The organism is Leucobacter sp. MMO-125, assembly GCF_037148395.1.
Classification (GTDB): Bacteria; Actinomycetota; Actinomycetes; order Actinomycetales; family Microbacteriaceae; genus Leucobacter.
Window position 1 is genome coordinate 401,635 of record NZ_JBBCTL010000002.1, and the last position, 56,937, is coordinate 458,571.

The window sequence follows — 56,937 nt, forward strand, 5'->3', positions numbered from 1 at the left end:
GTCTATGGTTGCGGTGCCCGTGTAGGCGTCGTCTTGGGCTTGCTCAGCGCGGTACTCCTCAGAACCGAGTCCGATCGCGGCGGCCTTGAGACGCATCGGCAGGTCCTTCGAGACGACGGTGACGTCAAGGCCTTCGTTCGCGAGGTTCTGTGCGACGGCGAGGATCCGCGTGTCGTTGTCGCCGAGCCGCATGCCGCTCGGCAGCGTGTCGATGCTGGAGTGGTTGAGTTCTACTCGCAGGGTGCCGCCGGCGTCGCCGACGGGCACTGGGAAATCGAGGCGCAGGTGCTTTTCGCGCAGTTCGTCGAGGATGCGCAGTGCACGGCGGGCGAAGTAGCCGAGTTCGGGATCGTGGCGTTTCCTCTCGAGCTCGATGACCACCACGACGGGCAGCACGACCGAGTGCTCGGCGAAGCGGAACAACGCCGAGGGATCGCTCAGCAGCACCGAGGTGTCGAGGACGTAGCTGCGCTGCGCTTGCCGCACGGCGTCGAGCTCGTCGTGGGCGCCGGGCGCCCGCGTCTGGGCGGGAGTTGCGGGGTGCTTGATTTCAGCCACGATGGCTCCTCTGCTCCGGGGCTGCTGCCCCGTTTCAGCGAGGTTGGCACTCCGAGCGGTGCCGGCGGGCCTCCCTCGGTCGGGCACCCTGCCCGACAGTTCACACGCTACGCCTCTGCGCCGGGTCGCGGTGAAATGACACGCGATCGCAGCGGTGAACGTGTCGTAACCGACTCGTGAACCCGGAAGTCGACGGGGAACGGTATCCTGGTCTGCAGTCATTCGCGATTTCCATAGGGGGCACCGCTTGCGCACGATCGACTGGGTCGACGGAGCCATTGAACTGATCGACCAGACCCTGCTGCCGCACCGCATCGAGGTGCTGCGGGTCACCGAGCTTCCTGAGCTCATCGACGATATCCAGCGCCTCGCGGTGCGCGGCGCTCCGGCGCTCGGCGTCGCCGGCGCGATGGGCACGGCGCTGATCGCGGCGAGCGTGGCAGCGTCCGGGGGCGATACCGAGCTCGACCGAGACGAGGTGCGCCGGCAGGCGAAGCTGCTGCGAGAGGCACGGCCCACGGCGGTGAATCTCTCTTGGGGTGTGGATCGGGCGCTCACTCGTCTTGAAGACGGTGCAGAGGCAATCCTCGAGGAGGCTCTCGCGATCCGCGACGAGGACATCGCCGCGTGCGTGTCGATGGGTCTCCGCGGAGCGGATCTGACGCGTGAACTCACGGGCAAGGACCGTGTGCGGGTCATAACCATCTGCAACACGGGCAGCCTCGCCACTGTTGAGCGCGGCACGGCGCTCGGCGTGATCCAGACCCTGCTTGAGCAGGGTTCACTGGAGGAGGCCTTCCCGCTGGAGACCCGCCCGCTGTTGCAGGGGGCACGCCTGACCGCGTGGGAGCTGCAGCGCATGGCGGCCCCGTTCCGACTCATCATCGATTCAGCCGGCCCGTTCCTGCTGTCGCGTGGCATCGCCGACGCGGTGTTCATCGGTGCCGACCGCATTGCGGCGAACGGCGACACCGCTAACAAGATCGGGTCGTTCTCGCTCGCGCTTGCGGCTCAGCACGCGGGGGTTCCGTTCATCGTTGTCGCACCGGAGTCGACCGTCGACATGTCGACTGCCAGCGGGGCCGATATCGAGATCGAGGATCGCGGCGCGGCTGAGGTCACCGGCTTCGGCGGCACCCGCACCGCTCCCGAGGGCATCGGTGCCGTCAACCCGGCCTTCGATGTCACACCGCACGAGCTCATCACCGCGATCGTCACCGAGCGCCGCGTGATTCTGCCTGGCCGCGGCGAAACCCTCGCCAGCGTTCCGCTCGACGATCTGCGCGCCTAAGCTTCTCTCGCTGTTCCCGTTCCACTCGAAAGGATCATCAATGTTCTTCACCAAGCGTCGCGCCCGCGCGGCACTGATCGCAGGCGCTGCTTCGGCAGCGCTCCTGCTCACCTCCTGCTCCTCCGGCGGTGCTGACACCAACGGCGGCGACGCCAGCGCCGAGGGCCCCTCGTTCATCTACATCACGAGCGACCCCATCGGTCAGAACGAGTTCCTCAAGTCGGGCAAGGTCGGCATCGACAACGTGGCCGACACTTTCGAGGGCAGCGCCAAGACCTTCGAGTCGAAGGACGACGCGCAGCGCCGCTCGAACCTCGAGGCCGCAATCGCGGAGGCCCCCGAGGTCATCGTGATGCTCGGCTTCCAGTTCGGCGACGTCGCTCTGGAGCTCGCAGAGCAGAACCCGCAGCAGAAGTTCGTGCTCATCGACACCTTCGTCGAGGGCGCGCCTGAGAATCTTTACCAGGCAACCTTCCGCGAGCAGGAGCCCTCCTACCTGCTCGGCGTTGAGGCCGGCCTGCTGACCGAAGCCAACAAGGTCGGTTCGGTCATCTCGCTCGATATCCCGCTCCTCGCCAAGTACTCGGGCGGCTTTGCCGAGGGCGCGAAGAGCGTCAACCCTGCGGTCGAGACCGTCGCACCGCAGGTCATCGGCGGCGACAACCCCTTCGCTGACACTGCCCGCGCCAAGGAGCAGGCCATCGCCTTCGCCGCCACCGGCGTCGATCAGGTCTTCGCCGTGGGTGCTGCCGCGAACGGCGGCATCATGGAGGCCGCCGCTGAGAAGGGCTTCTCGGCGTACGGCGTCGATGCCAACCAGTGCCCGATGGCTCCCGGCTTCGTGGTCGACGGCACCATCAAGGCCGTCGACAAGGTCGTCGAGACCGTGGTCGGCGAGATCATGGACGGCAAGAGCTCGACCGAGGCGACCACCTCGTTCGGTCTCAAGGAAGAGGGCATGACGATCGTCAGCCTCACCGAGGGTGCTGCCGACTCGCAGTGCACCGTCATGGAGAAGCCCGAGGTCCTCGATCAGGTCAAGAAGGTTCGCGATGACATCGTGAGCGGCAAGATCGAGGTCAAGGACCCCACCGCCTGATAACCGCGTCGACAACGCCGCCCGGCTCCGTAGACCCGGGCGGCGTTGTCGGTGGTGTCGCATACACTCAGAACACCCGCAGGGCACACGAATGAAGGAGCGATGATGGTCGCCGAGGTCTCGATGCGCGGCATCACCAAGCGCTTTCCCGGCGTGCTCGCCGATGACAATGTCGACTTCGAAGTCGAAGCCGGCGAGATCCATGCGCTTATGGGCGAGAACGGCGCGGGCAAGTCGATCCTGATGTCGATGCTCGCTGGCGTGTATCAGCCCGATGAGGGCGAGATCTTCATCCGCGGCGAACGCCGCACGCTCTCTTCCCCCCTCGACGCGATCGATGCCGGCATCGGCATGGTCTTCCAGTCGTTCAAGCTTTTCCCCTCGCTCACGATCGCCGAGAATGTCGTGTTCCGTGCCGAACCCACGAAGCGCGGCCTCATCGACCGCAAGGCGGCCAGCCGCAAGGTTGCAGAGATCGCCGAACGCTACGGCCTTTCGATCGATCCCGATGCCCGGGTCGACTCCGTGCCCGTCGGCGTGCTGCAGCGCGTCGAGATCGTGAAGGCCCTGTACCGCGAGGCGCGCGTGCTCATCCTCGACGAGCCCACTGCTGTGCTCACCCCGCAAGAGACCGAGCGCCTGTTCGACGTGCTGCGGGCACTCAGAGCCGATGGCCGCACCATCATCATCATCACCCACAAGCTGGGCGAGGTCATGGCGATCTCCGACAGGGTCACGGTGCTGCGCGATGGGCGCAATGTGGCCCAGCTCGTCACCGCAGACAGCTCTCCTGCCGAAATCACCAGGCATATGACCGGCCGCGATGTCGATCTCACTACCCCGCCCCCAGCGCTGGAGCCGGGCGAGGTGGTGCTTGGCGCGCGAGGTGTCACGGTTCCAGGTGCCGGTGAGCGCGACGCCGTTTCGAACGCCGACCTCTTCGTGCGCTCGGGTGAGATCGTGGGCATCGCCGGTGTCGCCGGCAACGGTCAGGTGGAGCTTGCCGAGGCGATCATCGGCATGCGCCAGGTCAGCTCAGGCACCGTGTCGGTGTCCGGCACCGACCTCTCCCGCGCCACCATCGCGGAGCGCCGCGACGGCGGTATCGCCTACATCCCGGAAGACCGCCACGCTGTCGGCAGTGCCGGTACCGCTGACGCCATCGACAACCTTGCGCTCGGCCACCACCGACGTGCACCGATCCTGCAGCGAGGGCTGCTTTCGCGTTCGGGGATGCTGGAGCACGCCCAGCGGCTGATCAAGCGCTTCGGGGTCAAGATCGCAAGCCCCGCCACCCCCGTCGGCACGCTTTCGGGCGGTAATCTGCAAAAGGTTGTCGTCGCACGCGAGCTCGACTACTGTTCGCCATTGCTCATTGCCGAGCAGCCCACGCGCGGGGTCGATATCGGTGCCATCGAGGCCATCCACCGCGAGCTCTGCGAGTACCGCGATAACGGCGGCGCGCTGCTGCTCATCTCGGCAGAGCTGAGCGAGATCATGTCGCTCTCGTCACGCATCCTCGTCATGTTCGAGGGGCGGATCGTGGCCGAGGTGCCCAAGCACGAGGCGAACGACGCCCTGTTGGGCCTGTACATGGCAGGCCACGAACCCGAGGAACGGCATCGTCCAGGTGCGTTCGCCGATGCGCTCGCAGCGTCGACGGCTTCGACGAACCATGAGAAGGGAGCCGCCCTGTGAGCGCTCTGCAGAGAGTCGGCCGCTGGCTCGCGGGGCCGATCCCGGTCTCGATCGTGCTGGCCTTCCTGATCGGCGCATGCTTCATGCTGATCGCGGGAGTCGATCCGCTGAACGGGTATGCCGCGATGCTGCAGGGGTCGTTCGGCACCGGTGCCGGCCTTGCGAACACGCTGCAGCGGGCCGTTCCGATCATCGGTATCGGCATCGCCATCGCCATCGCTTTCCGCGCCGGCGTGCTGAATCTCGGCACCGAGGGGCAGGCCGGGCTCGGGGCCCTCGCAGGCGGCATCGTTGCGATCTACGTGCCGGGCCCCGGCCTGCTGGTGCTGCTGCTCGCGCTCGTCACCGCCGTTGTCGTGGGCGCGGCCTGGGGGCTTATCGCCGCCGTGCTGCAGAACCTGCTCGGCGTGCCGATCCTGCTCTCGACGCTGCTATTGAACTACCCGGCCCGCTACTTCTCGTCGTGGCTCATCAGGTTCCGGCTCGACGAGTCGAGTTCGGATCTCGTGGCCAGTGATCAGGTGCGACCCGAGGTGCAGCTCTCCATGATCGTGCCTCGCGACTCGGGCTTCGCCGAGACGCTGCGCAGCAGCCTCGGCGCCACGAATCCGCTCACAATGGTGCTCACCGGTGTCAACTGGTCGCTGATCGTGCTGATCCTCGTGGTCATCGCGACGATCTTCATGAACCGGCGCACGCGCTACGGCTTCGAGTCCGGGCTCAGCGGGCAAAACGCCGAGTTCGTGCGCTACGGGGGCGTGAAGCCAGGCCCGCTCGTGCTGCGCACAATGGCGCTCTCCGGCGGCCTCGCGGGCGCTTTCGGCCTCATGCTGGTGATCGGAGCACCCAACACGCGCCTGATCGAGGGATACTTCGTGCAGACCAACTACGCCTGGACTGCGCTGCTCGTCACCCTGCTCGCGCTCTACCGCCCTGTCGGCATCGTGATCGCAGGCACCTTCTTCGCCGCGATCATGGTGGGCAGCGACGCGATGGGTCGTGAGCTCGGGCTGTCGCCCCAGATCGCCGCTGTGATCCAGGCGCTCGTCATCATCCTGCTCGCGTTCCGCGTGGCATTGCCGCGCTTCCGTCGCACGAGGGCTGCCGCAGACGGTGCCACCGCTCCCCCGCCGGCCAACCCGCAACCGGCGCTCTCCGGGGCCGGCGTCACCGACACGGCCGCTTCCGCTTCCGAGAAGGAGTCCGAGCGATGAACTTCCTCGACCTGTTCGACCAGGATCTCGTCTCCTCAGTGCTGCGCTCCCTGATCCCGATTCTGCTGGCCGCCCTGGGCGGCATGCTCGCCGAGCGTGTCGGCATCTTCAATATCGGCCTTGAGGGCATGATCCTCGTCGGCGCTTTCAGCGGCGTCGCCGCATCGTTCTTCGCGCATAACTGGATCGTCGGCGTGATCGTCGCGATGCTCGCCGGTGCCCTGTTCTCGCTGATCCTGGGCTACGGTGCGGTCTACCGCAAGGGCGACCCCATCGTGCTCGCGATTGCGATGAACATCCTCGCAGTTGGCATGACGAGCTTCCTGCTCGTCGCCATCTTCGATGTGCAGGGTGTGTTCCAGGATCCGGGAATCGACGGCATTCCGGTGTGGCGCATCCCCGTGCTCGCAGACATTCCCGTGCTCGGTGCCCTGTTCTCGCTCACCCCGCTCGGCTATATTGCGCTGCTGCTGGTGCCGGCACTCTGGATCGTGCTCTTCCGCACGCCCCTCGGCCTGCGGCTGCGCGGCGTCGGCGAGCGGCCCCTCGCCGCGGCCACGATGGGTGTCAACCCGCAGCGCTACCAGCTGGGCGCCGTGATTGCCTCGGGCGCGCTCGCCGGCCTCGGCGGGGCGCAACTCGCACTCGGCAATGTGGTGCAGTTCACCGAGAACATGTCGGCGGGTCGCGGATGGATCGCCGTGGTCGCCGTCATGCTCGCTCGCGCCCACCCGGTGGGCGTGCTCGGTGCGGCGCTGCTGTTCGGCTTCGCCGATGCGATCGGGTTCCGCCTGCAGTCCTTCGGCCTGCCGCAGCAGCTCACCGATGCCGGCCCCTACGTGGTGACCCTGATCGTGCTCATCCTCATGAGCAAGCGCTTCCGTAAGACCCGCGAAGCTGCGCTCGCGTGAGCCCGGAGATGGCTGACGAATCAGTTCCCGCTGCACTGCCTCCCGAGGCGGCGCAATGGGTGCAGCACCTCGGGCTCGAACCGCTCGAACACGAGGGCGGCCTGTTCAAACGCATGCACCTCGACGAGCACTCAAGCGCCATCTACTATCTGCTCGCCGACCCCGATTTCTCGGCGCTGCACTCCCTCGACGCCGTCGAGGTCTACCACTGGTACGCGGGTGCACCGCTCAATCTGCTCCTGCTGCACCCCGATGGCAGGGTCGAGCACCGACTCCTCGGGCCTGACCCGGAAGCAGGTCAGCTGCCGCAGCTCGTGGTGCCCCCGGGGGTGATGCAAGGCTCGTCTTCGCTCGGTTCCTGGTCGCTCGTCGGCACGACGATGTCCCCGCCGTTCACCTGGGAAGGCTTCGAACTCGGTGAGCGCGACACCCTCCAGCGGCGCTACCCCGAAGCTGCCGATCGCATCGCCGAACTCACGCGTCCGGTTCCCGGTGCTTCCTCGGATCCGCGCACTAAGGTAGTCCTATGACCGACGCGAGAATCGTGCGAACCCGTGCCGCGCTGAATCGCGCGATCATCAATCTCGCCTCCGAGAAGGCCGTTCCCAGTATCACCGTCTCCGAGCTTGCCGCCGAGGCCGGCATCAACAGGGTCACCTTCTACAAGCATTTCACCACGCCTGCCGAGGCCCTGGGCGCGGCGCTCAACCTCGATCTCGATCAGGCGCGCACCCACTTCATTGAGAGCTACGCTGCAACGGAAACCGATCCCGTCGATCTGTTCCGCACGAGCGTCAGCAAGGTGCTCGATCACATCGACCGGAACCGCACCCTCTACGAGCTATCGATCGACTCGCAGCAGGATGGCACCATTCCCAACATCCTGGCCGACCACTTCACCGCGACTCTTGAGCAGTATCTCGAGAGTCGCGCTCAGTTCGAGCCACCGCTGCCCGATGTCGACCGCAGCATCGTTGCCCGCTTCTTCGCGCACGGCCTCGTCGGTGCCATCAAGGCCTGGCTGCTGAGCGGCTCTTCCGAGCACGACGAGGTGCTGAGCGCGATTGTGGCTCTCGCACCCTCCTGGTGGTTCCCCGAGCCGCGCTAAGCCTGCTCGGGCTCTGCCGCCCGCTGCGCAGCGGCGGCGAGCACCGACGCCGCGGTCTCGGAGTCGTCGAGCGTAATGGCGAAGATCCGCCCATCGGCGCGCGTCGCAATCAGCGCCTCGCCCGCACGCATCACGATGCCGAATCGGCCGGGCATCCAGCGCAGCCCCCAGCCACCGAACTCGCCGAGTGGGTTGACCTCGGCGGCTTCGACGCTGCGCACATCGCTTGCCGGGAGGCGGATCACGGGCCAGCCGAGCACTGATCGGGCCTCGAGCCCGCGATCATCGATCCGCACCCGGAACCAGAGCGTCGTTGCGAACAGCACAACAATGAGCAGCAGGATGAGCAGCATCATGACTCGCGTGGCGATCACCGCACCGCGCTCGTCGGGTTCGAAGGGGGTGAGAAACACGAGCACGGTCACGGCGGCGAGCAGCAGCACCGTCGAGCCGACCAACCACAGCAGGCCTTTCGCGGGCCGCACCTCCCCCAACCACACCGCACGCTCACGCTCGGCGAGCGGCAGCGGGGCGCTCTCGAGCACAACATCCCGAGGGATGCTGACGCGCGGTTGCACGAACCATCCCACCGCCGTTACGAGCACCCACACCCCGAAGGCGAGCAGCATGGCCCCACCGATGCCGGAGGCATCCTGGGCGTCGTCGAGATCGAGCTGCACCACGACCGACGCGACGATTGTGATGGTGAAGAACACGGCATAGCCGAAGGAGAATGCCGCGAGAAAGCGCTGCACCCCAGACCATACGGGCAGCACCCGCTTGGGTGAGGCGGCCGGGATTCGGGCGCTGTAGGCGACAAACACCCACATCAGCGCCACGATGCCGTAGCCGACGAGCACCGGCAGCCAGACATAGGTCCAGGGTGAGCCGAAGCCATTCGGGCCGCTGCCGCTCCAGTGCGTCGCAGCGGGGTTCGGGATGCGAGGCATCCACACAAGCACGGTGATGATTGCCCCGGTGAGCACGGCGAGCGGCAGCAGCAGACCCACCACACAAGCCGCTCGCTTGGCGCGCCGCAGGTCTACCTGCTGCTGCGCTGAGAGTGCGCCGTTGAGATCTGAGCCGTCGGCGCTTACGGCGCGGAGGTGTCGTCGCCCGCTCATGCGGCCACCTCGTTCGTCGCGAGGCCGAGGGGCGGCTGCGGCTCGGGAGATGTCTCGGCAACGAGCGCCGCAAGCAGCGTGGGGCCCACGCCGAGCCGAGCGGCGTGATCGACGAGCGCGCGCACCTCACCGCGCAGTTCGACGAGCCCCGCGGCCGCGGAGGTGACCACGGCCCCGCGTCGCCGTTTCAGGTCGATCAACCCCTCATCGCGCAGCTGCTGGTAGGCGCGCAACACGGTATGCACATTGATGCCGAGACCAGTGGCCACCTCGCGTGCGGGCGGAAGCCCCCCGCCTGGGGCGATGCGGCCGCTCACCACATCGGCGCGCACGGAGTCGGCGATCTGCGTGTAGATGGGGCGATCGCTCGCCTCGTTGATCCGAATCAGCACAGCAATAACTCTACATCAAATAGAATTATTGCGTGATGCTGGACCCGCATCGTTCCTTCTGGCCACCGTCTGAAAATATGGGATCTGCCGTACATATGCCAGGTCCACCCTGAACCCACATATATACGGCAGATCCCATACCGTCGCAGCCTGTCTGACCCCTAGAACGCGGCGATACCCGTCAGCTCGCGGCCGATCACCAGCTGGTGCACCTCATCCGTGCCCTCGTAGGTGCGCACCGACTCGAGGTTCGCCATGTGGCGCATCACCGGGAAATCGCTCGTGATGCCGTCACCGCCGAGGATCGCACGCGCGGTGCCTGCGATCTTGATCGCCTCACGCACATTGTTGAGCTTGCCAACCGAGATCTGGCCGTACGTCAGATTGCCGGCATCCTTCAAACGTCCGAGGTGCAGCGCGAGCAGCAGGCCCTTCTCGTACTCCACGAACATGTCGGCGAGCTTCGCCTGGATGATCTGCTTGCCACCGATCGGGGTACCGAACACCTCACGCTCCTGCGAGCGGGTCACAGCAGCCTCGAGGCACGAGCGGGCAGCACCCATCACACCCCAGGCGATGCCGTAACGCGCCTCGTTGAGGCACTTAAACGGTGAGGAAAGCCCCTTCGAACCCGGCAGAATCGCGTCGGCGGGCAGGCGCACATCGTTCAGCTCGATCTCGGTCTGCAGCGAAGCCCGCATGGAGAGCTTGTTCTCGATCGCGGTGGCTTTGAAACCGGGGGTGTCGGTCGGCACCACGAAGCCGCGCACGATGCCCTCCTCATCCTTCGCCCAGATCACGCCGACCTGAGCAATGGTGGCAAGACCGATCCACCGCTTCTTGCCGTTGAGCACCCACTCATCACCATCACGGCGGGCAGTGGTGAGCATGGTGTTGGGGTCGGATCCACCCTGGGGTTCGGTGAGCCCGAAGAAGCCCACGGCCTCGCCGCGCCCCATCGCCGGGAGCCACTGCTGCTTCTGCTCTTCCGAACCGAACTTGTAGATCGCGCCCATCGCGAGCGAACCCTGCACCGAGAGCGCCGTGCGGAACCCGGAATCAACAGCCTCGAACTCCATCGCCACGAGACCGTAGGCCACCGACGACGCACCCTTCAGCCCGTAGCCGTGCATGTACATGCCGAAGGCACCGAACTCGCCCACCTCGGGCAGCAGCTCGACGGGCAGACGGCGATCTTCGAACGCCTGATCGATGATCGGGCGGATCCGCGTCTGTGCGAACTCTCGCGCGCGCAGCTGCCACTCCCGCTCCTCCTCGGTAACAAAATCGGAGACGTTGAACAGCGTGTCGATGGTGGTGGTCATGGGGTGTCCTTTGCTCGGCGGGAAGGTATGGGGTTCGTGACTAGCGCGACAGCCAGACGGCACTCTGGTGCTCGCCCACGGCTGGTGGTGGTGTCTCGTAGCGGGCGGGAGTATCGGAGAGGTGGATCGGCGTGGCGACCGAGCGCAGCACGTGCTGGTGCCCATCGGGGCCTGTTGCGACGGTCTCTGCGACCGGGTCAAGACCGAGCGAGTCGGCGAGCTCGATCGCCTGGGCGATGGTGTTCACGCGGCCTGCGGGAATGTTCGCGGCGGTGAAGGCCTCGATCCACTCGGCTGCGGGCCGTGTGCGCAGCGGCGCTTCGAGGGCGGCGCGCAGCTCGGCGCGGTGCGCCACACGCTCGGGGTTGCTCGCGTAGCGGGGGTCGGCGGCGAGCTCGGGCACCCCGAGCACCTCGCAGAGCCTGCCGAACTGACCGTCGGTGCCCACGGCGAGGGCGATCGCCTGGTCGGCGGCTTCGAGCGTCTCGTAGGGCGAGATCGAGGGGTGCGCGTTGCCCATGCGCCCCGGCGAGTCGCCGGTTTCCAGCGTCGACGAGGCCTGGTTCGCGAGGGCGGAGAGCAGCGAACCGAGCAGGGTGACCTTGACGTGCTGGCCACGGCCGGTGCCCGGCTGATCCGCGCCACCGTCGCGGGCGCGCAGCGCAGCCTGAATGCCGATCACCGAGTTGAGACCCGTGAGAATATCGACCAGTGCAACACCCACCTTGGTGGGTTCGCCGCCGGCCTCATCGGCCTGACCGGTGATGCTCATGAGCCCGCCGACGGCCTGCACCAGGAGGTCGTAGCCGGGCAGCTCGCGCCCGGCGGCGTCGCCGAAGCCGGAGATGGAGCAGTAGACCACGCCTGGGTTCTCGGCGGCAACGGCGTCGTAGCCAAGCCCGAACTTCTCCATGGTGCCCGGCTTGAAGTTCTCGATGACCACGTCGGCCGTGCGGGCCAGCTCGGCGGCACGCGCAATGCCCTCGGGGTCGCGCAGGTCGCACACAACCGAGCGCTTGCCGCGGTTGACGCCGGCGAAGTAGGTGCTCTGGCCGACGGCGTTCACGGGGGGTCGCCACTGCCGGGTGCCGTCGCCCTCCGGGCTTTCGATCTTGATGACATCGGCACCGAGGTCGGCGAGAATCATTGTGGCGTGCGGGCCCGCGAGCACGCGGGAGAAATCGGCGACGCGGATCCCCGAGAGCGCGCCTCGGGGTTCGCCTGCGGGGGCGGACTCGGCTGAGGCACCCGCGCGGGATGAACTCGGGTTCGGATCGGTGCGCGTTTCGTCGTTCACACCGTCAGTCTATGGATCACGGGCGCGCAGACTTGCAGCATCCTTGCATAGCCTCCGGTCTCACACTTGTGCAAGAATCACCCTATGGCCACGCTCTCCGACTTGCTCTCCCTGCCCGATCTCGGGCTGCGACTCATCCAGGCAGGTTCCGGTGATCCCGAGATCAGTTGGAGCTCAGTCACCGAGTTGCTCGACCTCAGCGGCTACCTCGACGGCGGCGAGATCATCATGACCACAGGGCTCGCCCTCGCCCCAGACGACGCCCGCTGGCGCGACTTCGTCGCCAGCCTCAGCCGCGCGCGAGTCGCAGCAATCGGCTTCGGCATCGGCGTCAACCACGACCGTGTGCCCCAACCGCTCATCGCCGCAGCGAGCATGTATCGGGTGGCACTCTTCGAAATCCCCCTCCCCGTGCCCTTCATCGCGGTGAGCAAAGCCATCGCCGCCCTCATCAGAGCCGACGAACTGCGCGCAGCCCGCGGCGCGCTGCAAGCGCAGCAGCGGCTCCTTGACGGGGCCAGAGGCGGCCAGCGCCCGGCCGAGGTCCTCGCCAGCGTCGCACAGGCAACGGGCAGGCAGCTCGCGCTCGTCGCCTCCGACGGTGCCGTGCTTGCCTGCACCGCAGGCTTCGCCGCCGCGAACGAGACCGGCGGCGCCGAGCACATCGCACTCGACCGAGAATCCTCGCTGCGGCTCGCGGTCGCAGGCAACACCCCCCTGACCCCAGAGGGGCACGCCGTCATCGCCGCCGGGTCGATGGTGCTCAGCCTCAGCCTGCGGGGCGACAGCGCGGAAGAGACCCGCGAGCGAGAACGCTGGGAACGACTCGCCGCAACACTGCTCGCAGGCGGCGGATCGCCAGCCTCTGTCGCAATCTTGGCCCCCTCGCTCGAACTCCCTGAGCGGCTGCGGGCAATCGCGGTGCAGGGCCGAGCAGAAGACGTGGCCGCCTGGCGCCGACGCCCGCGCAGCGGCCTCGACAGGCTCATCGCACCGGCAAGCGAGCACCCCGCAGCGCCCGGCCTCGCCCTCGCCTGGCAGCTGTGCGCCGATACCGAAACCGCCATCGAGCAGTGCCTCTCGGCCGCGAAACGTCACGATCTCGATGTTGTGGTGGGCCGCCCCGGCCGCCTGAGCGAGATTCCCGTGAGCCGACGCTCGGCCGCAGCCCGCCTGCGCGCACTCTCGGCCACGGCGCCGCTGTACACAGCCCCCCGAGTGCCGCAAACCGTGTGGGCCGATCGCGACACCCCGCTGCTCGAGGCCCTGCTGGCGCTCGGAGGCGCGGATCCCGCAACTGGCGGATCCGCCACCGCGAACACCCCCGCTGGATCCGCGCCCGCACCCAGCCACGCCACCGTCACCCCCGCGCTCCGCGACGCCCTCAGCGAGCGCGTGCTCGGGCCGCTCTCACTGCGCGATCCCGGGCTCGGCGAGAGCGAACGCGACATGCTGCGCGACACCCTGCGCGCTGTCTTCGACGCCGATGGTCAGCGCGGCCCCGCAGCCGCAGGGCTCGGCATCCATCGGAACACGCTGCGCGACAGACTCACGCGCATCGAACGAATCACCTCGCGGTCACTCTCCGACCCCGATGACAGGGCAGAGCTGTGGCTCGCACTGCGCCTCGAAGACCTCTCGATGCGGTGATCGCGTCAGGAGCCCGCTACGGGTTCAGGCCCACCAGCAGCCTCAGACGGCTCGTGGAGCGCGTGCAACGCACCGCGGATGTCTCCGTGCAGGAAATCATCGATGAGTTCGTCGACGGCGACGGCTTCATCGGTGCCCTGGGGAATCTCAACCCGGATGCCAGTCTCTGAAACCTTTTTCTTGTCCATGCCTCACCATAACCCCAATGGGGCCTCTTGCGCAGCACCACTCGCCGAATCGTCAGCCTGGGTCGCTCAGTACAGCAGGAACTGCGCCGTGCCCGTTCCCTGCGCTCCGGCAGCTGCGACGCGCAAATGATATGAGGCGCCACCCGCGGCGACAGGGTCACGGGTGATCTCGCAGGTCTCCGGGCTCGAACGAGTGCGATCCCACGCCACAGGCTCCGTCTCAAGCGACTCACCCGGCGCGATGATCACAGCGAGGTGTTCGGGATTCTGCTGACAATCGACCGAGCGCCAGACTTCATCGTCGCCGCTCGTCACGGCGAACTCCATCCCAGCGGTGCCGAGATCGGCCGAGCAGGCCTCCTCGCCCGTGTTCTGCACCGTCAGCGAGAAATGCGGCAGCTCGCCCCCGGCATAGTCTGTCTTGTCGGTCACCGGCGTAACCTGCAGCTGCCCCTCATTGCACACCGGCGTCTCACCGTCAGCCGCAGCCTTCTTCGCGTCAGCGGCCGCAAGATCGCTGGGCACCTCGACTTCGCGCGCGCTCTGCGCACTGCCGCTGGCGCCCGGCTTCACAAACACGAGCACCACTACGGCGATCACGGCGAGCAACCCGGCAAGCACCAGGATCCGCCGCCTCACGTAGACCTTCCGGTCCTTCGGCCCGACAGGATTGCGCAGCGTCGACATAGCGTCAGCGTATCCCCGAACGCTCCCTAGAGACGCTTCAACATGCGCGTGTTGCCGAGCGTGTTGGGCTTCACACGGGCGAGATCAAGGAACTCAGCCACGCCCTCATCGCTTGAACGCAGCAGCTCGGCGTAGACATCGGCGGCCACGAGCGCAGTGTTCTCACTCACCTCCGCGAAACCATGCCTGCTGAAGAACTCGGTTTCGAAGGTGAGGCAGAACAGCTGGGCCAGGCCGAGCTCGCGGGCACGCACCTCAAGCGCCTCAAGGAGGCGGTGCCCGATGCCGCGGCCGAGCCAGTCTTCAGACACCCCGAGAGTGCGCACCTCGCCGAGACGCTCCCACATCACATGCACCGCACCGTAACCGATGACTCGGTCGGAGGCATCAGTTGCGACCAGGAACTCGGGCACGGCAGCGTAGAGATCGACGAGGTCTTTCCCCAGCAGAATGCGTCGCGCTACGAGCGGCTCCATGAGCGCGACGATGTGCGGCACGTCGTCCGTGCGCGCGCTGCGGATGCTGATCTCCATCCCTCCAGCCTACTGCGCTTCCACACTTGCCCTTTTCCGCGGCAGTCGAAGGGCTGAATCGCAAGCACCCCCAGACACGCCGAAGGGCCCGCCTTCTGGCGGGCCCTTCGTGGTGCGCGTACTACTCGGTGGTGCCGGGGGTGGCGGCCGTCGACGCCACGGCAGCGGCCGCAGCGGCCGAGGAGTCGCCGTGCGCCTTCTCGGAGTTGCGATCGGTCTCGAAGGTGAACTCACCATTTTCGAAGCCGATCTTCACGAGGTCGCCTGCCAGCAGCTCGGCGCCGAGGATGCGCTCGGAGAGGCGATCCTCGATCTCGCGCTGCATGGCGCGACGCAGCGGACGTGCACCGAGCGAAGGGTCGTAGCCCAATTCGGCGAGGCGCTCGCGAGCCGGCTGCGACATTTCGAGATGCATATCGCGGTCGAGCAGGCGGTCCTTCAGCTGCTTCACGAAGAGGTCGACGATCTGCAGCAGTTCGGGCTTGGTGAGCTGCGGGAACACGATGGTGTCGTCGACGCGGTTCAGGAACTCGGGCTTGAAGTGCTTCTTCAGCTCCTCGTTGACCTTGCCCTTCATCGACTCGTAGCCGACCGAGGAGTCACCCTCGAGCTGGAAACCGACGGGGCCGCCGGCGATCGCGCTCGAACCGAGGTTGGTCGTCATGATGATGACCGTGTTCTTGAAGTCGATCACACGACCCTGGCCGTCGGTGAGGCGACCCTCTTCGAGGATCTGCAGCAGCGAGTTGAAGATGTCCGGGTGGGCCTTCTCGATCTCGTCGAAGAGCACGACCGAGAACGGCCGGCGACGCACCTTCTCAGTGAGCTGGCCACCCTCTTCGAAGCCCACGAATCCTGGGGGTGCACCGAAGAGACGCGACACGGTGTGCTTCTCTCCGTACTCGGACATGTCGAGCGAGATCAGCGCATCCTCGTCGTCGAATAGGAACTCGGCGAGCGCCTTCGCGAGCTCGGTCTTGCCGACACCGGTGGGGCCGGCGAAGATGAAGGAGCCCGAGGGGCGCTTCGGATCTTTGAGGCCGGCGCGCTGACGGCGGATCGTCTTGGCGAGCGCGGCGATGGCTTCGTTCTGACCGATAACGCGCTGGTGCAGGGCCTCCTCCATGAAGCGCAGCCGAGAGGTCTCCTCCTCGGTGAGCTTGAAGACGGGGATGCCGGTGGCCTGCGCGAGCACCTCGGCGATCAGCCCCTCGTCGACCTCGGCCTTAGTGGCGACGTCGCCTGAGCGCCACTGCTTCTCGAGCCGCAGTCGCTCGGCGATGAGCTTCTTCTCTTCGTCGCGCTTGTTCGCCGCGGCTTCGAAGTCTTGCCCCTCGATCGCCTTTTCCTTGTCGGCGCGCACCACAGCGATCTTCTCATCGAATTCGCGCAGCTCGGGCGGGCTCGACAGGATCGACAGGCGCAGGCGGGCACCGGCCTCGTCGATCAGGTCGATGGCCTTGTCGGGGAGGTAGCGATCCTGCACGTAGCGGTCGGCGAGGTTCACGGCGGCGACGATCGCACCGTCGGTGATCGACACCTTGTGGTGAGCTTCGTAGCGATCGCGCAGGCCCTTGAGAATGTTGATCGAGTGCGGCAGCGACGGCTCGTTCACCATGATCGACTGGAAGCGGCGCTCGAGCGCGGCATCCTTCTCGAAGTGCTTGCGGAACTCGTCGAGCGTGGTAGCACCGATGGTCTGCAGTTCGCCGCGTGCGAGCATCGGCTTCAGGATGTTCGCCGCGTCGATGGCCCCCTCGGCGGCACCCGCACCCACGAGAGTGTGGATCTCGTCGATGAAGATGATGATGTCGCCACGGTTGCGAATCTCCTTGGTGACCTTCTTCAGGCGCTCCTCGAAGTCGCCGCGGTAGCGGCTGCCGGCGATCATGGAGCCGAGGTCGAGCACGTAGACCTGCTTGTCCTTGAGCGTCTCGGGCACTTCGCCCTTGACGATGGCCTGGGCGAGGCCTTCGACGACGGCGGTCTTGCCGACGCCGGGCTCGCCGATCAGCACGGGGTTGTTCTTGGAGCGGCGCGAGAGGATCTGCATGACCCGCTCGACCTCTTTCTCGCGCCCGATCACGGGGTCGAGCTTGCCTTCGCGGGCAGCCTGGGTGAGGTTGCGGCCGAAGTTGTCGAGCACCTGCGAGCCCTTGGGATCGCTCTGCTGCTCGGGGGCACCCACTGTGGCGCTCTCTTTGCCGGCCTGGTAGCCGGAGAGCAGCTGGATCACGGTCTGGCGCACACGGTTGAGGTCAGCGCCCAGCTTCACAAGCACCTGGGCTGCGACACCCTCACCCTCGCGGATCAGGCCGAGCAGGATGTGCTCGGTACCGATGTAGTTGTGCCCCAACTGCAGCGCTTCGCGCAGGCTCAGCTCGAGCACCTTCTTTGCGCGCGGCGTGAAGGGAATGTGCCCCTGCGGCGGCTGCTGGCCGGTGCCGATGATGTCGGTCACCTGCGCGCGCACAGCGTCGAGCGAGATATCGAGCTGCTCCAGCGCCTTGGCTGCGACGCCTTCTCCCTCGTGGATCAGGCCGAGCAGGATGTGCTCGGTGCCGATGTAGTTGTGATTGAGCATCTTCGCCTCTTCTTGGGCGAGCACAACCACTCGTCGGGCGCGATCGGTGAATCTCTCGAACATCAATAACCTCCTGGGCTCGGGGTCGCGTCGTCGGTGCGGTCCCGGCCGATGCATCCAGGCTACGGGGTGATTGCGGATCGCGGGGGCCTGTTCGATCTGGGCGTAATGGGGCGGCTGGCACCCGGCTTCGACTTGACGGATCCGTCACACTCCCGGTAACTTATCGAAAAGCGATAATAACGAATATCGATAAAGGAGTGATCGTGACCCTTTCCACAGACCTGCACCGCCCCTCCACCGGAGATCGCGCTGGCCTCTGGGTCTTCGTCGGCGCAGGCGCCATCATCACCGTGGTCACCGCCGTGCTGGCGATCCAACGCATCATCGAGCTGCTCAGCCCGGGCCCCACCCCCGTCGAGGTGCGGTTCGCGGGATTGCCCATCGAACTCCCGGCTGGCACCGGCCAACTGCCCGCGCAACTCCAGACCGCAACGATCAGCGTTGACGAGATGCCCCTCGCATCTCTCATCGCCGGCGTCACCGAGCCCGTACTCACCACGCTCGTCACCGCAACGGTCGCCGCCTGCCTGATCGCGCTCGCCATCTCGGTACTGCGGGGCCGCATCTTCAGCCGACGCAACACCCGCCTGGTCAGCGTCGCGGGGATCGTCGGCCTGGTCGGCTCCGCGGCCGCGGCACTCTGCCGCACCATGCTCGCGAACGGCGCACTCGCGTGGGCATCCGATCGGCAGCTCGACAACACCGTATTCAGCTTCGCCCCGGGCCCCTACCTGCTCGCGACCTTCGTAATCGCACTGGTGAGCACGGTCTTCGTGGTGGGCGAACGCCTGCAGCGCGACGCCGAGGGGCTGGTGTGAGCCCCGCCGAGCCCGAAGAGGGCCACACGATCCACTGCCGCCTCGACGAACTGCTCGCCGCACGCAACCTGACCCTCACCGAACTCAGCGAGCGAGTGGGGGTCAGCCTCGTCAATCTGTCGGTGCTCAAGAACGATCGGGCTCGCGCGATCCGCTTCTCGACACTCACCGCAATCTGCCGGGCACTCGACTGCGAGGTGGGCGAGCTGCTCGTGATCGACCGGCAGCCGCAGGCCTGATCGAGCGGCTGCGCGATCCAGCGCAGCATGCGCGGACCTCGGGGTCGCCAAGCGCATCGTCACCTCACCGACACCCGCGTACACTACCCTGTCCGCATGTCCACGCACCTCGGAGCACTGGCCGCTGAGGCCGCAAGCTCAACCCTCGCGCGCATCCGCGCGTACGCCCCCGCGCTCGGCCCGAGCGAGGGGGCGGTCGCGCGTGCAGTGCTCGAACACTCGGCCGAGGTGCCACAGTGGTCGACGCAGCAGCTCGCCGCGGCCGCAGGCACCTCAGCAGCCACCGTAGTCCGGGCCTGCCAGCGACTGGGCTTCACGGGTTTCCAGCACCTGCGCCTCGAACTCGCACGTGACGAAGCGCCCTCGGAGGCCATGCCCGGCGACAGTGTCGACCGGGTGTTCGAGCGCGCCAGAGAGGCCCTGCTGCTCGGGAGGGACACGATCGACCGCCTCGCGCTCGCCGAAGCGGCCGCGGCCGTCGCCGCCGCCGGGCGCGTGTGCTTCACCGCCAACGGCTTCTCGGCACCGCCACTGCAGGACGCGGCCATGCGCTTTGCCACGATCGGGCGGCCGGTGGAGGCCCCGCTCGATATTCTCGCCCAGCAGTTCGCGGCGCACACCCTGGGGCCCGGCGACGTCTGCCTGGCACTCAGCCACTCCGGGGCAAACGCCCACACGCTCGCCGCCTGCCGGGCCGCGAAGCAGCGGGGTGCGACCGTCATCGCACTGTGCAGCTACCCGCGTGCGCCGATTCCAGAACTCGCCGACGTGGTCGTCTCCACGGGTGCCGCAGGATCGCAGCACACTATCGACCCCTTCTTCGTGCGCCTCACCCACGCCGTGCTGCTGCACGCACTGGTGACCGCAGTCTCAGGCTGCCTCGGAGCTACCGAGGCCTTCGACGCCCTCGACATGCGCTCGGTCGTCGCGCACGCCCTCACCGACTCTGAGGCCTAGCGCGGCACCGGCCGGCGCGTTCCCGACTCTTCGCGCGCGGTTCCCTCCCCGTTCATCCTCCGGTCACTCGGCCCCTCGATAGTGGTGATGTAACACGTTCCAGAAATTCTGGAACGAAGCGGAATCACCGCCGCATCATCCGAGGAGTCCCGTGTTCGAATTCCCGCTCGACGGCAGCTACAACGCCCGCGCCATCGGAGCCAAGCATGCACCGTGGCTCGTACGGGCGGCCGCGCTCGACGAGCTCACCGCCGACGGCGAGCGCGCCCTGCGCGACCGGGGCGTCGACCTCGTAATCGACCTGCGCGAACCCTCCGAGCGCAGCAAGCGCCGCCACTCCCTCACTGTGCAATCACTCCCCCTCTACGGCAAGCGCCCGCCGACGAGTGGCACGATCGAGTCGGTCTACACCGGCCTCGTGCGGGATCGCGGCCCGCAGCTCGCCGCGGCCGTGATCGCGATCGCCGAGCACCCCGGCACCGCCGTCGTGCACTGCACCGCTGGCAAGGACCGCACCGGCCTCGTCGTCGCACTCGCCAGGCTGGCCGCGGGCGAGCCGCGCTGCGACGTGCTCGACGACTACGCACGCTCGGGGTCGACGGTGCGCCCGGCCCGACGCGAACTCGTTGCCCAGCAGCTCGACGCGCTCGACCTCGCCGCGACCGCGCGGGCTGATGCCGAACGTCTGCACCTCGACAGCCCCGCGGAAGCCCTGCTCGTCGCCCTCGACCTCGTCGATCAGCTGGGCGGCGCGCACTCGTATCTGCTGCGGCACGGTGCCCGAACCGAACACTTCTCCGCACTCGCCCGCCGGGTGCCCACGGCCGAACCGACTTCGCCCGTCGCTGCACCCGCTTCGCCCGCCGCCGATCCCGAGCCGGTCCGATGAGCTCGGCGACCGGGCGCTTCACCGTGCTGCACATCAGCGACGTGCACGCCACCGAGGAGGGGCTGCTCTACGGCACTGTCGACGGCGTCGGCCGTCTCGAACGCGTGGGCGAGTACGCGCGCTCGGTCGGCATGACGCCTGAGGCCATCATCATCACGGGCGACCTCGCGCAGCGAGGCCACCCGGGAGCGTATCCCGCCGTCGCGCGTGCCTGCGACCGACTGGCCAAGATCGTGGGCGCCCCCGTCTTCACCGTGCTCGGTAACCACGACGATCCGACCGCCGCCACCGTGCTGCCCCGCCACCGCCACGGCCACGTCGGCGTCGAGCACGTCGAGGGATACCGCATCGTGCGCCTCGACTCGAGCACCGGCTCGCTCGGTGCCGAACAGCTGGCCTGGCTCGCCGAGACCCTCCGCGAGCCGTCCGAATCCGGCAGCATCGTCGCGCTGCACCACGCACCCGTCGAGTCGCCGCTCCCGTCGCTCAGCACGCAGGGCCTCGCAGACGCACACGAACTGCTGAGCGTGCTCGAAGGCTCCGACACCCGCGCAATCCTCGCCGGCCACTTCCATCACTCGCTCACGGCCTCGCTCGGCGGTATCCCCGTGTTTGTCGGCCCCTCGCTCGCCTACCACCAGGTGATGGACGCGGGCCCCGACACCGTCGCCGGGCACGACGCCCCCATGTTCTCGCTCGTGCAGTTCACCGCCCTCGGCGTAAGCGCCGCCGCAATCGGCCTGCACTCGCCGCCACCCATCTTCTCCCGACCCCTCACGCACCGCGCAGTACCCCTAGAGAAACTAGAGAAAGCAGATCATGTCCCGTAACCGTTCGCTCGGCGCCGTCGCGGCGCTCTCCCTCTCGGCGTTCGCACTCACCGCATGCGCGGCACCCTCCGCCGACGCGTCAAATGCCCCTCAGGCCGAGCCCGCGAGCCTTACCCTCTACACCTCGGAGCCGCAGGAGAAGATCGACGCGCTCATCGCTGCCTTCACCGAGCAACACCCCGAGATCGACGTCGAGGTGTTCCGCGCCGGCACCGGCGACCTCACCGCCCGAATCGCCGCCGAGGAGAAGGCCGGCGACATCGGCGCCGACCTGCTGCTCGCCGCCGATGCCCCCACCTTCGAGGACTACGCCGAGCGCGATCTGCTGCTCGAGTACGAGTCGCCCGAGGCCGCAAGCATCAAGCAGGATCTCATCGACCCCGAGCACTTCTACGTGGGCACGCGCCTGCTGCCGACGGTGATCGCGATCAACACGAACACGATCACCGACGCGCCGAGCTCGTGGCACGATCTCACCGACCCCGCCTACGCAGGCAAGATCGCCATGCCCAACCCCGATGTGTCCGGCGCAGCGGCCTACAACGCCGCCGTCTGGCTCGACGAGCCGAAGCTCGGGCTGAGCTGGCTCGAGGGTCTCGCCGCGAACCAGCCGCTGATTGCCGAGAGCAACGGCCCGGTGTCGCAGGCGGTCGCCGAGGGCAGCAGCCCCGTCGGCATCGTCGTTGACTCGCTCGTGCGCGATCTCGCCGCGGCCGGTTCGCCGATCGAGGCGGTCTACCCCGAGGAGGGCGTGCCCTTCGTGTCGCAGCCGGTCGGCATCTTCGCCGACACCGAGCAGCCGGAGGCCGCAAAACTGCTGGTCGATTTCCTGATCAGCAAGCAGGGCCAGGAGATCGCCGTCACCCAGTCCTACCTGCCGATCCGCGAGGACGTGCAGAGCCCGAAGGGCGCTCCGGAGATCTCGGACATTGTGCTGCTGACCCCCGAGCTGGAGAAGATCCGCGCCACCCAGGCATCCGCGGTCGAGACCTTCAATGGCCTCTTCCAGTAACGTGCTCGTGCCCGCGGGGCCGGTCGTCACCGGCCGGCCCCGCGGGCGCACCGCGCGCCTCGACGGCCTCGGCGCCGTTCGCGGCGCGTTGTGGATCGCGGTCGGCGCGCTCGTGGTGCTGCCGATCGCGGCCATTGTGGCGATCGCCGCGACGGGCGGCGGCTGGTCTCAGCTCGCCGACCCCGCGGTGCTCGAGGCGACGGTCAACTCGCTCGTCTCGGCCGCGCTGTCGGGGGCGCTCGCCGTGGTCGTCGGCACCGCCCTCGCGCTGCTGCTCGAACGCACCGATCTGCCGGGCCGTCGTGCGCTGCGCCTGCTCGCACTGAGCCCGTTGCTCATGCCGCCGTTCGTGGGCGCGATCGCGTGGCTGAGTCTGCTCGGGCCGAGCTCGCCCGTCAACTCGTGGTGGTCGGCCCGCTTCGGCGCACCGCTCTGGAATCTGTATGGCGGCGACGGCGTCGTCTTCCTCCTCACCCTGCACGGCTTCCCCGTCGCAATGATGATCGTCACCGCGGCGCTACGGCGTGTGCCGGCCGACCTCGAACAGGCGGCACGGATCGCCGGTTCCTCTGCCGGCCGCGCGATGATGGTGGTGACGCTGCCGCTGCTGCGCCCCGCCATGCTGTCATCGTTCACGCTCATTGCCGTCTCGAACCTCGCCGATTTCGGTATCCCTTCGATCATCGGCCTGCCCGAGCGCTATGTCACGCTGTCGACGCTCGTCTACCGCTATCTCCAGTCGGGCACGGTCGAGGATCCCCTCTCGGTGGTCGCGGCGATCGGCTTCGTGCTGCTGGTGATCGCACTGCTCGGCGCGGTGGTGGACCTGCTCCGTTCTCGCACCCGCGTCGAACTCGATGGGCAGGCCGCGGCACCGGATCGGCTACCGCTCGGCCGAGCGCGCGTGCCTGCCGGGGTCGTGACGGCCGTCATCGTGCTTGCGGTGACCGTGCTGCCCCTCGTCACGCTGACCGCCCAGTCGCTGCTGCCCGCGCCCGGGGTGCCGTTCACCCTCGAAAACCTCACGCTCGCGAGCTTTGAGCGCGCGCTGACGGCGTCAGGCACGCTCACCGGCATCGGCAACTCGGTGATGCTCGCCGTCTCCGCGGCCGTGATCTGTGGTCTGCTGGGGCTCGCGATCGGCACGCTCGTCACCCGCACGCGCGCCCGCGATAACGCCGGACTACTGGGGCTCGCACTGCTGCCGCAAGCGATCCCGGGCCTCGTGATCGCGGTGGCCTGGCTGGTGATCGCCCCGAGCATCGGGCTCTACAACACACCGTGGATCATCCTCTGCGCCTACCTCACCTCGTTCCTCGCGCTCGTCGTGCAGTCGGTGAGCGCTCCGCTCGCGGCGACCCCGGCCACCGCCGAGGAAGCCGCGCGGGTGGCGGGTGCCTCACGCCTGCGGGCGCTGTGGGACATCTCGTGCCGCATGGCCGTACCCGCCGCACTGTCGGGGGCGGTGCTCGTCGCACTCACCGCGGTGCGCGAGCTCACCCTGTCGGTGCTGCTGCTCTCCCCCGGTTCGCAGACCCTGGGCGTGGTCATTTTCAATCTGCAGCAGGCCGGTGCCTACAACGCTTCTTCTGCACTCTCTCTCATCGTCGCGCTCGTCGGTCTCGCCGGTCTCGGTCTCACCGCGCGCAGCTCCCGTTAGGAACCCCCATGTCTTCGGTCTCCCTCACTTCCGTCAGCCTCGCCTACCCGGGCGGCCATCTCGGTCTCGCCGACATCGATCTGCGGGTCGGCGACGGCGAGTTCGTGGCGCTCATCGGCCCCTCGGGCTCGGGCAAGACGACACTGCTGCGCACCATTGCAGGATTCGTGCGGCCCACAGCAGGATCGGTGCGGATCGGCGACGCCGTCGTGGCCGACGCCGACCGCTGCGTGGAGCCCGAGCGCCGCGGCCTCGGCATGGTGTTCCAGCAGCACGCGGTCTGGCCACACTGGAGCGTGGGCCGCAACATCGACTACCCGCTCAGACGCGCCGGGGTGGCCCGTGCCGAGCGGGTGCGCCGCGTCTCGGAAGCGCTCGAGCTCGTCGGCCTCGCCGGCGCCGAGCGCCGCAACCCGGCGACGCTGTCGGGCGGTCAACGGCAGCGCGTCGCGATCGCCCGCGCCATCGTCGCGCGCCCGCGCGTACTGCTCCTCGATGAGGCACTGTCGGCGCTTGACGAGCCGCTGCGCGACCGGCTGCGGCTCGAGCTGCGGCAACTGACCCGGCAGCTGGGGCTCACGGTGCTGCACGTGACCCACGACCGCAGCGAGGCACTGGCGCTGGCTGACCGCGTTGTGGTGCTCGACGGCGGCCATGTCCAGCAGCAGGGCACCCCGGCCGAGCTGCTACGGAGCCCCGCCTCGGCCTTCGTGGCGGGCTTCATCGCCGATGCAACCGTCATCGCCGGCGGGCTCGACGGGAGCGGATTCCGCGCAGACGGGCTGCCTCTCCATGTCTCATCTGGGCGGATCGCGGTCGGACCCGGAGCCGCGCCGCCCGCCGCCGAGGCCGCATCCAGCGCCGCGCCGGGGAGCACCGTCGAGCTGGCGGTGCTGCCCGAGCATGTGCGCGTCGTCCCGGATGCGGACGGGCCCGCCGTCGTGGTCTCCTCGCTCTTCGGCCGTGACGGCGACGACCTCGTCGTCGACTGGAGCGGGCTGCGGCTGCGCAGCCGCGAACACGGGGTGCGCTGCGCCGCCGGCACGCGCGTGCGCATCGAAATCGAACGCGCGATCGCCTACGCCGCGGCACCCGCCGGGCATCGAGCGGTCGGAGCGCGGTCGGCCGGGTCTCGGCAACAGCCGGTCCAGGGGCGCCGCGGGTCCGCATCCGAAGCGGCTCAGCCGGTACCGCCTATGGTGAATGCATGACCCCGTTGACCGCAAACGCCATCGCCCTGGTGCGACACGGCGAAACCGACTGGAACCTGGCGCGCCGCATCCAGGGACGCACCGAGGTGCCGCTCAACACGACGGGGCGCGCCCAGGCTGCCGCGGCGGCGGCCCGCCTCGCCGAACTCGCTGACGAAGGCGGCGCCCCCTGGCGTGGCCTGCTCAGTTCGCCCCTCGGGCGCGCGATCGAGACGGCCGAGATCATCGCGACAGCGCTCGGACTCCCCCAGGCACGCACCGACGCTGCGCTCTGGGAACGCGACTTCGGCCCGGCCGAGGGCCTGCTCGTGAGCGATGCGCACGAGCGCTGGCCGGGGCTCGATATCCCGGGCGCCGAGCCCAACGACTTGCTCGCCGAGCGGGCCGCTGGCGCCTTACTCGGCATCCTCGACCGCGCACCGGGCACCATCGTAGTCGCGCACGGCGCGCTGCTGCGAGCGGGGCTGGCCCGCCTCGGGGACTCGGCAGTGCCGCGCATCCTGAACGGCGATATCTGGTTGCTCAGCCGCGATCAGCTCGGCGATGCTTCGGTCGACGATCCCTCGGCACACCGGGCCGCACCACACGCAGGGCGCGCGCTGCGCGTCGCCCGAGCAACTGAGACGGCTACGCCTCTCCGCGGTTGAGCGCCCACGAGGCAACTTCGAAGGCGCGCACCGTCCAGAACAGCTTCTCGGCATCCTGCGGTGTGGGCCAGCTTGACACCTTTACCGCAACGACACCCGTGACCCTGTTCATGTAGATCATCTGGCCGTGGATGCCGAGCGCCAGCATCACATCGCCGCTCTCGCCGGGGAACCAGAACCCGTTGCGGTACATCCCACCGCGCATGTAGGTCGCATCGTCTGAGCTGGCGAACGCCGCCCGCGAATCGGGCCCGCCCGCGAAGGTGTCCTCCACCCACCACTCGGGCAGCACCGCCACGCCGTCGAGGGCGTACCCCTGGTTGACGTAGAGGTTGCCGAAGCGCGCGAGATCCCGCATCGCAGCAGACACGCCCCCGTCGAACATGCCGCCACCCACGCTGTCGATGCCGACGTGCGCGTCGAACTCAGCGCCCATCGGCTGCCACAGCCGTTCCGACATCACATCGCCCGCGTGTCTGCCCGCCGCGCCTTGGATCACGAAGCCCAGGGCATCGGTTTCACACGATTTGTAGTCGAACGATCCGCCGTGCGGCTTCTCCTGCCTCAGCGTCGCCAGGAATCCGAGCAGCGAATCGGGCACCTCCGGGTGCTTCTTCGGGGCCCAGCCGATCGCCTCCTCGAGCAGCCGCACCTCGGCATCCTCGTTGAGATATTCCTCTGAGAAATGCACCCCGGTGCGCATGTCGACGAGGTGGCGCACGAGCGCCCCGTCATACCCGGAGCCCGCAAGCTGCGGCACGTAGTCGGTCACTGCGGCGTCGAGGTGCAGCTCTCCGCTCGCCGCGAGCAGCCCCGCTGTCGTCGCCGTGAGCGACTTCGACACCGACATCAGCAGGTGCATGACCGCCGGCCCCAGTGTGCCCAGGTACTGCTCACCCACGATCGCGCCGCGGTGGGTGATCATCCACCCGTCGGTGTACGTGGCCGCCATCACCTCGGCGAAGCTCGCGCTGCGATCTTCCCAGGGGTGCGGCACGGTGAGGGCACCGAGATCCGCCGGGCGAAGCGCGAACTCGGTGGCTCGCACCCCCCGGCGGATCGGGTGCACTGGCAGGAAGGACTGGATGTTCTGCATCGACCACTGCAAGTACGGCGCGAACTGCCACTGATCGAGCGGGGGGACGACCTCGATGACGCCCGTGCTCGGGCCGTTCAGGCCGTATCCGGTCTCAGCATTCATCTGTTCAGTATTCCACGCAGCTCACTTGCCCTTGGCTGGTGCCGGCTTCGGCGCGGGCTCCTCCCCCTCGACCACTGTGGTGCGGTACATGCCGCGGATCGCATCGATGAGGTACTTCGCGTGCAGCGTGAGACCACCATGGCTCGCCTCGAGGTGCGCTTTCGTTACCAGGATGCCCAGATCGGCGCCCTTCCAGCGGTAGTCGCCCTCCTGGTAAATGCGCAGGTAGAACGCATCGGACTCGTTGCCCAGCAGGTGCCAGTCGTAGTCGTGATGCGTATAGACGAGGTTGCCGAAGTGGTCGAGCGAATAGCGCCCGGTGCGCGGCGCCGCGTCGATGCGCTCGACAGTATGGCTCGTGTGCTTGATCACCATGTGGCTCCACTCGTCTTCAGAGGCAAGATCTTCCCAGCGCTGATTGATCTCTTCGACGTCGATCTCGAAGTCGACACCCGAGTATTCGAGCAGGTGAAAGGCGAACAGCGGCACATCGGCGTAGGCCCCGGCGGTGACATTCGTGATCGCCGAAGCACCGCTGATGCGCGGGTTCAACTCGCCGAGATAGACGTCGCCGGTATCGGTGTCGAGCAGCACATCGACCTCGAAGAAGCCGCGGTAGCCCTCTTTGCCGAGACGGTCGCCAAGTCTGCGCACGAGCGCGATCGCGGCATGGCGGCTCTCATCGTCGAGCACCGTCGGAAACATCTCATTGCCGGCCCAGCCGCCGCGGTATGGCGTGAGGTCGGCGTGCCCCGTGATCTCGGTCATGCACGGCCCCACCACGGTGCCTTGCCTGGTCAGCACCGCTTCGATGGCGATCGGACGGTTGTTGATCCGCTTCATCACCTTGATCTCAACATTGGTGATGTCGTCGGCGATGGCCGCGAACTCGGCCTCGCTCGTCACGAAGTAGGTGGTCTTGCCAGAGTCGCCGTAAGCGGTCTGGATCACGAGATCCTGGCCCAATCCGGCGCGCTCGGCGACGGCCACCAGCTCATCCCAGTCGCGCACCGTGGTGAGCACATTGGGCACGCTGGGCACACCAACCGAATCGGCGATCTGGGTGGTGACGATCTTCGAGTCGAGACGCTCGCGCAGTTCGCTGCTCGGCAGAATCAGCTCGTAGTCGAGCTCTTCGCAGATGCGCTCGGTCTCCTCATCGAAGAACACCATCACCACCTGCGGCCGCACACCGGGCGGGGTGCGGCGCTCGATGTGGGCGCGCACCTCATGGTTGCTGAGCAACCAGTTGTTGATCTGCTCGCCGCTTTCAAACTCGACATACGGCTTCTCGGTCGGCGTGAACACCCGCGGATGGTTGCCATCCCAGCTGTCGTAGTAGGTGATGAACGAGAAGCCTCGCACCCAGCGGTCGAGCCCGAGCAGATTGAATGCGGTGGCCCCCACGAAGAACACGGGGGTGTCGCTCGTGCGCAGATAGTGGCGAATCTCAGAGATGTTCTTGAGTTTCGTGAACCCGCTGCGCCCGATGGTGACTGGGCCAGTAACAGGGGCTTTCCGAGGCCGTTTGCGCAGCGCAACGGGCTTCTTCACGGCGGGTGATTCGGAGGTGGCGGATCCGCCCCCAGCCGCTGCCTTCGCCGCCGCACGCGGCTTCGCAGCAGCGCGGGGCTTTGCAGCTGCCGCAGGTGTTGCAGCCGCATTCGAGACAGCGCTCTTGGCCGCCGACTTCGACGTGCGGGGCTTCACGGTTCTCGGCTTCGTTGCCCGAGATTTCTTCACCGCAGACGCTGCAGCTACTGCCGCGCCTTCATCACCTGAGGTGCTCACCACAGGGGTGTTTTCGGGTAGGGGGGAAGCAGTCTGACGCGCCATTGCGTTTCCTTCCGTTGAATACGGTAGAGGAATGCTGACACACCAGCGGCAGAATTCCAAAACGAGACCAACGGGGCTCAACGGCGTGCCCGCTCACACCCGCCGAACGGCTACTGCAGTGCTGAGGTGAGACGGGCCAGACCGTCGAGCAGCTGGGACGGCAACGACTGCTGCTGCCATTCCTCCAGCGTCAATTCACGAGCGTTCTCGCGGTAGTAGGCGTTGACTCCGTCGAGATCTTGCACGAAGGCCGCGCCGTGCACCACCATCGAGATCTCCATATTCAAGCCGAATGACCGCTGATCCATGTTCGACGAGCCCACCACGGCAACATCGTCGTCGATCGTGAAGTGCTTCGAGTGCAGAATGTAGGGCGGCCGGAACATCCAGATCCGCACCCCAGCCCGCAGCAGCTCCTCATAGTACGAGCGCTGCGCGTGATACACCACTGCCTGATCACCGATCTCAGACACGAAGAGTTCGACCTCCACACCGCGCGCCGTCGCCGCACGCACCGCGTTCATGATCGACCCCTCAGGCACGAAATACGGGCTCGTAATGCTGATACGCCGCTGAGCCGCGTACAGCAGGGAGACGAACACCTGCAGGTTGTTCTCGGCACCGTAGCCGGGCCCGCTGGGCACGATCTGGCAGTCGAGTCGACCCGGCCGATCGACCTCGAGCTCCCCCTCCGCGATATTCGTGAGGTACTCACCGGTCTCGATGTACCAGTCGCCTTGGAACACCGCCTCCAGGCCCAGCACGATCGGCCCCTCGACACGCACCATCAGGTCTTTCCAGTGCAGCCCGCGGCGACGATTCGCACGCTTGTTGTAGCTCGAATCGACAAGATTCTGCGAGCCCATGAAACCGACCTTGCCATCGACCACGAGAAGCTTGCGGTGATTGCGCAGATCCGGCCGCTGGTATTCGCCCCGCCATGGCCGCACCGGCAGCAGGTAATCCCACTCCGCACCCATCTCGGTGAGGCTCCGCCGCGTGCGCTTCGCACCGGGATTGCGCACAGCAGAGATGTGGTCGAGCAGCACACGCACCTTGACCCCCCGCGCGATCGCCTCGCGCATCGCGGCGAAGACATCATCGGTGGTGCGGTCATGCACGAGGATGTAGAACTCGATGTGCACGTATTCCTCGGCCTGGCGGATCGCCTCTGCCATACGCGCGAGCGATTCCTCGTAGTCGATGCAGAGCGAGGCCGAGTTGCCGAGCAGCATCGGCTGAGCGCCGAGCGAACGACCCAGCTTCACAGCGTTGTCGACCCCGGGCGGCAGCTGGGACTCGGGGGTCACCAGGCCGTTATCTTCACGGCGCGACACCTCTGCAACGAACTCGTTGACGGCCTCCTGCATCAGCTCGCGCTTCTTCGGTAGGCGCTTACTGCCGATGATGAGGAAGAGCAGCAACCCGGGCACCGGCAGCAGGAAGATCGCGAGCAGCCAGGCCATACCGGAAGTGGGCCGGCGGTTGCGCGGCACCACGAAGAGCGCCACGATCCTGATGACGTTGTCAACGATCAGCGCTGTCAGTGTCCACAGGTACGGCCAATTGAATCCGAACCAGCTCAGATCCATGCCCGCCTGCCTCCCTGAACCCCCGATGAGCGACTCTCACGCGTGTGAGAACACTCTATCGAGGCAGCAGTCAGGATTCGTCGCGCAGCGGAAGGCCCGCTTTGGCGCGCTCCTCGTTCTCAATCTGCTGGTATACCCGGCGCTCCGTGCGATCCGCGCGCAAAATGAGGCGCAGCACCATCCAGAAAAACAGACCGATGAGCACGGTCGGGATCAGCGACCAGATCGCGTTCATCCACCAGTTATCCATGACCCCCAGCGTACCGGCCCTCTCCCGGGCAAATCCTGGGACCGCCACGAGCGTTCCCGTGGCGGCGCAAGCGGAGGGTCTACTTCACGAGCGGGAAGAGAATCGTCTCGCGAATCCCGAGGCCCGTGAGCGCCATGAGCAGACGATCCATACCCATGCCCATGCCACCCGAAGGCGGCATGCCGTGCTCGAGAGCGCGCAGGAAGTCCTCGTCAACGCTCATCGCCTCGTCATCGCCGCGAGCAGCCTCCGCCGCCTGCTGCACGAAACGCTCGCGCTGCACCACAGGATCGACAAGCTCCGAGTAGCCCGTGGCCAACTCGAAGCCGCGCACGTAGAGATCCCACTTCTCGACAACGCCGGGGATGGATCGGTGGTGACGCGTGAGCGGGCTCGTCTCGACAGGGAAGTCCATGACGAAAGTGGGGCGGGTGAGCCCGTCTTTCACGAAGTGCTCCCAAAGCTCCTCGACGAGCTTGCCGTGGTTGGGCAAACGCACCTCGACACCTTCGGCCTCGGCAATCGACAGCAACTCTGCGACGGAGGTCTCAGGGGTGATCTCGCGACCCGCGGCCTCGGACAGCGTGCCGTACATCGAGATGCGGTCCCAGTCGCCGCCGAGATCGAAAAGCGTGCCGTCAGCCCAGCGCACCACGTGGGTGCCCTCACGCTCAGTGCCCTCGTTCACCGCGAGTGCGGCGTTCTGAATGAGCTGCTGCGTGAGATCGGCGATGCCGTTGTAGTCGGTGTAGGCCTGGTACGACTCGAGCATCGCGAACTCGGGGCTGTGCGTTGAATCTGCGCCCTCGTTGCGGAAGTTGCGGTTGATCTCGAAGACGCGGTCGAGGCCGCCTACCACTGCGCGCTTGAGGTAGAGCTCGGGGGCGATGCGCAGGAAGAGCTCGGTGTCGAAGGCATTCGAGTGCGTGACGAACGGCCGTGCGGAAGCGCCGCCGTGCATGGTCTGCAGCATCGGCGTCTCGACCTCGATGAAGCCGCGCTCGGCAAAGGTCTGGCGCAGGCTCGCCATGGTGCGAGCACGGGTGACCACATTGATGCGGGCCTGCTCGCGCTGAATGAGGTCGAGGTAGCGCTGGCGCACGCGTGACTCTTCATTGAGCTCTGCGTACATATTGGGCAGCGGGGCGAGAGCCTTCGCGGCGACCCGCCACTCGCGCACCATGATCGACAGCTCACCGCGGCGGCTCGAAATCACCTCACCGCTCACGAAGAGGTGATCGCCCAGGTCGACGAGCTCCTTGTAGGCGGCGAGTGATTCTTCGCCCACCTCGGCGAGACTCACCATCGCCTGGATACGGGTGCCGTCGCCGGCCTGCAGCGAAGCAAAGCACAGCTTGCCCGTGTTGCGCTGGAACACGACTCGACCCGCAATGCCGACCGTCTCGCCCGAGGCGCTGTCAGGGTTCGCCTCAAGGTGGCCCCACTTCGCACGCACCTCTGGGATCGTTGCCGTGACGGGCACCTCAACGGGGTAGGCACCCCCGCCAAGATCGGCACCGTCATTCAGGCGGTCCCGCTTCTCCAGGCGCACGCGCTTCTGCTCGAAGAGGTCTTCCTCGGTTTCAACGTGCGCGGGGGCTGCGGGCTGCTCGCTCATGGGCGGATCCTCCGTGGTCAGGGCTCGAAGCGCACCGGACACTGGGGTTCCGGCGCACCGAACCATCCTACCCGCCCGCCGCGATCCGCCGGCCCTGACAGGAACGGCTCGGGCGGGGTCGGCGCCAGGGGGGCGCCGGGCCGCCGGGCCACGTTCCGACATGCCAACTTGCGCTGGTTTGCGCTGACGGGGTCAGCGCTGAGCGCGAAGGGCCGTGGAGCCGTGGTGCCGCGCAGCGAAGCAGCTGCGGGTGGCTCAGGGAGTAGCCTCCGGGCCCGGCTCGCCCAATGCGTCGCGCAGCTCATCCTCGATCGTGGCCCGCACCACTCCCCCGACCACGCGGTCAGGCTGCTCGACGCCGATGCCGCGAAGCGCATCGACCGCCTGCCGCACCACCGCGCGTGAGAACTCGGCTGCGGCGTCGATCGCCTCTGCGTAGGCCGGTCGATCCTGCTCCTGCACGATCAGAGGTTCAGCCCCCATCTCGACGGCGAGAGCCTGCCCGATGGGCAGCACTGGCGCGGGCGCGGTGACCGCAACCGAGGCCCCGGCGAGCCTTGCGAGGTCAAGGCTCGTGCCTGTGAAAACAACTGCGGGGTGCAGCGCAAGCGGGATCACACCGGCCGCGAGGGCAGGGGCAAACACCCCGTAGCCGTGCTCGGGCGCGGTGTGAATCGCGAGCTGGCCTGGCTGCCACGCCCCTGTGGCGGTGAGCCCGCTGACGAGGTCGGGGAGTTCGGACCCCGGGATCGCGAACAGCACAAGCTCTGAACGACGCACCACCTCGGCAACCTCAAGGATCGGCACACCAGGCAGCATAGCCTCGGCCCGCTCACGACTCTGCTCACTGATCGCCGAGATGCCGGTGATCGCGTGACCGGCACCCGCAAGGGCGCGGGCCAGCACGGGACCCACCCGCCCAGCACCCACAAGCCCCACGCCGAGGCGCGACGCCTGCTGTCCCGCGCTCACGGCTGCGGCTCCTGCGGGAGAACGGGTGCAGCATGCTGAGGCGCAACATCAGTCCCGGCCCGCTGCTGCGCCTCAGCGTTCTGCACCCGCAGCACCGTGGCTGCGAGCTCGTCGAAGGTGCGCTGCGCGTCGTGCAGTTCGAGGCCGCGCATCTCCATCCGCACCGGCCCGAGCACGGTGTGCGCCTGCAGCGATGCGAGCCCCAGGAAGCGGTGCAGCAGTGGTCGGCGCAGCTGCACCGACTGGGCGCGCAGCACCGGCATCACCGCGAAGGACCGCGTGAGCGCCCCTCGTCGAACGCGCAGCGTGGCCTCCGACCGGTCGGCGTCGGCGATCCGCACACCCGCTCGCGAGCGCCCCCACAGCAGCACCGCCGCACCGCGCGGCCCCGCCCCGAGATAGCCGTGAGCCTCGCCCGAAAGCCCGTTCCGCAAAGCGGCGATCTCGTCTTCCTCACTGCCCACGCCGGGCAGCAGCGTCTCGATGACCCGCAGCACATCGGGCTCTCGTCCGACAGGCAGCACCACATTCTGCATCGCGTTCTGACCGCCCTGCGCGAGGGAGTGCCCCGCGGTGGTGATGCGCACCTTCCACCAGCCGAAGCCCCGCCACAGAAGCGGTTGGCGAGCCTCGACGGCGTGAATACGCCCGAACGGCACCGTCTCGGTGACCGTCGACGTAAGACCCGCCCCGGTGCGCACCGCGTCACGAGAACGCGAGAGGGTGAAGTTGAAGCCCTTGTTGAACTGCCCGAACATGATGCCCGCCATCACAAGGAGCAGCGGGACGACGCCTAGGATCAGCGCGGGCTCGAGCACTGCTCCGCCCACCACCACGCCCACGAGGACGACCACGGTGATCACGGCCTCCCAGCTGAGCGCAATGCTGCCAACGAGGCGCGCCACCGGCACCCGCACCAGGGTCTGCGCTTCGAGCGCCGCCGGATCGACGTCGAGATCGACGAAATCTTGCGCGCGGGCCGTCAAAGCACTGCTCGGAGCACCGTAGACGAAGCCATCCGGCCCAACCGGAGCGGGGGCCGAGATCGCACCGGGGCCCGCAGTATCGCCGCCCACCGACCCAGCGGACCCTTCGCGCTTCGCCGCGGCGAGCCGCAGGATCTGCTCGCGCACCGTCTTCGCATCACGGTGACTGAGATAGGCCAGCTCAACTTTGCCGCCCTGACCGCCGGTGAGCACTTCAACTTTCGTCAGGCCGAGCACACGTGCGGGAAGCGGGCGCTGGAGATTCACGCTCTGAATCCGGTCGAGGGGAGCGCGCCGGTGCTTGCGGAAGAGCACCCCGCTCTGCTCCTCGACAGCTTCGCCGTTGATGCGATAGGTGTGGAAGCGCCAGGCGATCCACGAAAACAAGACGATCAGCAGAATGACCGCGAGAATGCCGCCGAGTACGAGCAGCAGCAAGCCCTGCTCGAGCAAGTAGTTGTAGAGATCGACAACATCGCCCTCACCGGAGAAGTCGACCTCGACGCCCTCTCGCCCCCGCCACACCTGATCTGCGAAGAACACCTCGACGAAACGATCGCGGAAGTTCGCAACAATGATGCCCGCGATCACAATGAGCACGAGACCGCCTCGCAGCAAGGGCGAGAGCGGGTGCAACCGACGCCACCCCGCCGCGTCGGCAGTGCCAGGAAGAGCGGCCTCCACCGCTCCCGCCAGCGCTGCATCGGGCCCTGCGGCCGCGGGGTGATCTGCGGGGCCGGTGTGCCCGGCATCGCCGCTGCCCGAAGGCGGGGCGTCGGCGTCGTGCTGCTCGGTCACAGGCCAGACCTCCTGATCTCGGCGAGCTGCACCAGACGGTCACGCAGCACCTCAGCATCTTCGAGACGCAGACCAGGCAGATTGACGCCCGTCGCCGCCGAAGCGGTGACAAACTTCAGCGTGGCGAGCCCCAGCGCACGCAACAACGGCCCCCGCGTAACGTCAACCATCTGCAAGCGGCCATAGGGAACGGCAATGACCCGCTCGAACATGATGCCGCGACGGAAGAGAAGATCGTCTTCGCGCAGGATGTAGCCGATCGCCTTCACCCGCCGGAACGCCAGCAGCGAGTTGACGAGCAGCACCACGAACAACCCACTCAGCCCGATGATTAGCGGCAGCGGCGTCTCATCGCGCACCACGACGAGCAGCACCACCAGCACGATCAGCACCACTGCATCCAGCAGCAGATTGAGGACCAGATCTGCCACGGCATACTTGGGAGAGACCCGCTGCCATTCGACCTCGCCATTCGGCCACTGCGGTTCGCTGCTGATGCGCTGTTCGTCGTTCACGTCCCCCAGTGTAGAGGCCACCCCCGACACTGCAGGCGCCTCACCTCAACGCTTGCGGAACGCCGCCTGATCGGCTGGCCCGGCACCCGGCGCGGGATCCGCATCATCAAGCTCAGCGTCATCATCACCCGGCGGCACCCGACAGCAATGCTCCGAGAACAGAGCGCTGGCGGTGAGCACCGCGCCCGCAATCAGTGTGAGCAGCATCGGCAGCCAGCTCGCGGTCGGGGCCGGCACGCTGCGCCCGATCAACGAAAGCGCCAGGCCGCCGCCGAAGCCGCCGAGCAGCGAGCCCACCAGCTGCGCGGCCCGGGAGGCCACCAGCAGCCGCACCGCATGGAAGGGGTTCACCGCGCCTGGCCCCTTCTTCAACGCCCGGCGCAGCCTGAGCGCGAACACCAGCAGCACCACCGCCAGCAGCCCCAGGGTCAGCGGCAGCGAAAGCGGCGGCACCAGGGGCGCGTGGCCGCGGTTCGACAGCACGAACTGCACGAGCAGGCCGGCAGCAGCCCCCACAGCGGCCGCGGCCGCCAAAGCCGCAGGGCTCCCCCGCTCAGCCGGTCGCACGCGCAGCCTCAGCATCGTCGTGGGCCAGCGGCTCGGTGAACGGCCGCGTCGTGTCACCCAAGCGGGCCAGCAAATCGGCGACCCGACCGTGGCCCATAAGCACGGCACCAGGGTCGAGGTCAAGCCAGGGCGCAAGCACGAAGTCGCGCTCGTGTGCGCGTGGGTGGGGCACGGTAAGGCGGTCATCTGAGACGACCCGCCCGCCGTACAGAATGAGGTCGATGTCGAGAGTGCGGTCACCCCAGCGCTCATCGCGCACCCTGCCGTGTTCGGTTTCGATGCGTTGCAGCAGATCGAGCAGCTCATGCGGTGGCATGGCAGTCTCGGCGATCGCCACACCATTGAGGTAGCGCGGCGCATCAGGATCAGGCCCCTCCACGGTGAGCGCGATGGTCTCTCGCAGCGGTGAGGCCCGCAACTCGCGAATGCCGGGCGCGTGCGCCAGCTCGTGCTGGGCCGCCCTGATCGTCTCCCCACGGTCGCCGAGGTTGGCGCCGAAGGCGAGCAGCACGGGAACAATCTGCGCGATCACGGCCGCACCACCGCCACTGCGACATCGGCGAAGGTCGCCGCGATCGGCGCGTCAGGCTTGTGCACCGTCACCTTCGCACTGCGCACCCCAGCAAAACGGAGGGCGACATCTGCCACCCGTTCGGCAACGGTCTCGATCAGGTCGACAGGGTCACGTTCGACAGCCGCAACGATCGCCTCAGCCAGCTCGCCGTAGTGCACGGTGCGTTCGAGCGCGTCGCCGGAGGCCGCAGCGCGCAGATCGACGGCGACCTCGGCGTCGATGATGAAGCGCTGGCCGTTCTGCCGTTCGAAGTCGAACACGCCGTGGTGCGCGAACACTTCGAGGCCGGTCAGCACGATTCGGTCTGCCGAACCGCCGACCTGATCCGCCCCACGAGCCGAACTCGCCCCGCCCGGAGTTATGGGATCTGCCGTCGATATGCCGTTTCTCGGCGGATCGGCCATATCTTCGGCAGATCCCCTATCTTCGGCAGGCCGGGCGCCCTGCCAGGCCCCGGCCACGGCAAGGGCCTGCACGCTGCCGACGACGTCGTGCACACGAACCCCCCAGGCCGAGCCAGCCGCGAGGGCCGTCACCACCGAGGTAGCGAGATCGCGGGCGGAAAGATCGGCTTCGAGGCCGGCACCCACCAGGGCTTCGGCGATCATGCGCTTGCGGGAGGCCCCGACGAGCACGGGATAGCCGAGTTCGATGAGGGTATCGAGGTGGGCGAGCAGGGCCCAGCACTGCTGCCCCGTCTTATCGAAGCCGAGACCGGGATCGAGCACGATGAGCGAACTGTCGACACCCGCGGCGATCGCCGCCCGAGCGCGACCGGCAAGCACATCCCGCACTTCGGCGATCACATCGGCGTAGTCGGAGCGCTGGTGCGCGGGGTCGGGGATGCCGCGCCAGTGACCGATGATGAAGCGTGCCCCGTGCTCGGCGGCAGCCCGGGCCGCGGCATCGAGCATGGCGGGGTCGTGCAGCCCCCCGGAGACATCGTTGATGCTGCGAGCCCCCGCCGCAACAGCAGCCAGGGCCGTCTGGGCGTGAATCGTGTCGATCGAGGTTTCGATGCCCTCGGAGGTGAGGGCACGGATCACCGGCAGCACCCGACGCTGCTCCTCCTCTACGGACACGGGCGTGGCGCCTGGGCGGGTCGACTCACCGCCGACATCGACGATACTTGCGCCCTGAGCCGCGAGTGCACGCCCGCGCGCGATCGCAGCCTCGGTGGCGGCGAACTGCCCGCCGTCGCTGAACGAGTCGGGGGTGACGTTGAGCACTCCCATCACCAGGGTGTTCATGAAGCGGATCCCCCATCGGTGATCGTGCCTCCGAGCAGGGCCAGCACCTCGCCCCTGGCACCCGCTGCGGCGAGCGTTCCGCTCGAGGCGACGGTGACGGTGACGGCTCCGGTCTGTCGCACACCGCGGTCAGCGACGCAGCCGTGGCTCGCTTCGAGCACCACGAGCACGCCCTCCGGGGCGAGTCCGGCGTTGAGCGCGTCGACGATCTGCTGGCCCAGGCGCTCCTGCACCTGGGGCCGGGCAGCAAGCGTGTCGACCACCTTGGGCAGCGCACTGAGCCCGACGATGCGGCGGCCAGGCCGGTACGCAATGTGCGCGACGCCGCGGAACGGGAGTAGGTGGTGCTCACAGACCGAGCGCAGTTCGATATCGCGCAGCATCACGAGCTCACCGGTGTGCTCCCCGACAGGAACCGCGTCGGCGAGGTGCTGCACCGGATCTTCCCCAACCCCCGCGAAGAACTCCGCGTAGGCGTCGGCGACGCGCGCAGGGGTGCTCGCGAGCTCAGCGCTATCGGGATCGGATCCGATCGCGCTCAGCAGCTCGCGCACCGCTGCGGCGATGCGTGCACGGTCAACCCGCTCGGACATGTCTAGCGGGAGTCGTCGCGGTCGTCGCCAGCGTCGCGCACACCCAGATTGCGGGGAGGCGTGCTCGTTTCGCCTGGCGCGAGCGGCTCGTCACCGACGCGCTGGTGCGAAGACTCGACGGTGCCCTCGGCGGCACTGCCATCGGCAGCGCCAGCATCGGTGCCGTCATGGCCGCCGGGTGCCGACGTTGCCGTGGCGCCAGAAGACTGAGCCGAGGCGTCGTCGGCCGGCGCTTCAACGCTCGGGCCGTGGTCACCGGGGTGGCGGTTGTCGGTGCGAACCGAGGCGGGCACCTCGATGGGCGGACGGTTGGACACCGGGCGCTCATCGTTAGAGAGCCAGGTGGGCCGCTCGGGGAGCTTCTTCACGTCACGGAAGATCTCGGCGATCTGCACGTGGTCGAGCGTCTCCTTCTCGAGCAGCTCGCGAGCGAGCGCATCGAGGATGTCGCGGTTGGTGACGAGCACCTCGTAAGCCTCGTTGTGCGCCTGCTCGAGCAGAGCGCGCACCTCGGCGTCGATCGATACGGCCACGCCCTCCGAGTAGTCGCGGGTCTGCCCGAACTCGCCGAGGAACGCACCCGGCTGGGCCTGGCCCAGCTTCACTGGGCCGACCGTGGCCGACATGCCGTAGTCGGTGACCATCTTGCGAGCCGTGCCGGTGGCCTTTTCGATGTCATTTCCAGCACCCGTGGTGGGATCGTGGAACACGAGCTCTTCAGCTACGCGCCCGCCCAGTGCGTAGGCGAGCTGGTCTTGCAGCTCGTTGCGAGTCACCGAGTACTTGTCTTCGAGCGGAATGACCATCGTGTAGCCGAGGGCACGGCCCCGGGGCAGGATGGTGATCTTCGTCACAGGATCGGTGTGGTTGAGGCCAGCGGCCACGAGCGCGTGACCGCCCTCGTGGTAGGCGGTGATGAGCTTTTCGCGGTCTTTCATCACTCTGGTGCGACGCTGGGGGCCGGCGATCACACGATCAATGGCCTCGTCGAGCGCGCGGTTGTCGATGAGCTGCGCGTTGGAGCGCGCCGTCAGCAGGGCGGCCTCGTTGAGCACGTTGGCGAGGTCGGCACCCGAGAACCCGGGGGTCTTGCGAGCCACGACCCCGAGATCGACGTTCTTCGAGAGCGGCTTGCCCTTCGCGTGCACCTGCAGAATCTTGAGACGCCCGGGCATATCGGGGGCGTCGACACCGATCTGACGGTCGAAGCGACCGGGGCGCAGCAGCGCAGGGTCGAGCATGTCGGGGCGGTTGGTCGCCGCGATCATGATGACGTTGGTCTTGGGGTCGAAGCCGTCCATCTCGACGAGGAGCTGGTTGAGCGTCTGTTCGCGCTCATCGTGGCCGCCGCCCATGCCCTGGCCGCGGCGCTGGCCGACAGCGTCGATCTCGTCGACGAAGATGATGGCCGGCGCGTTTGCCTTGGCTTCCTTGAAGAGGTCGCGCACACGGCTCGCACCGACGCCCACGAACATCTCGACGAAGTCGGAGCCCGAGATCGAGTAGAACGGAACCCCCGCCTCGCCGGCGACCGCGCGCGCGAGCAGTGTCTTGCCCGTGCCGGGCGGACCGTACAGCAGCACGCCCTTCGGGATGCGCGCACCGACGGCCTGGAACCGCGAAGCATCCTGCAGGAAGTCTTTGATCTCGTGTAGCTCTTCGACGGCCTCGTCGGCGCCTGCGACATCGGCGAAGGTGACCTGCGGCATGTCTTTCGACACGAGCTTGGCCTTGTTCTTGCCGAACTGCATCACCCCACGGCCGCCGCCCTGCATGGATGACAGCATCCACCAGATCAGCAGACCGATGAGCAGCAGCGGCAGCAGGAAGCCGAGCAGCGACCACAACGGGTTGGGCTGCGGCACCTTGTCGTTGAAGCCGCCCTTCAGATCGGCCTGATCGATAGTGTCGATCACGGCCTCGCCGCGCGGCGCCACATAGTAGAAGTAGACCTTGTCGGTGCCGGCCTTCTTGTCGACCTTTTCGAGCGAGAGATTGACTCGCTGGTCGCCGTCGATGATCTCGGCCTGCTTCACCTGGCCGCTCGAGATCATCTCGAGGCCGCGCTCGGTGGTGACCTCGCGGGTGTCACCGCCCGAGAGCAGCGACCACCCGAGCAGCACGATGATCGGTGCAACGATCAGGTACAGCAGCGGGCCTCGGAAGAGCTTGCGGCTCTTCGAGGTGCTCTTCGTCGGGTTCTGTGCCAAGTCGGGGCCTTTCGAGACGGGCGGTGCTGCGGGTGCAACCGTAAGCGTAAGCGTAGCCAATACCCCTGACATCGAACTGCGCTGGGGCGCTTGTCCGCTCAGGGCGGAGCGGTGGAGCCCCGCCAGGCATGCGGAGCTCGGCCCGCGCGATCAGCTGTAGACGTGAGGCGCAAGCACTGCGACATCGCGCAGGTTGCGGTAATCCTCGGCGTAGTCGAGGCCGTATCCCACCACGAACTCCACGGGAATATCGAAACCGACGTAGGCCACATCGACCTGCACCTTGAGCGCCTCAGGCTTGCGCAGCATCGTGCAGATGCGCACCGACTTCGCACCGCGGCTCTCGAGATTCTCCTTCAGCCAGGCCAGGGTGAGGCCCGAGTCGATGATGTCCTCGACGATGAGCACGTCGCGCCCCGTGATATCGCTGTCGAGGTCTTTCAGAATCTTCACGACACCGCTCGACTTCGTGCCGGCACCGTAGGAGGAGACCGCCATCCAGTCCATCTGCGCGTGAAAGCGCAGCTCGCGGGCGAGATCGGCCATCACCATGACGGCGCCCTTGAGCACGCCGACGAGCAGCGGCGGCGCGTCGGCGTAGTCGGCCTCAATCTCGCGGGCCATCTCAGCAAGACGGGCGTGAAGCTCGGCTTCGGTGTGCAGTACGACGGAGAGGTCATCCCCCAGGTGTTTCGCGTCCATGCGTCTATTCTTCCACTGCTCGGGGGCGGATCAGCGCGGCGCTCTCGGAGAACCCGTCTGCCGCGCGAATCCGAGCTGCGATTGCGCACGAGCGACGCGGATACCCGGCACGAAAACCGGCCCCTGCCCGTGCCAGTCGACGACCAGCGCGGCAATGCTTGCCGTGTGCTCGCGGCTCAGCTGAGCGCCGAAATTGCGGGAGGCGACAACGCGTATCACCCGCGCGAGCAGCGCCATCGGCAACGATGCGAGCTCGGCGACGGGCAGAGCGACCTGAGCTGAGGCCCCGGCAGGGATGCTGCGATTCGCACGGGCGGCGATGCCCGCGGCGAGGGCGTCGAGCGCATCGGCGTCCTCGCGTGCGAGATCGGCACTGCGCGCGAGCGCCGCAGGCATCCCCGGCCCCAGCTCTTCCACCAGCATGGGCAGCACCCGTTCGCGCACCCGCACACGGGCGAAGGCCGGGTCGCTGTTGTGCGGATCGCGCCACGGCTCAAGGCCGGCCTCCGCACACGCGGCCTCGGTGGTGGCCCGGGTGATCTCGGGTGATGATGCGAGGAAGGGGCGCAGGATCGCGGTGTCGGGGCCGGTCTCTGAGAGCCGGCGCCGCTGCGGGATTCCGGCAAGGCTGCGAGTGCCGGAACCTCGTGCCAGCGCCAACAGCACCTGCTCGGCCTGGTCGTCGCGGGTGTGGGCGGTGAGGATCGCGGCAGCCCCCGTGCGCGCCGCGGCCCGCGCGAACGCCTCGTAGCGGGCGCGGCGCGCGTTCGCCTCAGGACCTGCTCCTCCAGCTTCAACAGCCACCTGCTCGACGACGACCGGCGCGAGGCCGAGCTGTTCGGCCTGCCGGGCCGCGGCAGCGGCGATATCGGCTGAGCCGCTTTGCAGGCCGTGATCCACAACCACCGCACCGGCCAGCAATCCCGCCCGCCTCGCCTCGTACGCGGTGGCCGCCGCGAGCGCCAGCGAGTCTGCGCCGCCCGAGAGGCCCACGAGCACGAGCGCAGCGGATCCGCCCCCCAAATCATCGCGCATACACCACTCTGCGAGCGCGCGCCGCACCGCAAGCCTGGTGTCGAGAAGAGCGCGCTGTACCATGCGATCAACGTTAGCGGGAGGGGCAGCAGGGCAGGCCGCGAAAATGCTAGGGTGCACGAAGACCACGTGCGCTGGGCGTTAGGGCCTGCGCCGGTCACGGCGAAGGAGCAGTCATGTCTCATGTCAACCGTCATCACCACGACGGCGATGCCCGTGCGCAGCTCGATGTGAACCCCGTGTTCGTCAGGCCTGGTGAAGCGACGGAACTGCCGAAGTTCGAGCTGCCGACCCACGCCATGTCGCCGAGCACCGCCTATCAGATCGTGCACGACGAGGCCATGCTCGACGGCAACTCACGACTCAACCTCGCCACTTTCGTCTCCACCTGGATGGATGACGAGGCGCTGCGGCTCTACGCCGAGGCCGCCGACAAGAACATGATCGACAAGGATGAGTATCCCGCCACCGCCGACATCGAGGAACGGTGCTGGCGCATGCTCGCGAACCTCTGGCACGTGCCCGACATCAACGACACGATCGGCACTTCGACGATTGGATCATCAGAAGCCTGCATGCTCGGCGGCCTCGCACTGAAGCGGCGGTGGCAGGAGCGCAGGCGCGCGGAAGGCAAGCCCGCCGACAGGCCCAACCTCGTGCTCTCTGCGGGCGTGCAGGTGGTCTGGGAGAAGTTCTGCAACTACTGGGATGTGGAGCCCCGCTACGTTCCGGTCACGGAAGAGCATCTTGTGCTCGACGGGCACCATCTCGAGCAGTACGTCGACGAGTGCACGATCGGCGTCGTCGCGATTCTCGGGCAGACCTACACCGGGCTGTACGAGCCGGTGCGCGAGATCGCGGCGAAGCTCGACGAGATCGAACGGGAAACCGGCGTCGATGTGAAGATTCACGTCGACGGCGCCTCGGGCGCGATGGTCGCCCCGTTCTGCCAGCCGGAGCTGGTGTGGGACTTCGCGATCGACAGGGTCAATTCGATCAGCACCTCCGGCCACAAGTACGGCCTCGTGTACCCCGGTGTCGGGTGGGTGGTGTGGCGCGACCGCGCGGCCTGCCCGGAGAGCCTCATCTTTCACGTCAGCTACCTCGGCGGAGACATGCCGACGCTCGCGCTCAACTTCTCGCGCCCCGGCGCGCAGGTGCTGCTGCATTACTACCAGTTCTTGCGTCTAGGCTTCGAGGGCTACCGGGTGGTGCAGCAGAACTCGCTCGAAGTGGCGCAGTTCCTCTCTGCCGCCATCGAGCGGATGCCCGCGTTTGAATTGGTGAGCCGCGGCGACACAATCCCGGTCTTCGCCTGGCGCCTGGTGGCCGGCCACACCAAGAACTGGACACTGTTCGACCTCGCGGATCGCCTCCGCATGCGCGGCTGGCTCGTCCCCGCCTACCCCATGCCCGATAACATGTCGGATCTCGTCGTGCAGCGGATCGTGGTGCGTGTGGGCCTGAGTCGCGATCTCGCAGGGCACCTGCTCGATGCCATCACCGATGAGGTCGCATTCCTCGACGCACTGGAAAGCCCGCTGCCCAGCAGCGGCAACGGTGGGTTCGCCCACTGATCCGCCCCTGGTCGTGACAGCCAGACACCGATCGGAGCCGCCCATGCCGAGCAGCAGCCCCGCCGGGCCCGGCGGAGGGCCGGCAGCCCTGCTGATGCCGACGCTGCGCAAGCAGAGCGTGCTCTTCATGATCGGTTCAGCGCTGTTTGCCGTCGGTTCGGCACCGGGGCTGTCGACAGTGCTCGGGCCTCAGCTGGGCAACCTGGCGTTCTTCATCGGGGCCTGGTGGTTCACCGCTGCGGGGTTTGTGCAACTCGCGCTGAGCGGGCCACCGCGCGGCAGTGACGGGCGGGGCGCTCTGCGAGCAGAGTGGCTCTCAGCCGCGATTCAAAGCGTCGGCACGCTGCTCTTCAACGTCAGCACCACTGCTGCGCTCTCGGCGACAACGATGCTCGCCGAACGGCATCTCGTCTGGCGCCCGGACGCCGGCGGTTCATTGGCCTTCCTCGTCAGCGCGGGCTTCGCGTGCGCTGCCTACCGCAGCGCACACACGACGCTGTGGGATCCGCGACGGGGCGAGTGGTGGTCGGTCGTGGTGAATCTCGCCGGCTGTGTGGCCTTCGCAGTGTCGGCGATCGGTGCCTTCATCGAACCCGACGGCGATCCGCTCTCGCCACCGGCCGTGGACTGGGGCACCTGCATCGGCGCGGTCTGCTTCTTCATCGCATCGTGGCTCGTGCTCCCCCGCCAACGCTCGGCGACGCATCGGGTACCCTGAGACCGGCAACACACACCGAGGCAGCCAGCTGCTGTCTCTGCGACAGAAAGAGGAGCGCATGGCCGCCGCATTCGACGCAGTCATCGAGATCCCCAAGGGGAGCCGCAACAAGTACGAGGTCGACCACGAGACCGGTCGGGTGTACCTCGACCGCGTGCTCTACACGGGCTTCGTCTACCCGACCGACTATGGCTTCTTCGAGGAGACCCTCGGCGAAGACGGCGATCCGCTCGACGTGCTCGTGCTGCTCGACTACCCGGTCTTCCCCGGCGTGGGTGTGAAGGTGCGCCCGGTAGGCGTGCTGAAGATGAGCGACGAGGCCGGCGGCGACGACAAGGTCATCGCCGTGCAGCACAAGGATCCGCGCTGGTCGCATATCCAGGACGTCGCCGATATCCCGGAGTACACCCGCAAGGAGATCGAGCACTTCTTCGAGCACTACAAGGATCTCGAGCCCGGCAAGTGGGTGAAGGTCGACGCCTGGGGTTCGGCCGCCGACGCCGAGCAGCTGATCATCGAGGCGCAGCAGCGCCTCGCAGAGCAGCACTGAGGCATTCCCGGGGCGCGAGGCACGAGCGCCCCGGGGCAGCAGCGCCTCGCAGAGCAGCACTGAGGCTGCGCGCACATACGAGTGAGGGGCTCAGGATCATGTGATCCCGAGCCCCTCACTCGTATGTGCGGACGCGTTCTAGAAGTTGATGTAGAACGCAGGGTTCACGAAGTCGTACCAGCCGCTGTCTTGGTTCGGGCGCATCTCGAAGTGGAGGTGGCAGCCGGTGCTGGCGCCGGTGCTGCCGACGTAGCCGACGACCTGGCCGGCGTTGACCCACTGGCCGCCGCTCACGCTGGCCCACTGAATCATATGGGCATAGCGGGTCTGCCAGCCGTTGGGGTGGTTGATGTTCACCATGTTGCCGCCGCCGTATGGGTCCCAGTAGGACATGGTGACGGTGCCTGACTGGGCGGCCACGATGGGCGTCCAGCACGCGGTGGCGAGGTCGATGCCGGTGTGGTTCCAGCGGCCCGGCGAGCGGAAGCCCTCGGACACGTAGTAACCGCTGGTGGGGCGCACCCATCCGTTGCTGGAGACAGGGGGCGGGGGCGAGATCACGCCGCCGCCGCCGCCGCCGCCACCCCCGGTGCCACCACCGGGGTTCTTGGCGGCCTCCTCCTGGGCACGGCGCAGCGCCTCGGCGGCCTCAGCTGCCTGCCGCTGGCGCTCCTTCTCGGCGGCGATGCGCTGCTCCTCCTCGATGCGCAAGCGCTCGCGGTAGCCGTCCACCGTGGAGGTGGTCTCATCCTTGAGCGCTTCGAGTTGCAGCTGCAGCTCGCGCTGTTGGGCCTCCTGGGCCCGCACACGATCTTCCTGCGAGGCCGCGGCCTCGGCGGCGGCCTGCTCCTTCACGGCCTGCTCCTGTCGCAGCACTTCGCGCTCGGCGCGGGCGCTCTCGGCCTGCTGGCTCAGCGCGTCGGCGGTGTTCGCGGCCTGCTCGGCCTCCTCCGAGAGCTGCGTGTTGCGCTCGGTGGCCTTCGACATCGAGGCCATGCGCTCGAGGAGGGCGTCGGCGGTGCTCCCGTCCGAGTCGAGGAAGAGCTCCATGCTGCGGTCGACACCGCCGGAGCGGTACATCTGGGCGACGATGACGCCTGCGCGATCCGCTGCGGCCTCGGCCTCCTGGCGGCTCTCCTCGGCCTGGCGCTCAAGGTTCTGCAGCTTCTCAGTGGCACGCGCGAGGTTCTGCTCGGCGGCGTTCAGCTCGGCCATAGCGACGGACGCAAGAGTGCGCAGACGGTCGAGCTCCTGCTGGCTCTGCGAGAGCAGGCCCTCGATCTCGGCGACCTTCTTGCCCGCCGAGGCCTCGTTCTGCTTGGCGCGCTGCACGTCGTCCCAGGTGGGGAGATCGAGCGCCTGCGCGGGAGCCGGCGCTGCAACAGCCTGCCCTCCGACAAGCAAACCGGCGGCGAGCGCGCAACTGCCGAGCACTCCGAAGACTCGTCTCAACGACCCTGCGTTCTTCTTCCCCATGTCCCCTGACTCCGTTTTCCGGACAGTGTGGTCCCAGCCCACCGTAACACTCCCGCTCTCGGCACGCACGGCTGGCAACGATCGGCGGCAGGCGTTCGGGCGCGTCAGCCGTCGAGCAGGGCCGCCGCGAACATCGGTCTGGCAGCGTCGACGCCCGGCGGGTGGAAGAGCCCGGCGGCGGCGTCGCGGTAGAGCCGGCTCGCCTCGTGTTCGCCATCGAAGCCGGCTCCGCCGGAGCAGATGAGCGCGGTCTCGGCGCAGCGACGGGCCGCGTCGGCGGCGTTGATGCGGGTGCTGACGAGGTGCAGCGGCCAGCGTGCGCCGTGGTCGACGGCGTCGTCGAGATCTCGGGTGATCGCGTCGAGCTGTGCGGGCACCGCGAGGTATCCGAGATGGGCGTCGGCGAGTCTGGTGCGGTGTTCGGGCACCTCGGCGAGGCTCGTGCCGCTGCGGGCGGATCGGCGCCGACGCAGCCCCTCAGCGGCGACATCGAGCGCGCGGCGCGCAACACCGGCGTAGACGGAGGCCACCAGCAGCTGAAAGTTGCTCGCGATTGCGAAGGTGAGGAGATCCGGGTGGTCGCCCGCAGGAATGCGGCGCGCCACGCGATCCGCCGGCATGGGCGCGCCGTCGAGCACCGTGGTGCGGCTCTGCGAGGCCCGCATGCCGAGCACGTTCCAGTTGTCGGAGACCGTCACCCCGCCGCCGTCGCGTTCGAGGAAGCCGAAGACAAGGGTGGGCTGTGCGGGGTTGCTGTCGTCGAGACCGTGCACGATGAGCCGCGTCCAGACAGGCGAGAGGGAGGTGAAGATCTTCACCCCGGTGAGACGGTAGCCGCCCTCACCGTCGGCTTCGGCACGGGTGCCCGACCCCTGCAACACCCAATCGTTGCCCGGCTCGCTGATGCCAAAGGCGAACATCTCGCCGGCCATCGTCTCCTCGAAGACACGCGCGAGGGAGCGGTCGCCGCGCACGAACATGGCGCGCGCCACCCCCGTGCACATGAGGTGCATGTTGATCGCGAGCGCCGTCGCCGGGGCTGCTGTAGCGAGTCGCTGCTGCAGCCGCGACACCTCGTGCAGGGTGAGGCCGGGGCCGCCATACTCCTCTGGCACGAACAGTCGGAGGTAGCCGCGCTCACGCAGCTCTGCGAGATCGTCGGAGCAGAAGCCGTTCTCGCGATCGGTCACGGCGGCTCGCTCGCGAAAGCGGTGCAGCAGTTCGTCTGGCAGATAGCGCTCGGCTCGTTCGGCGTGCCTGGCTTCGCGATCCGGGGCCTGATTCTTCGTCGCGTTCTCGCTCACCCGGCCATGCTATCGAGCGCCCCCAACGGGTGCGGTTCGACTTCCGGGGTTCTCCCCCGGCGCGGCGCGGCTGCGGCGCAGGAACCCGGATCCGCCACTCACTCCTCCGTCGCGAGCAGCGCGGTGACCCGGTACGGAATGACCTCGCGCAGGAAGAGGCTGGTCGAGGTGCGGTTGATACCGGGGCAAAGGCGGATCTCTTCGCTTACCCGGTAGAGGTCGTCTGGGTCTTTCGCGACCACACGTAGCAGCAGGTCGGTGCTGCCCGCGGGCGCGAAGCACTCGAGCACCTCGGGGATGTTCGCGAGCGCCTCGACGGCCTCGCCGATCTGGTGCTGGTCGAGTTCGACCTGCACGCTCGCCCCCACAGGGCGGCCAAGCGAGGCCGGCGAGATGCGCGCGCTGTGCCGCCGCAGCACCCCAGAGTCACGCAGCTTCTCGAGTCGCGTCTGCACGGTGCCCCGAGCGAGGCCGAGCCGCATGGCGATCATGGCGGTTGGCATGCGCGCATCCTCGTCGAGAAGCGTCAGGATGCGACGGTCAGTCGCGTCGATTCCGCTCATATTGCCCACTTTCTGCTTTATTTATCCGTGCAGTATTGATCATAATGATCAATTGGCATCAGCTCGCTTGCACGATTCGCAGCATGTCGCTGTACTAGCTCGCAGGGCGCGGTCAGCGCACCGACCCGGCCCCGCAAGCGCAGCACCCCGCGCTCGCGGATCGAAACGCAGCACCACCCCCGCTGCAGAACCGAAAGCGAACACGCCTGTGAGCACCACCCCTGCCCTCGCCTCCCCGGAAACCGACGCCGCCGGCGCGACCTCACCCCTCGTCGCGCTGCACCGACCGAGGTTGCGTGCGACGCTGACCGCCCTCACCCTCTTCAGCCTGCTCGCCGCGGCAAACCTCGCCACGCCTCTCTATCCACTCATCGAACGCAGGCTCGGCATCGACAGCTTCGGCGTCACTGTCGCCTTCTCGAGCTACGTACTGAGCCTGCTCGGAGGGCTGCTGTTGTTCCGCCGCCTGAGCGACGAACTCAACCGCCGCACCGTGCTGGTCTGCGCGCTGGTGGCGACGGCAGCGGCAACATTCGCTCTTGCACTCGCCCCGACGTTGGCCTGGTTCTGTGCCGCACGGGCGGTGCAGGGACTTGCGATCGCGGCCGCGACCGGCACAGGGTCGAGCGCCCTGCGCGTCTTGCTGGCAGGACGCTCCGACCTCAGCGGACGCCTCACCCTGCTCGCCACCTCCGGAGGCGTCGCCGCCGGGCCGATCTTGGGCGGGCTACTCTCACTGCTCGGAGTCGAAACGAGCGCGCCGTTCCTCGTCTGGTCGGCGCTGCTGCTGGCACTCGCGCCAGCCATCCTGTTGATCGCCCCACACCGGGAGTGCCGCCAGGCGATGGCCGGGGCGCGACGCGGCAACCGAGGAAAGTCTTGCCCGCGCTCAGAGACAACGAGGCCCTGCACTGCGAAACGCAGCGCTTTCGCACCTCCAACAGACACGGCCAGCGCGGCCAAAACGGCCAGAACGGCCCACCCGGCCTGCTCCGACACCGCCCCAGCCGATGCAAACTCTACGATTCGATTCGCCGCTCTCGTCGGCTTCGCGAGCTTCGCGCTCTTCGGCCTGTGCCTGTCGCTCGCGCCTTCGTTGCTCTCCGAGTTGCTGGCGACCGACTCGCTCCCGCTGCTCGGCTTGCTCGCCTCGCTCGTGCTGTTGGCCTCGGCCACGATGCAGCTGCTGCCGCTGCGGGGGGCCTGGCGCGCACCTCTCGGTCTCTCGCTCTTCGCGGCCGGCCTGCTCGCGCTGGGCGTCGCCCCCGCCATGTCTGCCCCGGCCTGCTTCGTCGTCGGCAGCCTCCTCGCCGGCGCCGGGCAGGGTGTCGCATTCCAGGCGGCGTTCGGTGCGGCCGTCGCAGCGGCACCCGCGTCGCGTCATGCGTCAACCGTCAACCTGGTCTACGCCGTTACCTACCTGGGCAGCGCGCTTCCCGTGCTCGGGCTCGGGCTCGTGGCTCGCAGCACCGGTCTCGCGCCGGCCGTGCTGGGGTTCGCGGTGCTCGTCGCGTGCGGCTGCCTCATCCTCGCGGTACGCTCCCTGCGCAGGAGCATCTGCCACTGAGCGCAGTCCGCTACGGGGCGCGGCCGAGAAACTGCTCGAGGGTCCGTTGTTCGGGGTCGCTCAGCATCGAGCTGAAGCGGTCAGCGAGCGCGGTGCGGGCGATCCGACCGGCCTCTGTCGCGTCGCGCCGTTCGATTGCCTCGAAGAGCCCGGTGTCGATACGCACCGATTCGAGCTTGACGCTGTTGTCGCCCGGGCTGCGCTCGGCGTCGCGCTGCAGCAGGCCGCGCAGCGCACCCCAGACGGCGTGGCCACTGAGAGAGAGGATCTGATTGCCGCTCGCCGCCCATACACGCTCGTGGAACGCAAGGTCGGCGTCGGCGAAGTCGGGCGCATCGGCCTCGGCCGCCTCCCGCATGCGCTCGATCCCTTCGCGCATGAGCGCGAGCTCTGCGTCGGTGTGGCGGATCGCTGCCAGCTCGCTCGCGGATCCATCGAGGATGATCCGGTACTGCAGCAACTCAGCGAGATCGAGCGAGGCGGTGCCGAGCATGGTGCGGAATGATCGCCCGAGCGTATCGGGCGACGGTGCGAGCACCACGGGTCCGCCGCGGGTGCCGGGGCGCGGTTCGAGCAGCCCCATGCTCTGCAGCACGCGCAGCGCCTCGCGCACGGTGGGGCGGCTCACTCCGAACTGACCCATCAGGTCGCGCTCGCTGGGCAGCTGGGATCCCACGGGGAATTCGCCCGAGAGGATCGCGTGCTCGATCTGCTCGACGATCCGTTGGTAGGTGTAGACCGGCGAGGCTGCGGTGAAGCTGTGCGAGGAGGTCAACGTTGAGGCTCCTTGGGGGCGCGTCGTCTGGCAGAGGCGCCTTCAGTCTAGTGCCCGGCGCGGCAGGGGCGGCGGGCGTTCCGGCCCGAGTCTCTAGGTCGGCTCTGTTGCACCAAGTGGCCTTACCATCTATCCTGTTGCTTGTCTCTCAGTGCCGAGAGCGCGATCGACGTCCTCCCGGTTCGAAAGCTCCTCGCGCACCGACGACAATGGCCTGGGGCAGGTTCCGCGCCCCAACGTCACATGCCCGACACGCCGACTCCGTCGGCACTCCCTGCGACAGGAAGCAAAGATGCGACGCAAGACACCACTCATCCTCACCGCGGCACTCGCGGCGGCCACGGCGCTCGTGCTCGCTGGCTGCTCGGCCGGCTCGGGCGGCAGCACCGGCGCAGCCGACACCGCCGAGCGCACCTCGGCCACCATCGCGCTCACCGCCGCACCCGTGAACCTCGACTTCACCACCACCGCCGGCGCGGCGATCCCGCAGGCACTCATGTCGAACGTGTACGAGGGCCTGGTCGAGATCAACCAGGAGGGCGAGATCGTCCCGCTGCTCGCCAAGGAGTGGAGCCTGAGCGACGACCGCAAGACCTACACCTTCACACTGAACGAGGGCGTTATCTTCTCGAACGGCGAGCCCTTCACCGCCGCCGACGTGAAGTTCAGCTTCGACCGAGTCAAGACCGACTGGACCACCACCCTCAAGGGCAAGATGGACGTCGTCGAAAGCGTCGAGGTACTCTCCGACACCGAGGTCGCGGTGCACCTCACCCAGCCCTCGAACGCTTGGCTGTTCAACATCGCCACCCCCATCGGCGCGATCTTCAGCCCCAGCGGCGTCGACGATCTCGCCAACGCTCCGGTGGGCACGGGCCCCTACGAGGTCGCCTCCTGGACCCCGAACGAGAGCCTTGTGCTCGACACCCGCGACGACTACTGGGGCGACGCCCCCGGCGTCGAGCAGGTCACACTCAAGTACCTCGCCGACGCCACCGCGACCACCAACGCCCTGCGCACCGGCGACGTCGACGCGATCGTCAACCTGCAGGCACCCGAGCTCGTGAGCACCTTCGAAGAGGACCCGGCCTTCGAGGTCGTCTCGGGCACCTCGAGCGGCGAGATCTCGCTGTCGCTCAACAACCGCATCGCCCCCTTCGACGATGTGCGGGTGCGCCAAGCCGTGCTGCACGCGCTCGACCGCCAGGCGATCATCGACACCGCCTGGAACGGCTACGGCTCGCTCACCGCCACCTACGTGACCCCGCTCGAGCCGTACTATGTCGATCTCAACGACGCCTACGAGTACGACCCCGAGAAGGCCAAGGAGCTGCTCAAGGAGGCCGGAGCCGAGAACCTCGACATCACCTTCAAGGTTCCGACTCGCCCTTACGCGCAGGCCGTCTCTGAGATCGTGGTCTCCCAGCTCGCCGAGGTGGGCATCAACGCCACCATCGAGTCGTCGGAGTTCCCGGCAGTGTGGCTCGAGGACGTGTTCACCAACCACAACTACCAGATGACCACGGTGCTCGCCGTCGAGGCGCGCGACCTGCTCACCGTTTTCAACAACCCCGACTACTACATCGGCTACGACAACTCGAAGATCGCGCCCATCGCAGCCGAGGCCGACGCCGCAGACGAGGCCGGCTACATCGAGGGCATGCAACAGGTGCAGAAGCAGATCGTCGACGACGCTGCAAGCGGCGTGCTGTTTCTCTTCCCGAACATCGTGATCACCACGGCAGGCCTCGAGGGCGTGCCGGAGAACGCGATCGTCGAGGCACTCAACCTCACCGATCTCTCCTGGAAGTAGCGACACCCGGTCCCCGGTCGCGGCGCCCCGGCGCCCCGACCGGGGACCATCCCGTACCCCCGTTCCGAGCCCGCCGATCCGGGCTGCGACAAGGAGCCCCATGGCCATACGACTACTCGTGAACCTCGTGCGCTTCGCGGCGACGTTCCTCGTGGCGACCGTCGTCGTCTTCCTCTTCATGCGGCTCATCCCCGGCGACCCTGCCCAGGTCGCTCTCGGCGTCAACGCCAGCCCCGAGCTGCTCGAGCAGATGCGCGCGCAGTTCGGCACCGACCGTCCCCTCGCCGTGCAGTACCTCGACTGGGTTGGCGGCCTGCTGCGCGGCGACTTCGGCGTCTCCTACGTCACCCGGCAGGACATCAGCCCCCTCGTCATCGACCGACTGCAGGTGAGTCTCATCCTCGTCCTCACCGCGATGGCGGTCGCACTGCTCGTCGCGATCCCGCTCGGCACGATCGCCGCCGTGCGCCATCGCAACTTCTCGGGCATCGCGATCGGTGCCGTCTCGCAGCTCGGCGTCGCGATCCCCGGATTCCTCGCAGGCATCCTGCTCGTCATCGTCTTCTCCATCCAACTCGGATGGTTCCCCGCGGGCGGCTGGACGCCCCCGAACCAGGACTTCGGCGAGTTCCTGCGCCGACTGTTCCTGCCCGTGCTCGCCCTCGCATCAGTGCAGGGCGCAATCCTCACCCGCTACGTGCGCAGCGCCGTGCTCGAGATCATGAGCGAGGACTACTTGCGCACCGCCCGCGCGAAGGGCCTCAGCAAGACGGGGGCACTGCTCAAGCACGGCATGCGCAACGCCGCGATCCCGGTCATCACCGTGACCGGCGTGCAGATCGCCGCGCTCATCATCGGCGCCGTGGTGATCGAGCGCGTCTTCGTGATCCCCGGCCTCGGCTCGATGCTGCTCGACGCAGTGGGCAACCGCGACCTGCTCACCGTGCAGTCGCTCGTGATGGTGCTCGTCGCGATCACCCTGCTCATGAACCTCCTCATCGACGTGATCTACACGATCGTCGACCCGCGCATGCGAAAGAGCTCCTGACATGGACACCACGCAGAACCCCGTCCCCTCCAGCCAGGCTCCGCGCACGAGCGCGATCGCCGCGCCCCGCACGCCCCGCCGTCGCATCGGACGCCGGCGCCTCTCACCCACGCTCATCGCAGGCCTCGTGCTGGTGGGCATCGTCGCCATCACCGCACTGCTCTCCTTCGTATGGACGCCCTACGACCCGGTGCAAGCGAACCCAGCCGACCGGCTGCAAGGACCGAGCCTCGCCCACCTCTTCGGCACAGACAAGTACGGCCGTGATCTCTTCTCCGGGATGCTCGTGGGCGCCCGCATCACCCTCTTCGTCGGTCTCATCTCGGTGGGTATCGCACTGCTCGTCGGCACCCCACTCGGCATCATCGCGGGCATCCGCGGCGGCTGGATCGAAGAGGTCATCATGCGCACCTCAGACATCGCCCTCGCGTTCCCGGCACTGTTGCTCGCGATCATGTTCGGCGCCGTGTTCGGCCCGTCGACGGTGTCGGCGATGATCGCGATCGGCATCTCCACCATCCCGGGCTTCGCCCGGGTCGCCCGATCCGGCACCCTCCAGGTCATGAGCACGGAGTACGTGCTCGCGGCACGGGCCGCGAGCCAGTCGCGATTCCGGATCGCGGTGCGCCACGTGCTCCCCAACATCATCGGCATCGTCGTGGTGCAGTGCTCTGTGGCCTTCGCGCTCGCCGTGCTCGCGGAGGCGGCTCTGAGCTTCCTCGGCCTCGGCACCCCGCCGCCGACGCCGTCGTGGGGGCGCATGCTGCAGGAGTCGCAGCAGTTCCTCGGCACGCATCCCTCGCTCGCGATCTTCCCCGGCGTGGCCATCGCGATCGCCGTGATGGGCTTCAACCTGCTGGGCGACGGCCTGCGCGACCGATTCGATCCGAAGCTGAACGGAGGCCGCTCATGAGCGCCACCCCCGAAGCGGCCGGCACGCCGCTGCTCACCGTCGACCACCTGCGGGTCTCCGCCGGCAAGCGCACGCTCGTGCACGACTTCTCGCTGCACATGCAGCGGGGCGAGCGCATCGGCCTCATCGGGGAGTCCGGATCGGGCAAATCGATGACCACCACCGCGCTGCTCGGCCTGCTGCCCTCCGGCGTCACCGCGACGGGCTCGGTACGGTTCGGCGACTCGCCCCGCAACCTGCTCGAGACGCGCGACTCCGAGCTCATGAAGATCCGCGGCAACGACGTGGCGATGGTCTTCCAGGAGCCACTCACCGCACTCAACCCGCTCATGCGCGCCGGCGATCAGGTCGCCGAGATCATGCTGCAGCACCGCACCGTGTCGGGCAAGGCCGAGGCGCGACGCCGAGCGGTCGAGATGCTCGACGCGGTGAAGCTGCCGAACCCGGCCGAGGCAGCCAGGGCCTACCCGCACCAGCTGTCGGGCGGGCAGCGCCAGCGCGTGATGCTGGCGATGGCCCTCGCCAACGACCCGAGCCTGCTGCTCTGCGACGAGCCCACCACCGCGCTCGACGTCACCGTGCAGCGCCAGGTGCTCGACCTGATCCTCGAGCTGGTGCGCGAGCGCGGCACCGGTCTACTCTTCATCACCCACGACCTCGCCGTCGTCGCGAATATGTGCACGCGCGTGCTCGTGATGAACCAGGGCGAGATCGTCGAGGAGGGGCCGACCGAGCAGGTGTTCACCCGGCCGCAGCACCCCTACACGCGGGGCCTGCTGGCGGCGTCGGATCTCGAGGCGACCGATGCAAGCGGACGCCTCTTCACGGTCGCGAGCGCCGCGTCGTACGTGCCTCCGACCCCGGAGGAGGAGCGCGCCGCGGAGGCCGCGGCAGCGCAGGCCGCACGCGCCGCACGCGCGGCCCAGACTGCTGCGGAGACGGCCGACACCCCGGTGGCCGTGGCCGGCACGACCCCAACGGGCCCCGAGGCCGCCGCTCACACCGCTGAGCCGGTGATCCGCGTCACTGACCTCGTGCGCACCTACTCCCGGGGCCGCACGAGTCTCTTTAAACCAGCACCCCTCGTGCACGCGCTCAAGGGCATCTCATTCGAGGTGCCCGAGGGCGGCAGACTGGGCGTCGTCGGCGAATCGGGATCCGGCAAATCGACCCTGCTGCGCATCCTCGCGGGCCTCGACCAGCCCACCTCGGGCAGCGCTGTGGTCGCGGGCAACGAAGTGGCCGGCGCACGCGAGTCGCAGCTGCGCGAACTGCGCCAGAACCTGCAGATCGTGTTCCAGGATCCGATGGGATCGCTCGACCCGCGTATGACCGTCGAGCAGATCATCTCCGAACCCCTGCTCGTGCGAGGCCGCAACGAGAGCGCCGAGCAGCGCTCCCGCATGGTCGCCGAGATGCTCGAGGCCGTGGGGCTGCCTGCCGATGCGGCCGAGCGCTACCCCCACCAGTTCTCCGGGGGCCAGCGCCAGCGCATTTCGATCGCCCGCGCGCTCATCTGCCGGCCGAAGGTGGTGGTTGCCGATGAGCCCGTCAGCGCGCTCGATGTCTCGGTGCGCGCGCAGGTGCTCAATTTGCTCGCCGACCTCGTTGACGAGTACGGCCTCACGCTCGTGTTCGTGTCGCACGACCTCGGCGTCGTGCGACACCTCTGCGACTCGGTCGTGGTGATGCAGTCCGGCGAGATCGTCGAGGCCGGCGACACTGAGACCGTCTACAACGCCCCTCAGCATCCGTACACGCAGCGCCTGATCGATTCGTCGCTCACGCTGCGGCAGGAGCTGGCCAACGCTTTCTGAGCCGCCACGACCGCCCGCCCGATCCGCAGCCCCGCGGCCCCGCGCCGCAGTGAGGAGATCCACATGACCGACCCGCAGCAGATCATCACTCTCGACGCTGGTGCCCTCTCGGCGGCGTACGCGAGCGGCGAT

Annotated in this window: 54 protein-coding genes (2 of these 54 cut by a window edge); 26 read left to right on the top strand and 28 right to left on the bottom strand. The window is 67.8% G+C overall.

What is annotated here, in order from left to right:
* Positions 1-486 carry the 5' end (the start) of a PhoH family protein gene (locus WFI54_RS06505; protein WP_336652202.1) on the bottom strand. 810 nt of this gene lie to the left of the window's left edge, so 486 of the gene's 1,296 nt are visible here — the first part of the coding sequence; the start codon lies at positions 484-486; its stop codon lies beyond the left edge, outside the window.
* A gap of 319 nt (positions 487-805) precedes the next feature.
* Between WFI54_RS06505 and mtnA the strand changes: the two genes are divergently transcribed.
* From mtnA to WFI54_RS06540, 7 genes are all read left to right on the top strand, one after another.
* On the top strand, positions 806-1,849 hold the full coding sequence (gene mtnA, locus WFI54_RS06510; protein WP_336651980.1) for an S-methyl-5-thioribose-1-phosphate isomerase: 1,044 nt from the start codon (positions 806-808) through the stop codon (positions 1,847-1,849).
* Positions 1,850-1,889: 40 nt separating this feature from the next.
* Positions 1,890-2,948: a BMP family ABC transporter substrate-binding protein gene (locus tag WFI54_RS06515; RefSeq protein ID WP_336651981.1), complete on the top strand. Its 1,059-nt coding sequence runs from the start codon at positions 1,890-1,892 to the stop codon at positions 2,946-2,948.
* Positions 2,949-3,053: 105 nt separating this feature from the next.
* The gene (locus WFI54_RS06520) at positions 3,054-4,646 is read left to right on the top strand and encodes an ABC transporter ATP-binding protein (protein ID WP_336651982.1); all 1,593 of its coding nucleotides are present in this window, start codon (positions 3,054-3,056) and stop codon (positions 4,644-4,646) included.
* The gene (locus tag WFI54_RS06525; RefSeq protein WP_336651983.1) at positions 4,643-5,860 is read left to right on the top strand and encodes an ABC transporter permease; all 1,218 of its coding nucleotides are present in this window, start codon (positions 4,643-4,645) and stop codon (positions 5,858-5,860) included. Before WFI54_RS06520 ends, WFI54_RS06525 begins: the two co-directional genes overlap by 4 nt.
* On the top strand, positions 5,857-6,771 hold the full coding sequence (locus WFI54_RS06530) for an ABC transporter permease (RefSeq protein ID WP_336651984.1): 915 nt from the start codon (positions 5,857-5,859) through the stop codon (positions 6,769-6,771). Before WFI54_RS06525 ends, WFI54_RS06530 begins: the two co-directional genes overlap by 4 nt.
* Before the next feature lie 8 nt (positions 6,772-6,779).
* Entirely contained in the window at positions 6,780-7,301 is a 522-nt protein-coding gene (locus WFI54_RS06535; RefSeq protein ID WP_336651985.1) for a cupin domain-containing protein, read from the top strand.
* Entirely contained in the window at positions 7,298-7,879 is a 582-nt protein-coding gene (locus WFI54_RS06540) for a TetR/AcrR family transcriptional regulator (protein WP_336651986.1), read from the top strand. The genes WFI54_RS06535 and WFI54_RS06540 overlap by 4 nt, the downstream gene beginning before the upstream one ends.
* Here WFI54_RS06540 and WFI54_RS06545 read toward each other — a convergent pair.
* From WFI54_RS06545 to WFI54_RS06560, 4 genes are all read right to left on the bottom strand, one after another.
* The gene (locus WFI54_RS06545) at positions 7,876-9,003 is read right to left on the bottom strand and encodes a DUF1648 domain-containing protein (RefSeq protein ID WP_336651987.1); all 1,128 of its coding nucleotides are present in this window, start codon (positions 9,001-9,003) and stop codon (positions 7,876-7,878) included. The genes WFI54_RS06540 and WFI54_RS06545 overlap by 4 nt on opposite strands.
* Positions 9,000-9,395: a GntR family transcriptional regulator gene (locus WFI54_RS06550; RefSeq protein ID WP_336651988.1), complete on the bottom strand. Its 396-nt coding sequence runs from the start codon at positions 9,393-9,395 to the stop codon at positions 9,000-9,002. The genes WFI54_RS06545 and WFI54_RS06550 overlap by 4 nt, the downstream gene beginning before the upstream one ends.
* 161 nt (positions 9,396-9,556) lie before the next feature.
* A complete protein-coding gene (locus WFI54_RS06555) occupies positions 9,557-10,720 on the bottom strand; it encodes an acyl-CoA dehydrogenase family protein (RefSeq protein ID WP_336651989.1) in 1,164 nt (387 codons plus the stop codon).
* Between the two features lie 40 nt (positions 10,721-10,760).
* Positions 10,761-12,017, bottom strand: coding sequence for a CaiB/BaiF CoA transferase family protein (locus tag WFI54_RS06560; protein WP_442918499.1), 1,257 nt, complete (start codon positions 12,015-12,017; stop codon positions 10,761-10,763).
* A gap of 84 nt (positions 12,018-12,101) precedes the next feature.
* On the opposite strand from WFI54_RS06560, the gene WFI54_RS06565 reads away from it, so the two are divergent.
* Positions 12,102-13,667, top strand: a complete 1,566-nt coding sequence (locus WFI54_RS06565) for a PucR family transcriptional regulator (RefSeq protein WP_336651990.1) — start codon at positions 12,102-12,104, stop codon at positions 13,665-13,667.
* Positions 13,668-13,672: 5 nt separating this feature from the next.
* On the opposite strand, the gene WFI54_RS06570 is transcribed toward WFI54_RS06565, so the two are convergent.
* From WFI54_RS06570 to WFI54_RS06585, 4 genes are all read right to left on the bottom strand, one after another.
* Complete coding sequence (locus WFI54_RS06570) at positions 13,673-13,855, bottom strand: hypothetical protein (RefSeq protein WP_336651991.1); 183 nt, start codon at positions 13,853-13,855, stop codon at positions 13,673-13,675.
* A 66-nt stretch (positions 13,856-13,921) separates the two neighbouring features.
* Positions 13,922-14,542: a hypothetical protein gene (locus WFI54_RS06575; RefSeq protein WP_336651992.1), complete on the bottom strand. Its 621-nt coding sequence runs from the start codon at positions 14,540-14,542 to the stop codon at positions 13,922-13,924.
* A gap of 26 nt (positions 14,543-14,568) precedes the next feature.
* Positions 14,569-15,075 carry an amino-acid N-acetyltransferase gene (locus WFI54_RS06580; protein WP_336651993.1) on the bottom strand — a complete coding sequence of 169 codons (507 nt, stop codon included), beginning with the start codon at positions 15,073-15,075 and terminating at the stop codon, positions 14,569-14,571.
* Between the two features lie 121 nt (positions 15,076-15,196).
* Positions 15,197-17,722, bottom strand: a complete 2,526-nt coding sequence (locus WFI54_RS06585) for an ATP-dependent Clp protease ATP-binding subunit (RefSeq protein WP_336651994.1) — start codon at positions 17,720-17,722, stop codon at positions 15,197-15,199.
* Positions 17,723-17,925: 203 nt separating this feature from the next.
* Between WFI54_RS06585 and WFI54_RS06590 the strand changes: the two genes are divergently transcribed.
* The 9 genes from WFI54_RS06590 to WFI54_RS06630 all read left to right on the top strand — a co-directional run bounded on the left by WFI54_RS06590 (position 17,926) and on the right by WFI54_RS06630 (position 25,985).
* Positions 17,926-18,540: a hypothetical protein gene (locus WFI54_RS06590; protein WP_336651995.1), complete on the top strand. Its 615-nt coding sequence runs from the start codon at positions 17,926-17,928 to the stop codon at positions 18,538-18,540.
* Entirely contained in the window at positions 18,537-18,779 is a 243-nt protein-coding gene (locus WFI54_RS06595) for a helix-turn-helix domain-containing protein (RefSeq protein ID WP_336651996.1), read from the top strand. Before WFI54_RS06590 ends, WFI54_RS06595 begins: the two co-directional genes overlap by 4 nt.
* A 96-nt stretch (positions 18,780-18,875) precedes the next feature.
* On the top strand, positions 18,876-19,736 hold the full coding sequence (locus WFI54_RS06600; RefSeq protein ID WP_336651997.1) for a MurR/RpiR family transcriptional regulator: 861 nt from the start codon (positions 18,876-18,878) through the stop codon (positions 19,734-19,736).
* Positions 19,737-19,887: 151 nt separating this feature from the next.
* Positions 19,888-20,625, top strand: coding sequence for a tyrosine-protein phosphatase (locus WFI54_RS06605; protein WP_336651998.1), 738 nt, complete (start codon positions 19,888-19,890; stop codon positions 20,623-20,625).
* Entirely contained in the window at positions 20,622-21,455 is an 834-nt protein-coding gene (locus WFI54_RS06610) for a metallophosphoesterase (protein ID WP_336651999.1), read from the top strand. Before WFI54_RS06605 ends, WFI54_RS06610 begins: the two co-directional genes overlap by 4 nt.
* Positions 21,445-22,467, top strand: a complete 1,023-nt coding sequence (locus tag WFI54_RS06615; RefSeq protein WP_336652000.1) for an ABC transporter substrate-binding protein — start codon at positions 21,445-21,447, stop codon at positions 22,465-22,467. Before WFI54_RS06610 ends, WFI54_RS06615 begins: the two co-directional genes overlap by 11 nt.
* Positions 22,451-24,127 (top strand): ABC transporter permease, encoded by a 1,677-nt coding sequence (locus WFI54_RS06620; RefSeq protein ID WP_336652001.1) that lies wholly within the window; start codon positions 22,451-22,453, stop codon positions 24,125-24,127. The genes WFI54_RS06615 and WFI54_RS06620 overlap by 17 nt, the downstream gene beginning before the upstream one ends.
* 8 nt (positions 24,128-24,135) lie before the next feature.
* Positions 24,136-25,338, top strand: coding sequence for an ABC transporter ATP-binding protein (locus tag WFI54_RS06625; protein ID WP_336652002.1), 1,203 nt, complete (start codon positions 24,136-24,138; stop codon positions 25,336-25,338).
* On the top strand, positions 25,335-25,985 hold the full coding sequence (locus WFI54_RS06630; protein WP_336652003.1) for a histidine phosphatase family protein: 651 nt from the start codon (positions 25,335-25,337) through the stop codon (positions 25,983-25,985). Before WFI54_RS06625 ends, WFI54_RS06630 begins: the two co-directional genes overlap by 4 nt.
* On the opposite strand, the gene WFI54_RS06635 is transcribed toward WFI54_RS06630, so the two are convergent.
* The 15 genes from WFI54_RS06635 to tilS all read right to left on the bottom strand — a co-directional run bounded on the left by WFI54_RS06635 (position 25,966) and on the right by tilS (position 42,747).
* On the bottom strand, positions 25,966-27,186 hold the full coding sequence (locus WFI54_RS06635; protein ID WP_336652004.1) for a serine hydrolase domain-containing protein: 1,221 nt from the start codon (positions 27,184-27,186) through the stop codon (positions 25,966-25,968). The two genes, WFI54_RS06630 and WFI54_RS06635, sit on opposite strands and share 20 nt — an antisense overlap.
* A gap of 21 nt (positions 27,187-27,207) precedes the next feature.
* Positions 27,208-28,896: a biotin carboxylase gene (locus WFI54_RS06640; protein ID WP_336652005.1), complete on the bottom strand. Its 1,689-nt coding sequence runs from the start codon at positions 28,894-28,896 to the stop codon at positions 27,208-27,210.
* 236 nt (positions 28,897-29,132) lie between these two features.
* Positions 29,133-30,614, bottom strand: coding sequence for a cardiolipin synthase (cls, locus tag WFI54_RS06645; protein ID WP_336652006.1), 1,482 nt, complete (start codon positions 30,612-30,614; stop codon positions 29,133-29,135).
* Between the two features lie 70 nt (positions 30,615-30,684).
* Positions 30,685-30,864 (bottom strand): hypothetical protein, encoded by a 180-nt coding sequence (locus tag WFI54_RS06650; RefSeq protein ID WP_024355613.1) that lies wholly within the window; start codon positions 30,862-30,864, stop codon positions 30,685-30,687.
* A gap of 79 nt (positions 30,865-30,943) precedes the next feature.
* The gene (gene lysS, locus WFI54_RS06655) at positions 30,944-32,482 is read right to left on the bottom strand and encodes a lysine--tRNA ligase (protein ID WP_336652007.1); all 1,539 of its coding nucleotides are present in this window, start codon (positions 32,480-32,482) and stop codon (positions 30,944-30,946) included.
* A 255-nt stretch (positions 32,483-32,737) separates the two neighbouring features.
* Positions 32,738-33,454, bottom strand: coding sequence for a Rossmann-like and DUF2520 domain-containing protein (locus tag WFI54_RS06660; RefSeq protein ID WP_336652008.1), 717 nt, complete (start codon positions 33,452-33,454; stop codon positions 32,738-32,740).
* Positions 33,451-35,238: a PH domain-containing protein gene (locus tag WFI54_RS06665; protein ID WP_336652009.1), complete on the bottom strand. Its 1,788-nt coding sequence runs from the start codon at positions 35,236-35,238 to the stop codon at positions 33,451-33,453. The genes WFI54_RS06660 and WFI54_RS06665 overlap by 4 nt, the downstream gene beginning before the upstream one ends.
* Positions 35,235-35,753 (bottom strand): PH domain-containing protein, encoded by a 519-nt coding sequence (locus WFI54_RS06670; protein ID WP_336652010.1) that lies wholly within the window; start codon positions 35,751-35,753, stop codon positions 35,235-35,237. The genes WFI54_RS06665 and WFI54_RS06670 overlap by 4 nt, the downstream gene beginning before the upstream one ends.
* Positions 35,754-35,798: 45 nt before the next feature.
* The gene (locus WFI54_RS06675) at positions 35,799-36,320 is read right to left on the bottom strand and encodes a DUF3180 family protein (protein WP_336652011.1); all 522 of its coding nucleotides are present in this window, start codon (positions 36,318-36,320) and stop codon (positions 35,799-35,801) included.
* Positions 36,307-36,852, bottom strand: coding sequence for a 2-amino-4-hydroxy-6-hydroxymethyldihydropteridine diphosphokinase (folK, locus tag WFI54_RS06680; protein ID WP_336652012.1), 546 nt, complete (start codon positions 36,850-36,852; stop codon positions 36,307-36,309). Before folK ends, WFI54_RS06675 begins: the two co-directional genes overlap by 14 nt.
* Positions 36,849-38,144 carry a dihydropteroate synthase gene (gene folP, locus WFI54_RS06685; protein WP_336652013.1) on the bottom strand — a complete coding sequence of 432 codons (1,296 nt, stop codon included), beginning with the start codon at positions 38,142-38,144 and terminating at the stop codon, positions 36,849-36,851. Before folP ends, folK begins: the two co-directional genes overlap by 4 nt.
* Positions 38,141-38,737, bottom strand: coding sequence for a GTP cyclohydrolase I (gene folE / locus WFI54_RS06690; RefSeq protein WP_336652014.1), 597 nt, complete (start codon positions 38,735-38,737; stop codon positions 38,141-38,143). Before folE ends, folP begins: the two co-directional genes overlap by 4 nt.
* Before the next feature lie 2 nt (positions 38,738-38,739).
* Entirely contained in the window at positions 38,740-40,947 is a 2,208-nt protein-coding gene (gene ftsH, locus WFI54_RS06695) for an ATP-dependent zinc metalloprotease FtsH (RefSeq protein WP_336652015.1), read from the bottom strand.
* Positions 40,948-41,097: 150 nt separating this feature from the next.
* Complete coding sequence (gene hpt, locus WFI54_RS06700; RefSeq protein ID WP_336652016.1) at positions 41,098-41,649, bottom strand: hypoxanthine phosphoribosyltransferase; 552 nt, start codon at positions 41,647-41,649, stop codon at positions 41,098-41,100.
* Positions 41,650-41,679: 30 nt separating this feature from the next.
* On the bottom strand, positions 41,680-42,747 hold the full coding sequence (tilS, locus tag WFI54_RS06705; RefSeq protein ID WP_336652017.1) for a tRNA lysidine(34) synthetase TilS: 1,068 nt from the start codon (positions 42,745-42,747) through the stop codon (positions 41,680-41,682).
* A gap of 113 nt (positions 42,748-42,860) precedes the next feature.
* On the opposite strand from tilS, the gene WFI54_RS06710 reads away from it, so the two are divergent.
* From WFI54_RS06710 to ppa, 3 genes are read left to right on the top strand one after another with little or no spacing between them, the layout of a single operon-like run.
* Positions 42,861-44,261: a glutamate decarboxylase gene (locus WFI54_RS06710; RefSeq protein WP_336652018.1), complete on the top strand. Its 1,401-nt coding sequence runs from the start codon at positions 42,861-42,863 to the stop codon at positions 44,259-44,261.
* 43 nt (positions 44,262-44,304) lie between these two features.
* Positions 44,305-44,979: a hypothetical protein gene (locus WFI54_RS06715; RefSeq protein WP_336652019.1), complete on the top strand. Its 675-nt coding sequence runs from the start codon at positions 44,305-44,307 to the stop codon at positions 44,977-44,979.
* Positions 44,980-45,037: 58 nt separating this feature from the next.
* Positions 45,038-45,529: an inorganic diphosphatase gene (gene ppa, locus WFI54_RS06720; RefSeq protein ID WP_336652020.1), complete on the top strand. Its 492-nt coding sequence runs from the start codon at positions 45,038-45,040 to the stop codon at positions 45,527-45,529.
* A 138-nt stretch (positions 45,530-45,667) separates the two neighbouring features.
* On the opposite strand, the gene WFI54_RS06725 is transcribed toward ppa, so the two are convergent.
* The 3 genes from WFI54_RS06725 to WFI54_RS06735 form a co-directional block, all read right to left on the bottom strand.
* Entirely contained in the window at positions 45,668-47,005 is a 1,338-nt protein-coding gene (locus tag WFI54_RS06725; protein WP_336652021.1) for a peptidoglycan DD-metalloendopeptidase family protein, read from the bottom strand.
* Positions 47,006-47,109: 104 nt separating this feature from the next.
* On the bottom strand, positions 47,110-48,309 hold the full coding sequence (locus tag WFI54_RS06730; RefSeq protein ID WP_336652022.1) for an acyl-CoA dehydrogenase family protein: 1,200 nt from the start codon (positions 48,307-48,309) through the stop codon (positions 47,110-47,112).
* A 98-nt stretch (positions 48,310-48,407) separates the two neighbouring features.
* Entirely contained in the window at positions 48,408-48,872 is a 465-nt protein-coding gene (locus WFI54_RS06735) for an Lrp/AsnC family transcriptional regulator (RefSeq protein ID WP_336652023.1), read from the bottom strand.
* Positions 48,873-49,080: 208 nt separating this feature from the next.
* On the opposite strand from WFI54_RS06735, the gene WFI54_RS06740 reads away from it, so the two are divergent.
* Positions 49,081-50,439, top strand: coding sequence for an MFS transporter (locus WFI54_RS06740; protein WP_336652024.1), 1,359 nt, complete (start codon positions 49,081-49,083; stop codon positions 50,437-50,439).
* Between the two features lie 10 nt (positions 50,440-50,449).
* Here the strand turns inward: WFI54_RS06740 and WFI54_RS06745 are convergent, their stop codons facing one another.
* Complete coding sequence (locus tag WFI54_RS06745; RefSeq protein WP_336652025.1) at positions 50,450-51,214, bottom strand: FadR/GntR family transcriptional regulator; 765 nt, start codon at positions 51,212-51,214, stop codon at positions 50,450-50,452.
* A 292-nt stretch (positions 51,215-51,506) separates the two neighbouring features.
* Between WFI54_RS06745 and WFI54_RS06750 the strand changes: the two genes are divergently transcribed.
* The 5 genes from WFI54_RS06750 to WFI54_RS06770 all read left to right on the top strand — a co-directional run.
* Positions 51,507-53,027: an ABC transporter substrate-binding protein gene (locus WFI54_RS06750; RefSeq protein WP_336652026.1), complete on the top strand. Its 1,521-nt coding sequence runs from the start codon at positions 51,507-51,509 to the stop codon at positions 53,025-53,027.
* A 100-nt stretch (positions 53,028-53,127) separates the two neighbouring features.
* Positions 53,128-54,075: an ABC transporter permease gene (locus WFI54_RS06755; RefSeq protein WP_024355634.1), complete on the top strand. Its 948-nt coding sequence runs from the start codon at positions 53,128-53,130 to the stop codon at positions 54,073-54,075.
* 1 nt (position 54,076) lies between these two features.
* Entirely contained in the window at positions 54,077-54,988 is a 912-nt protein-coding gene (locus WFI54_RS06760) for an ABC transporter permease (RefSeq protein WP_336652027.1), read from the top strand.
* A complete protein-coding gene (locus tag WFI54_RS06765; RefSeq protein ID WP_336652028.1) occupies positions 54,985-56,805 on the top strand; it encodes an ABC transporter ATP-binding protein in 1,821 nt (606 codons plus the stop codon). Before WFI54_RS06760 ends, WFI54_RS06765 begins: the two co-directional genes overlap by 4 nt.
* Before the next feature lie 63 nt (positions 56,806-56,868).
* A protein-coding gene (locus WFI54_RS06770) for an amidase (protein ID WP_336652029.1) crosses the window boundary here: on the top strand, positions 56,869-56,937 show its beginning. The gene runs 1,335 nt beyond the window's last position; the window shows 69 of its 1,404 coding nt (coding positions 1-69); it begins with the start codon at positions 56,869-56,871; the stop codon falls past the right edge of the window.

Excerpts from the sequence above, each read along its gene's own strand:
- WFI54_RS06515 (WP_336651981.1), top strand. The coding sequence starts at position 1,890 with ATGTTCTTCACCAAGCGTCGCGCCCGCGCGGCACTGATCGCAGGCGCT.
- WFI54_RS06520 (WP_336651982.1), top strand. The coding sequence starts at position 3,054 with ATGGTCGCCGAGGTCTCGATGCGCGGCATCACCAAGCGCTTTCCCGGC.
- WFI54_RS06530 (WP_336651984.1), top strand. The coding sequence starts at position 5,857 with ATGAACTTCCTCGACCTGTTCGACCAGGATCTCGTCTCCTCAGTGCTG.
- WFI54_RS06535 (WP_336651985.1), top strand. The coding sequence starts at position 6,780 with ATGGCTGACGAATCAGTTCCCGCTGCACTGCCTCCCGAGGCGGCGCAA.
- WFI54_RS06540 (WP_336651986.1), top strand. The coding sequence starts at position 7,298 with ATGACCGACGCGAGAATCGTGCGAACCCGTGCCGCGCTGAATCGCGCG.
- WFI54_RS06545 (WP_336651987.1), bottom strand. The coding sequence starts at position 9,003 with ATGAGCGGGCGACGACACCTCCGCGCCGTAAGCGCCGACGGCTCAGAT.
- WFI54_RS06555 (WP_336651989.1), bottom strand. The coding sequence starts at position 10,720 with ATGACCACCACCATCGACACGCTGTTCAACGTCTCCGATTTTGTTACC.
- WFI54_RS06565 (WP_336651990.1), top strand. The coding sequence starts at position 12,102 with ATGGCCACGCTCTCCGACTTGCTCTCCCTGCCCGATCTCGGGCTGCGA.
- WFI54_RS06570 (WP_336651991.1), bottom strand. The coding sequence starts at position 13,855 with ATGGACAAGAAAAAGGTTTCAGAGACTGGCATCCGGGTTGAGATTCCC.
- WFI54_RS06575 (WP_336651992.1), bottom strand. The coding sequence starts at position 14,542 with ATGTCGACGCTGCGCAATCCTGTCGGGCCGAAGGACCGGAAGGTCTAC.
- WFI54_RS06580 (WP_336651993.1), bottom strand. The coding sequence starts at position 15,075 with ATGGAGATCAGCATCCGCAGCGCGCGCACGGACGACGTGCCGCACATC.
- WFI54_RS06585 (WP_336651994.1), bottom strand. The coding sequence starts at position 17,722 with ATGTTCGAGAGATTCACCGATCGCGCCCGACGAGTGGTTGTGCTCGCC.
- WFI54_RS06600 (WP_336651997.1), top strand. The coding sequence starts at position 18,876 with ATGTCCACGCACCTCGGAGCACTGGCCGCTGAGGCCGCAAGCTCAACC.
- WFI54_RS06610 (WP_336651999.1), top strand. The coding sequence starts at position 20,622 with ATGAGCTCGGCGACCGGGCGCTTCACCGTGCTGCACATCAGCGACGTG.
- WFI54_RS06615 (WP_336652000.1), top strand. The coding sequence starts at position 21,445 with ATGTCCCGTAACCGTTCGCTCGGCGCCGTCGCGGCGCTCTCCCTCTCG.
- WFI54_RS06620 (WP_336652001.1), top strand. The coding sequence starts at position 22,451 with ATGGCCTCTTCCAGTAACGTGCTCGTGCCCGCGGGGCCGGTCGTCACC.
- WFI54_RS06625 (WP_336652002.1), top strand. The coding sequence starts at position 24,136 with ATGTCTTCGGTCTCCCTCACTTCCGTCAGCCTCGCCTACCCGGGCGGC.
- WFI54_RS06630 (WP_336652003.1), top strand. The coding sequence starts at position 25,335 with ATGACCCCGTTGACCGCAAACGCCATCGCCCTGGTGCGACACGGCGAA.
- WFI54_RS06635 (WP_336652004.1), bottom strand. The coding sequence starts at position 27,186 with ATGAATGCTGAGACCGGATACGGCCTGAACGGCCCGAGCACGGGCGTC.
- cls (WP_336652006.1), bottom strand. The coding sequence starts at position 30,614 with ATGGATCTGAGCTGGTTCGGATTCAATTGGCCGTACCTGTGGACACTG.
- WFI54_RS06650 (WP_024355613.1), bottom strand. The coding sequence starts at position 30,864 with ATGGATAACTGGTGGATGAACGCGATCTGGTCGCTGATCCCGACCGTG.
- lysS (WP_336652007.1), bottom strand. The coding sequence starts at position 32,482 with ATGAGCGAGCAGCCCGCAGCCCCCGCGCACGTTGAAACCGAGGAAGAC.
- folP (WP_336652013.1), bottom strand. The coding sequence starts at position 38,144 with ATGAACACCCTGGTGATGGGAGTGCTCAACGTCACCCCCGACTCGTTC.
- folE (WP_336652014.1), bottom strand. The coding sequence starts at position 38,737 with ATGTCCGAGCGGGTTGACCGTGCACGCATCGCCGCAGCGGTGCGCGAG.
- hpt (WP_336652016.1), bottom strand. The coding sequence starts at position 41,649 with ATGGACGCGAAACACCTGGGGGATGACCTCTCCGTCGTACTGCACACC.
- tilS (WP_336652017.1), bottom strand. The coding sequence starts at position 42,747 with ATGGTACAGCGCGCTCTTCTCGACACCAGGCTTGCGGTGCGGCGCGCG.
- WFI54_RS06710 (WP_336652018.1), top strand. The coding sequence starts at position 42,861 with ATGTCTCATGTCAACCGTCATCACCACGACGGCGATGCCCGTGCGCAG.
- WFI54_RS06715 (WP_336652019.1), top strand. The coding sequence starts at position 44,305 with ATGCCGAGCAGCAGCCCCGCCGGGCCCGGCGGAGGGCCGGCAGCCCTG.
- ppa (WP_336652020.1), top strand. The coding sequence starts at position 45,038 with ATGGCCGCCGCATTCGACGCAGTCATCGAGATCCCCAAGGGGAGCCGC.
- WFI54_RS06725 (WP_336652021.1), bottom strand. The coding sequence starts at position 47,005 with ATGGGGAAGAAGAACGCAGGGTCGTTGAGACGAGTCTTCGGAGTGCTC.
- WFI54_RS06735 (WP_336652023.1), bottom strand. The coding sequence starts at position 48,872 with ATGAGCGGAATCGACGCGACTGACCGTCGCATCCTGACGCTTCTCGAC.
- WFI54_RS06750 (WP_336652026.1), top strand. The coding sequence starts at position 51,507 with ATGCGACGCAAGACACCACTCATCCTCACCGCGGCACTCGCGGCGGCC.
- WFI54_RS06755 (WP_024355634.1), top strand. The coding sequence starts at position 53,128 with ATGGCCATACGACTACTCGTGAACCTCGTGCGCTTCGCGGCGACGTTC.
- WFI54_RS06760 (WP_336652027.1), top strand. The coding sequence starts at position 54,077 with ATGGACACCACGCAGAACCCCGTCCCCTCCAGCCAGGCTCCGCGCACG.
- WFI54_RS06765 (WP_336652028.1), top strand. The coding sequence starts at position 54,985 with ATGAGCGCCACCCCCGAAGCGGCCGGCACGCCGCTGCTCACCGTCGAC.